The sequence below is a fragment of the Flavobacterium sp. genome, assembly GCF_035299005.1.
Classification (GTDB): Bacteria; Bacteroidota; Bacteroidia; order Flavobacteriales; family Flavobacteriaceae; genus Flavobacterium.
In genome coordinates this window covers 173,015-230,685 of the sequence record NZ_DATGXL010000015.1, presented here as the reverse complement: position 1 = coordinate 230,685, position 57,671 = coordinate 173,015, and the positions used below count along the sequence as shown (strand labels likewise).

46 protein-coding genes and 4 tRNA genes (2 of these 50 running past the window's edge) are annotated in these 57,671 nt (G+C 32.0%); 30 read left to right on the top strand and 20 right to left on the bottom strand.

Features of this window, described 5'->3' with window-relative positions; genetic code table 11:
• From VK164_RS12640 to VK164_RS12545, 20 genes are all read left to right on the top strand, one after another.
• Window positions 1-562, top strand: partial view of a tyrosine-type recombinase/integrase gene (locus tag VK164_RS12640; protein WP_324209692.1) — the 3' portion only. The gene continues 332 nt to the left of window position 1, outside the view; only the last 562 of its 894 coding nucleotides appear in the window; the start codon falls outside the window, past its left edge; it ends in the stop codon at window positions 560-562.
• Between the two features lie 34 nt (window positions 563-596).
• Complete coding sequence (gene hpf, locus VK164_RS12635) at window positions 597-896, top strand: ribosome hibernation-promoting factor, HPF/YfiA family (RefSeq protein WP_324209691.1); 300 nt, start codon at window positions 597-599, stop codon at window positions 894-896.
• Between the two features lie 95 nt (window positions 897-991).
• Window positions 992-1,065, top strand: a tRNA-Thr gene (locus VK164_RS12630).
• 32 nt (window positions 1,066-1,097) lie between these two features.
• Window positions 1,098-1,179 (top strand) — tRNA-Tyr (locus VK164_RS12625).
• Window positions 1,180-1,251: 72 nt separating this feature from the next.
• A tRNA-Thr gene (locus VK164_RS12620) sits at window positions 1,252-1,323 on the top strand.
• Window positions 1,324-1,380: 57 nt separating this feature from the next.
• Window positions 1,381-2,568, top strand: coding sequence for an elongation factor Tu (gene tuf, locus VK164_RS12615; RefSeq protein ID WP_324209690.1), 1,188 nt, complete (start codon window positions 1,381-1,383; stop codon window positions 2,566-2,568).
• A gap of 53 nt (window positions 2,569-2,621) precedes the next feature.
• Window positions 2,622-2,693: transfer RNA gene (locus VK164_RS12610), tRNA-Trp, on the top strand.
• 15 nt (window positions 2,694-2,708) lie between these two features.
• Window positions 2,709-2,903, top strand: coding sequence for a preprotein translocase subunit SecE (gene secE / locus VK164_RS12605; RefSeq protein WP_166236610.1), 195 nt, complete (start codon window positions 2,709-2,711; stop codon window positions 2,901-2,903).
• 10 nt (window positions 2,904-2,913) lie between these two features.
• Window positions 2,914-3,465 (top strand): transcription termination/antitermination protein NusG, encoded by a 552-nt coding sequence (gene nusG, locus VK164_RS12600; protein ID WP_324209689.1) that lies wholly within the window; start codon window positions 2,914-2,916, stop codon window positions 3,463-3,465.
• 66 nt (window positions 3,466-3,531) lie between these two features.
• On the top strand, window positions 3,532-3,969 hold the full coding sequence (rplK, locus tag VK164_RS12595) for a 50S ribosomal protein L11 (RefSeq protein ID WP_008256586.1): 438 nt from the start codon (window positions 3,532-3,534) through the stop codon (window positions 3,967-3,969).
• 20 nt (window positions 3,970-3,989) lie between these two features.
• On the top strand, window positions 3,990-4,679 hold the full coding sequence (gene rplA / locus VK164_RS12590) for a 50S ribosomal protein L1 (RefSeq protein ID WP_324209688.1): 690 nt from the start codon (window positions 3,990-3,992) through the stop codon (window positions 4,677-4,679).
• A gap of 22 nt (window positions 4,680-4,701) precedes the next feature.
• The gene (rplJ, locus tag VK164_RS12585) at window positions 4,702-5,199 is read left to right on the top strand and encodes a 50S ribosomal protein L10 (protein WP_324209687.1); all 498 of its coding nucleotides are present in this window, start codon (window positions 4,702-4,704) and stop codon (window positions 5,197-5,199) included.
• A gap of 54 nt (window positions 5,200-5,253) precedes the next feature.
• Window positions 5,254-5,625 carry a 50S ribosomal protein L7/L12 gene (gene rplL / locus VK164_RS12580; RefSeq protein WP_166236614.1) on the top strand — a complete coding sequence of 124 codons (372 nt, stop codon included), beginning with the start codon at window positions 5,254-5,256 and terminating at the stop codon, window positions 5,623-5,625.
• Window positions 5,626-5,884: 259 nt separating this feature from the next.
• Window positions 5,885-9,697: a DNA-directed RNA polymerase subunit beta gene (rpoB, locus tag VK164_RS12575; protein ID WP_324209686.1), complete on the top strand. Its 3,813-nt coding sequence runs from the start codon at window positions 5,885-5,887 to the stop codon at window positions 9,695-9,697.
• 68 nt (window positions 9,698-9,765) lie between these two features.
• The gene (gene rpoC, locus VK164_RS12570; RefSeq protein ID WP_324209685.1) at window positions 9,766-14,064 is read left to right on the top strand and encodes a DNA-directed RNA polymerase subunit beta'; all 4,299 of its coding nucleotides are present in this window, start codon (window positions 9,766-9,768) and stop codon (window positions 14,062-14,064) included.
• A gap of 162 nt (window positions 14,065-14,226) precedes the next feature.
• Window positions 14,227-14,535 carry a DUF3467 domain-containing protein gene (locus tag VK164_RS12565; protein WP_324209684.1) on the top strand — a complete coding sequence of 103 codons (309 nt, stop codon included), beginning with the start codon at window positions 14,227-14,229 and terminating at the stop codon, window positions 14,533-14,535.
• Between the two features lie 116 nt (window positions 14,536-14,651).
• Window positions 14,652-22,007: a T9SS type A sorting domain-containing protein gene (locus VK164_RS12560; protein WP_324209683.1), complete on the top strand. Its 7,356-nt coding sequence runs from the start codon at window positions 14,652-14,654 to the stop codon at window positions 22,005-22,007.
• A gap of 66 nt (window positions 22,008-22,073) precedes the next feature.
• Window positions 22,074-22,571: a GNAT family N-acetyltransferase gene (locus VK164_RS12555; protein ID WP_324209682.1), complete on the top strand. Its 498-nt coding sequence runs from the start codon at window positions 22,074-22,076 to the stop codon at window positions 22,569-22,571.
• 52 nt (window positions 22,572-22,623) lie between these two features.
• The gene (locus tag VK164_RS12550) at window positions 22,624-24,087 is read left to right on the top strand and encodes a TlpA family protein disulfide reductase (protein WP_324209681.1); all 1,464 of its coding nucleotides are present in this window, start codon (window positions 22,624-22,626) and stop codon (window positions 24,085-24,087) included.
• A 1-nt stretch (window position 24,088) separates the two neighbouring features.
• Window positions 24,089-24,997: a hypothetical protein gene (locus VK164_RS12545; protein ID WP_324209680.1), complete on the top strand. Its 909-nt coding sequence runs from the start codon at window positions 24,089-24,091 to the stop codon at window positions 24,995-24,997.
• A 16-nt stretch (window positions 24,998-25,013) separates the two neighbouring features.
• Here the strand turns inward: VK164_RS12545 and rluF are convergent, their stop codons facing one another.
• The 3 genes from rluF to VK164_RS12530 form a co-directional block, all read right to left on the bottom strand.
• A complete protein-coding gene (gene rluF / locus VK164_RS12540) occupies window positions 25,014-25,802 on the bottom strand; it encodes a 23S rRNA pseudouridine(2604) synthase RluF (RefSeq protein WP_324209679.1) in 789 nt (262 codons plus the stop codon).
• 136 nt (window positions 25,803-25,938) lie between these two features.
• A complete protein-coding gene (locus tag VK164_RS12535) occupies window positions 25,939-26,718 on the bottom strand; it encodes a zinc ribbon domain-containing protein (RefSeq protein ID WP_324209678.1) in 780 nt (259 codons plus the stop codon).
• Between the two features lie 2 nt (window positions 26,719-26,720).
• Window positions 26,721-27,815 (bottom strand): Nif3-like dinuclear metal center hexameric protein, encoded by a 1,095-nt coding sequence (locus tag VK164_RS12530; protein ID WP_324209677.1) that lies wholly within the window; start codon window positions 27,813-27,815, stop codon window positions 26,721-26,723.
• 104 nt (window positions 27,816-27,919) lie between these two features.
• Here VK164_RS12530 and lpxK point away from each other — a divergent pair, with 104 nt between their 5' ends.
• Window positions 27,920-28,936 (top strand): tetraacyldisaccharide 4'-kinase, encoded by a 1,017-nt coding sequence (lpxK, locus tag VK164_RS12525; RefSeq protein ID WP_324209676.1) that lies wholly within the window; start codon window positions 27,920-27,922, stop codon window positions 28,934-28,936.
• Complete coding sequence (locus tag VK164_RS12520) at window positions 28,908-29,720, top strand: purine-nucleoside phosphorylase (RefSeq protein WP_324209675.1); 813 nt, start codon at window positions 28,908-28,910, stop codon at window positions 29,718-29,720. The genes lpxK and VK164_RS12520 overlap by 29 nt, the downstream gene beginning before the upstream one ends.
• Here the strand turns inward: VK164_RS12520 and VK164_RS12515 are convergent.
• The 8 genes from VK164_RS12515 to recF all read right to left on the bottom strand — a co-directional run bounded on the left by VK164_RS12515 (window position 29,695) and on the right by recF (window position 38,819).
• Window positions 29,695-31,899, bottom strand: a complete 2,205-nt coding sequence (locus tag VK164_RS12515; RefSeq protein WP_324209674.1) for a tetratricopeptide repeat-containing hybrid sensor histidine kinase/response regulator — start codon at window positions 31,897-31,899, stop codon at window positions 29,695-29,697. The two genes, VK164_RS12520 and VK164_RS12515, sit on opposite strands and share 26 nt — an antisense overlap.
• 59 nt (window positions 31,900-31,958) lie before the next feature.
• Window positions 31,959-32,969: a type I glyceraldehyde-3-phosphate dehydrogenase gene (gene gap / locus VK164_RS12510; protein WP_324209673.1), complete on the bottom strand. Its 1,011-nt coding sequence runs from the start codon at window positions 32,967-32,969 to the stop codon at window positions 31,959-31,961.
• A gap of 62 nt (window positions 32,970-33,031) precedes the next feature.
• Window positions 33,032-33,904: a lipoyl synthase gene (gene lipA / locus VK164_RS12505; protein WP_324209672.1), complete on the bottom strand. Its 873-nt coding sequence runs from the start codon at window positions 33,902-33,904 to the stop codon at window positions 33,032-33,034.
• Between the two features lie 145 nt (window positions 33,905-34,049).
• Entirely contained in the window at window positions 34,050-34,853 is an 804-nt protein-coding gene (locus tag VK164_RS12500; protein WP_324209671.1) for an energy transducer TonB, read from the bottom strand.
• Window positions 34,854-34,966: 113 nt separating this feature from the next.
• Entirely contained in the window at window positions 34,967-35,533 is a 567-nt protein-coding gene (locus VK164_RS12495) for an RNA polymerase sigma factor (protein WP_166236642.1), read from the bottom strand.
• Window positions 35,524-36,630 (bottom strand): glycosyltransferase, encoded by a 1,107-nt coding sequence (locus tag VK164_RS12490; protein WP_324209670.1) that lies wholly within the window; start codon window positions 36,628-36,630, stop codon window positions 35,524-35,526. Before VK164_RS12490 ends, VK164_RS12495 begins: the two co-directional genes overlap by 10 nt.
• A gap of 66 nt (window positions 36,631-36,696) precedes the next feature.
• Window positions 36,697-37,704: a UDP-N-acetylmuramate dehydrogenase gene (murB, locus tag VK164_RS12485; protein WP_324209669.1), complete on the bottom strand. Its 1,008-nt coding sequence runs from the start codon at window positions 37,702-37,704 to the stop codon at window positions 36,697-36,699.
• A 35-nt stretch (window positions 37,705-37,739) separates the two neighbouring features.
• Complete coding sequence (gene recF / locus VK164_RS12480) at window positions 37,740-38,819, bottom strand: DNA replication/repair protein RecF (RefSeq protein ID WP_324209668.1); 1,080 nt, start codon at window positions 38,817-38,819, stop codon at window positions 37,740-37,742.
• Window positions 38,820-38,954: 135 nt separating this feature from the next.
• Between recF and VK164_RS12475 the strand changes: the two genes are divergently transcribed.
• Both VK164_RS12475 and ribH read left to right on the top strand, forming a co-directional pair.
• Window positions 38,955-39,734 carry a tetratricopeptide repeat protein gene (locus VK164_RS12475; protein ID WP_324209667.1) on the top strand — a complete coding sequence of 260 codons (780 nt, stop codon included), beginning with the start codon at window positions 38,955-38,957 and terminating at the stop codon, window positions 39,732-39,734.
• 2 nt (window positions 39,735-39,736) lie between these two features.
• Window positions 39,737-40,222, top strand: coding sequence for a 6,7-dimethyl-8-ribityllumazine synthase (gene ribH, locus VK164_RS12470; protein ID WP_324209666.1), 486 nt, complete (start codon window positions 39,737-39,739; stop codon window positions 40,220-40,222).
• A 51-nt stretch (window positions 40,223-40,273) separates the two neighbouring features.
• Here ribH and VK164_RS12465 read toward each other — a convergent pair whose 3' ends face one another.
• The 3 genes from VK164_RS12465 to VK164_RS12455 form a co-directional block, all read right to left on the bottom strand.
• On the bottom strand, window positions 40,274-42,739 hold the full coding sequence (locus VK164_RS12465) for a DUF5686 and carboxypeptidase regulatory-like domain-containing protein (protein ID WP_324209665.1): 2,466 nt from the start codon (window positions 42,737-42,739) through the stop codon (window positions 40,274-40,276).
• A gap of 44 nt (window positions 42,740-42,783) precedes the next feature.
• Window positions 42,784-43,197, bottom strand: coding sequence for a type II 3-dehydroquinate dehydratase (aroQ, locus tag VK164_RS12460; protein ID WP_166236649.1), 414 nt, complete (start codon window positions 43,195-43,197; stop codon window positions 42,784-42,786).
• 75 nt (window positions 43,198-43,272) lie between these two features.
• Window positions 43,273-43,827 carry a porin family protein gene (locus VK164_RS12455; protein WP_324209664.1) on the bottom strand — a complete coding sequence of 185 codons (555 nt, stop codon included), beginning with the start codon at window positions 43,825-43,827 and terminating at the stop codon, window positions 43,273-43,275.
• Between the two features lie 314 nt (window positions 43,828-44,141).
• Between VK164_RS12455 and VK164_RS12450 the strand changes: the two genes are divergently transcribed.
• The 3 genes from VK164_RS12450 to VK164_RS12440 all read left to right on the top strand — a co-directional run bounded on the left by VK164_RS12450 (window position 44,142) and on the right by VK164_RS12440 (window position 47,313).
• The gene (locus VK164_RS12450; RefSeq protein ID WP_324209663.1) at window positions 44,142-44,735 is read left to right on the top strand and encodes an outer membrane protein; all 594 of its coding nucleotides are present in this window, start codon (window positions 44,142-44,144) and stop codon (window positions 44,733-44,735) included.
• Window positions 44,736-44,811: 76 nt separating this feature from the next.
• Complete coding sequence (gene xerD / locus VK164_RS12445; protein ID WP_324209662.1) at window positions 44,812-45,711, top strand: site-specific tyrosine recombinase XerD; 900 nt, start codon at window positions 44,812-44,814, stop codon at window positions 45,709-45,711.
• A 105-nt stretch (window positions 45,712-45,816) separates the two neighbouring features.
• Window positions 45,817-47,313, top strand: coding sequence for a sensor histidine kinase (locus VK164_RS12440; protein WP_324209661.1), 1,497 nt, complete (start codon window positions 45,817-45,819; stop codon window positions 47,311-47,313).
• Between the two features lie 51 nt (window positions 47,314-47,364).
• Here VK164_RS12440 and rny read toward each other — a convergent pair whose 3' ends face one another.
• The 3 genes from rny to VK164_RS12425 form a co-directional block, all read right to left on the bottom strand.
• Window positions 47,365-48,927, bottom strand: coding sequence for a ribonuclease Y (gene rny / locus VK164_RS12435; protein ID WP_324209660.1), 1,563 nt, complete (start codon window positions 48,925-48,927; stop codon window positions 47,365-47,367).
• A 208-nt stretch (window positions 48,928-49,135) separates the two neighbouring features.
• The gene (locus VK164_RS12430; protein ID WP_324209659.1) at window positions 49,136-49,429 is read right to left on the bottom strand and encodes a cell division protein ZapA; all 294 of its coding nucleotides are present in this window, start codon (window positions 49,427-49,429) and stop codon (window positions 49,136-49,138) included.
• A gap of 7 nt (window positions 49,430-49,436) precedes the next feature.
• Window positions 49,437-49,727: a hypothetical protein gene (locus VK164_RS12425; protein ID WP_324209658.1), complete on the bottom strand. Its 291-nt coding sequence runs from the start codon at window positions 49,725-49,727 to the stop codon at window positions 49,437-49,439.
• A 192-nt stretch (window positions 49,728-49,919) separates the two neighbouring features.
• On the opposite strand from VK164_RS12425, the gene VK164_RS12420 reads away from it, so the two are divergent.
• Genes VK164_RS12420 through VK164_RS12410 form a run of 3 tightly spaced genes read left to right on the top strand, consistent with a single transcriptional unit; the run spans window position 49,920 to window position 54,840 of the window.
• Window positions 49,920-51,605: a M23 family metallopeptidase gene (locus tag VK164_RS12420; protein ID WP_324209657.1), complete on the top strand. Its 1,686-nt coding sequence runs from the start codon at window positions 49,920-49,922 to the stop codon at window positions 51,603-51,605.
• Between the two features lie 15 nt (window positions 51,606-51,620).
• Entirely contained in the window at window positions 51,621-54,083 is a 2,463-nt protein-coding gene (locus VK164_RS12415) for a TonB-dependent receptor (protein WP_324209656.1), read from the top strand.
• Between the two features lie 43 nt (window positions 54,084-54,126).
• On the top strand, window positions 54,127-54,840 hold the full coding sequence (locus tag VK164_RS12410) for a hypothetical protein (protein ID WP_324209655.1): 714 nt from the start codon (window positions 54,127-54,129) through the stop codon (window positions 54,838-54,840).
• Between the two features lie 46 nt (window positions 54,841-54,886).
• Here VK164_RS12410 and VK164_RS12405 read toward each other — a convergent pair whose 3' ends face one another.
• The 3 genes in view from VK164_RS12405 to VK164_RS12395 are tightly spaced (at most 13 nt apart) and all read right to left on the bottom strand, a layout consistent with a single transcriptional unit that may run on beyond the window.
• The gene (locus tag VK164_RS12405; RefSeq protein ID WP_324209654.1) at window positions 54,887-55,588 is read right to left on the bottom strand and encodes a hypothetical protein; all 702 of its coding nucleotides are present in this window, start codon (window positions 55,586-55,588) and stop codon (window positions 54,887-54,889) included.
• 13 nt (window positions 55,589-55,601) lie between these two features.
• The gene (locus VK164_RS12400; protein ID WP_324209653.1) at window positions 55,602-57,434 is read right to left on the bottom strand and encodes an ABC transporter ATP-binding protein; all 1,833 of its coding nucleotides are present in this window, start codon (window positions 57,432-57,434) and stop codon (window positions 55,602-55,604) included.
• Window positions 57,435-57,671 carry the end of a phospho-sugar mutase gene (locus VK164_RS12395; protein ID WP_324209652.1) on the bottom strand. 1,491 nt of this gene lie beyond the right edge of the window, so 237 of the gene's 1,728 nt are visible here — the last part of the coding sequence; its start codon lies beyond the right edge, outside the window; its stop codon occupies window positions 57,435-57,437. It lies immediately after the preceding gene.

Here is a 57,671-nt window from a genome sequence, read left to right as displayed (position 1 = left end):
GTTTTCTGAAAAAGAACTTCAAGATGTTTTTGAACTTAATTCGTATACAAATGATTTTGAAGGAATTCGTAATCAGTTAATTATTGAATTGTTTTATACTACAGGGATGCGAAGAGCAGAGATGATAAATTTAAATGTAACTAATGTTGATTTATTGCAAAAGACAATTAAAGTTATTGGAAAACGTAATAAAGAAAGAATTATTCCATTGCTTGATTGTACCATAAGATTAATAGAATTGTATAAAGAGCAACGAAATCATTTAGAGGTAATTAGCAATAATGAGATGTTAATTTTATCTAAAACTGGAAATAAAGTGAGTGAATCGTTTGTTTATCGTTTAATAAATGAGTACTTTAGTACTGTGTCACAAAAAACAAAAAGGAGTCCACACGTTCTTAGGCATTCATTTGCAACACATTTGTTAAACAATGGAGCCGATTTAAATTCAGTAAAAGAGTTATTAGGTCACGCTAGTTTGTCTTCCACTCAAATTTACACACACAGCAGTTTGGCTGAATTAAAAAAAGTATATCAAGAAGCGCATCCTAGAAATAAATAATAACTCATTGTATAACCTATTTAATCGAAAAAATATGAAAGTTAACTTGCAAGCAGTAAATTTTAATGTTGACAGAAAACTTATTGATTTTGTTCAAGAGAAGTTAGATAAATTAGAAAAGTATTATGATAAAATTGTTTCATCTGATGTTTTTTTAAAAGTTGAAAATACAAGTGATAAAGAAAATAAGACTGTCGAGATAAAAATCAATGTTCCAGGAGATGATTTTGTGGTAAAAAAAACAGCAAAATCTTTCGAAGAAGGAGTAGATTTGGCGGTTGATTCTTTAGAGAGAGTTATTGTGAAAAGAAAAGAAAAATTGCGAGCGAATTGATATTCTAAAAAAAAAGATAAAAAATGTTTTGATTCAAAAATAAATTCTATACATTTGCAGTCCGTTAGAAATAGCGGACTTTTTATATTTAAGTTGCCGGTGTAGCTCAGCTGGCTAGAGCAGCTGATTTGTAATCAGCAGGTCGTGGGTTCGAGTCCCTCCATCGGCTCAAAGTTGTAAGTAACTAAATGTAAAAGGTTTGGGGAGATACTCAAGCGGCCAACGAGGGCGGACTGTAAATCCGCTGACTACGTCTTCGCAGGTTCGAATCCTGCTCTCCCCACAAGATTATGAATTTAGAAATAGGAGTTTGGTTTTTTCTGAATTCTAACGTCTAACTTCTGAACTCACAAAAGCCGGTGTAGCTCAGGGGTAGAGTGCTTCCTTGGTAAGGAAGAGGTCACGGGTTCAATTCCCGTCATTGGCTCTTAAAAAAGTTTATTTTTTGAACACTAATATATAACTAAGATTAAATTATTAAATCATGGCAAAAGAAACCTTTGATCGTTCGAAGCCCCATTTGAATATTGGTACTATCGGACACGTTGACCACGGTAAAACTACATTAACTGCTGCAATTACTAAAGTATTAGCAGATGCTGGTTTATCAGAAGCAAAATCATTTGATCAAATTGATAATGCTCCAGAAGAAAAAGAAAGAGGTATTACAATTAATACATCACACGTAGAATATTCTACTCAAAACCGTCACTATGCTCACGTTGACTGTCCAGGTCACGCGGATTACGTTAAGAACATGGTTACAGGTGCTGCTCAAATGGATGGTGCTATCTTAGTAGTTGCTGCTACTGATGGTCCAATGCCACAAACTAGAGAGCACATCCTACTAGGTCGTCAAGTTGGTGTGCCTAGAATGGTTGTATTCATGAACAAAGTGGATATGGTTGATGATGCTGAATTATTAGAATTAGTAGAAATGGAAATTAGAGATTTATTATCTTTCTATCAATATGATGGTGATAATGGTCCAGTTATTCAAGGTTCTGCTTTAGGTGGATTAAATGGAGATCCAAAATGGGTTGCTACTATCATGGAATTAATGGAAGCTGTTGATAACTGGATTGAATTACCAGTTCGTGACGTTGAAAAACCTTTCTTAATGCCAGTTGAAGATGTATTTACAATTACTGGTCGTGGAACTGTAGCTACAGGTCGTATCGAAACAGGAGTTGCTAATACAGGTGATCCAGTTGAAATCATTGGTATGGGAGCTGATAAATTAACTTCTACTATTACAGGGGTTGAAATGTTCCGTAAAATCCTTGATAGAGGTGAGGCTGGTGATAACGTAGGTTTATTATTAAGAGGTATCGCTAAAGAAGATATTAAAAGAGGAATGGTAATTGTTAAGCCAGGATCTGTTAAACCACATGCTCATTTCAAAGCTGAGGTGTATATCTTGAAAAAAGAAGAAGGTGGACGTCATACTCCATTCCATAATAACTACCGTCCTCAGTTTTATGTACGTACAACTGACGTAACGGGTACTATTTCTTTACCAGCTGGTGTAGAGATGGTTATGCCTGGTGATAACTTAACAATTGATGTTCAATTATTAAGTCCTATCGCTTTATCAGTAGGTTTACGTTTTGCTATCCGTGAAGGAGGTAGAACAGTTGGTGCTGGTCAGGTTACTGAAATTTTAGACTAATTAAAAGTCAAATAATAAATTAAACCAGCAGTTCGCTGCTGGTTTTTTAACAAACGGGCGTAGTACAAGGGCTAGTATAGTGGTCTCCAAAACCATTGATGGGGGTTCGAATCCCTCCGCCCGTGCAAATAAAGATTAAAATGACAAAAGTAGTTAATTACATATCTGAAGCATTTCAAGAGTTGAAAACAAATGTAACTTGGCCATTATGGGCTGATGTGCAACGTTTGACAATTATTGTGGCAGTATTTTCAATCATTTTTGCTCTATTAACTTGGGGTGTTGATACACTATTTGGTAAAGCAATTGCTGGTTTTTTTAATATTATAAAATAATCTCTCTGCTATGGCTGATAATAATGTGAATAAATGGTATGTGGTAAGAGCTGTAAGTGGTCAGGAAAATAAAGTTAAAGCTTATATTGAAACTGAAACCGCTAGATTAGGAATGTCTGATTACATCTCTCAAGTTCTTGTTCCAACTGAAAAAGTTGTTACGGTTAGAGATGGTAAAAAAATAGCTAAGGATAAAGTTTATTTTCCAGGCTATATTATGATTGAAGCTAACTTAACTGGTGAAATTCCTCATATTATTAAGTCAATTCCTGGTGTGATTGGTTTTCTTGGTGAAACTAAAGGTGGAGATGCTGTGCCATTAAGACAATCTGAAGTAAATAGAATGTTAGGTAAGGTTGATGAATTGTCAGTAAAAGTTGATAATGTATCTATTCCATATACAACTGGTGAAACAGTTAAAGTTATAGATGGTCCTTTTAATGGTTTCAACGGAACTATTGAAAAAGTAAATGAAGAAAAGCGTAAACTTGAAGTAATGGTGAAAATTTTTGGTAGAAAAACACCTTTAGAATTAAGTTTTATGCAAGTTGAAAAAGTATAATTTTCGTTACATATATAAATCACATCAATCGCTTCCAATTGATAGATGTGCTAAATTTTTTTAAAAATGGCAAAAGAAGTTAGTAAAGTAGTTAAACTACAAGTTAAGGGAGGTGCTGCGAATCCATCGCCACCGGTTGGACCTGCTTTGGGGGCTGCTGGGGTTAACATCATGGAGTTCTGTAAGCAATTTAATGCTAGAACACAAGATAAACCTGGCAAAGTTTTACCAGTACAAATTACTGTGTATAAAGACAAGTCTTTTGACTTTGTTGTTAAAACGCCACCTGCTGCAATTCAATTATTAGAGGCAGCAAAGTTAAAGTCTGGTTCAGGTGAACCTAACCGTAAAAAAGTAGCTAGTGTTACTTGGGACCAAATTAAAGCTATCGCTGAGGACAAAATGGCTGATCTAAATGCATTTACATTAGAGAAAGCTATGAGTATGATTGCTGGAACAGCTAGATCTATGGGTATAACAGTAACAGGGAATGCTCCTTTTTAATCGCTAAAAAGAATTAGACAATGGCAAAATTGACAAAAAAGCAAAAAGAGGCTGCAGCAAAAATTGAGAAGAATAAACTATATACTTTAAGAGATGCTTCTGCATTAATTAAACAAGTTGCTTCTGCAAAATTTGATGAGTCTGTTGATATCGCAGTAAAATTAGGTGTTGATCCTAGAAAAGCGAATCAAATGGTAAGAGGGGTTGTAACATTACCTCATGGAACTGGTAAAGATGTAAGAGTTTTAGCTCTTGTAACTCCAGATAAAGAAGCTGAAGCTAAAGCTGCTGGTGCTGACCATGTAGGTTTAGATGATTATCTTCAAAAAATTAAAGATGGTTGGACTGATGTTGATGTAATTATCACTATGCCAGCTGTTATGGGTAAATTAGGTCCATTAGGACGTGTTTTAGGACCAAGAGGTTTAATGCCAAACCCTAAAACAGGAACTGTAACTATGGATGTTGCTAAAGCTGTGCAAGAAGTAAAAGCTGGTAAAATTGACTTCAAAGTTGATAAAACTGGTATCGTTCACGCTGGAATAGGTAGAGTGTCTTTTGATGCTGATAAAATCTATGACAATGCACACGAAATTGTTCAAACATTAATCAAATTGAAACCAACTGCAGCTAAAGGTACTTATATTAAGTCAATTCACTTATCAAGTACACAAAGTCCTGCAATTGCTTTAGATCCTAAAGCAGTTTAATTGGTAGTTAAAAATTTTTAGTATGACTAGAGAAGAAAAATCAATCGCTATTGAAGATTTAACTGCACAGTTAGCGGATGTGAATGTTGTTTATTTAGCAGACATTTCAGGACTAGATGCAGATACTACTTCAAACTTAAGAAGAGCTTGTTTTAAAGCTGGTATTAAATTAGAAGTTGTTAAGAACACATTGTTAGAAAAAGCAATGGAGGCTTCTGATAACGACTTCGGTGATTTAGCATCAGTTCTTAAAGGAAATACTTCTATGTTTATTGCTGATACAGCTAATGGACCAGCAAAAATCATAAAAGAATTCCGTAAGAAAGGTGAAAAACCAATCTTTAAAGGAGCTTATATCAACCAAGAAATTTTTATAGGTGACAACTTATTAGATAGCTTAGTAGCAATTAAATCTAAAGAAGAAGTTATCGCTGAAATTATTGGATTATTACAATCTCCTGCTAAGAGAGTTCTTGCAGCTCTTCAGAATCAACCTGGTAAGGAAGATTCAGCAGAATAATAAGTACGCACTTAATAAATTATATTTTTACAAAACATTTTAAAAGATAGAAAAATGGCAGATTTGAAACAATTCGCAGAACAATTAGTTAACTTAACAGTTAAAGAAGTTAACGAATTAGCAACAATATTAAAAGATGAGTATGGTATCGAGCCTGCTGCTGCAGCTGTTGTAGTTGCTGCTGGTGGTGGAGATGCTGGTGCTGCAGCTGAGCAATCAGAATTTACAGTAGTATTAAAAGATGCTGGTGCTTCTAAATTAGGAGTTGTTAAAGCAGTTAAAGAATTAACTGGTTTAGGTCTTAAAGAAGCTAAAGATTTAGTAGATGCTGCTCCTGCTAATGTAAAAGAAGGAGTATCTAAAGATGAGGCTGAAGGTCTTAAGAAAGCATTAGAAGAAGCTGGAGCTGTAGTTGAGCTTAAATAAGCTAAAACTTAGGTTTAAAAACTAGGTTTAGGCCTTGAGATAACATCTCAAAGGCCTAAACCATTTTGCGTATATTAAAATTTTATAATTTTAACTATTCATGCAAGCATAGAGTAATCAATAACGAAGAAAGAAAATAAACTAAGCTTTCCTGGTTTATTTTTAAAGATGTATTGATTATAAATATAAAAGGAAGTATAAATAAAGCAGTGTTTTTTACACAAAAATTACTTTTTTTAAATCAAAATTTTGTCCATTGATGATAACAAATCAGACTGAAAGATTAAATTTTGCTTCGACAAAAAACATTCCACAATATCCAGATTTTCTAGATATTCAAGTGAAATCGTTTAAAGATTTTTTCCAATTGGAAACTAAATCTGATGAAAGAGGCAACGAAGGGCTGTATAATACCTTCATGGAAAATTTTCCAATTACTGATACGAGAAATCAATTCGTATTAGAATTTCTAGATTATTTTATTGATCCACCTAGATATACCATCGAAGAGTGTATTGATAGAGGTTTAACATATAGTGTACCTCTTAAAGCTAGATTAAAATTATATTGTACTGACCCTGAACACGAAGATTTTGAAACTATTGTTCAAGATGTGTATTTAGGAACAATACCATATATGACACCTAGCGGAACATTCGTAATTAATGGTGCTGAGCGTGTAGTTGTATCGCAATTGCATAGATCTCCAGGTGTATTCTTTGGACAGTCTTTCCATGCAAATGGAACTAAATTATATTCTGCCAGAATCATTCCTTTTAAAGGTTCTTGGATTGAATTTGCTACCGATATTAACAACGTAATGTATGCATATATCGATAGAAAGAAAAAATTACCTGTAACTACTTTATTCAGAGCTATCGGATTTGAAAGAGATAAAGATATCTTGGAAATTTTCGACTTAGCTGAAGAAATTAAAGTTTCTAAAACTGGTATCAAGAAATATGCTGGAAGAAGACTTGCTGCACGTGTATTAAATACATGGCATGAAGACTTCGTTGATGAAGATACTGGTGAAGTGGTTTCTATTGAACGTAATGAAATTATCTTAGATCGTGATACGATTCTTGATAAAGATAATATCGAAGAAATAATTGAAGCAGACGTAAAAACTATCCTTTTACATAAAGAGGATAATAATGCGGCTGATTACACAATTATCCACAATACGTTACAAAAAGATCCAACAAACTCTGAAAAAGAGGCTGTTGAACATATTTATAGACAATTACGTAACGCGGAACCGCCTGATGAGGAAACGGCTCGTGGTATTATAGATAAATTATTCTTCTCAGATCAACGTTATAACTTAGGTGAAGTTGGTCGTTATAGAATGAACAAAAAACTTGGTTTAGATATCCCAATGGAAAAGCAAGTCTTGACCAAAGAAGATATTATAACTATTGTTAAATATTTGATTGAATTGATTAACTCAAAAGCTGAGATTGATGATATTGATCACTTATCAAACCGTCGTGTAAGAACTGTTGGTGAACAATTATCAGCACAATTTGGCGTTGGTTTAGCTCGTATGGCTAGAACTATCCGTGAGAGAATGAACGTTCGTGATAACGAGGTGTTTACACCTATTGATTTGATTAATGCTAAAACATTATCATCGGTAATCAATTCATTCTTTGGAACAAACCAGTTGTCTCAATTCATGGATCAAACCAATCCATTAGCGGAGATTACACACAAACGTCGTTTATCTGCGCTTGGACCTGGAGGTTTATCTAGAGAGCGTGCAGGTTTCGAGGTTCGTGACGTTCATTATACACACTACGGAAGACTTTGTCCTATTGAAACACCAGAGGGACCAAATATTGGTTTGATTTCATCTCTTGGAGTTTATGCAAAAGTTAACGGAATGGGATTCATCGAAACACCTTATCGTAAAGTTACGGATGGAGTAGTAGATTTAGAATCAACACCAGTTTATCTTAGCGCAGAAGAGGAAGAAGGAAAAATGATTGCACAAGCAAACATTGAAATGGATGCGAAAGGTAAGATTACAGCCGCAAATGTAATTGCTCGTGAAGAAGGAGATTTCCCAGTTGTGGCTCCATCTGCAGTGCATTATACAGACGTTGCTCCAAATCAAATTGCATCAATTTCTGCTTCATTAATTCCTTTCTTAGAGCATGATGATGCGAACCGTGCATTGATGGGATCTAACATGATGCGTCAGGCTGTTCCATTATTACGTCCTGAAGCTCCAATTGTTGGTACAGGTTTAGAAAGACAAGTTGCTTCTGATTCAAGAGTATTAATCAATGCTGAAGGAAACGGAACTGTTGAGTATGTTGATGCTAATATGATTACGATCAAATACGACAGAACAGAAGAAGAGCGTATGGTTAGCTTTGAAGCTGATGAAAAAACTTATCAATTAATCAAATATAGAAAAACCAACCAAAGTACTTGTATTAACTTAAAACCTATCGTAAGAAAAGGAGACAGAGTTGTTAAAGGTCAAGTATTATGTGAAGGTTATGCTACTCAAAACGGTGAATTAGCAATTGGTAGAAACTTAAAAGTAGCTTTCATGCCTTGGAAAGGGTATAACTTTGAGGATGCGATTGTAATTTCTGAAAAAGTAGTTCGTGATGACGTATTTACTTCATTACATATTGATGATTATACGTTAGAAGTTCGTGATACTAAATTAGGAAACGAAGAGTTAACAAATGATATTCCAAACGTTTCTGAAGAAGCTACTAAAGATTTAGATGAAAACGGAATGATTAGAATTGGTGCCGAGGTAAAACCTGGCGATATTCTAATTGGAAAAATTACACCAAAAGGAGAATCAGATCCTACTCCAGAAGAAAAGTTATTAAGAGCTATCTTCGGAGATAAAGCGGGTGATGTTAAAGATGCTTCATTAAAAGCTTCTCCTTCATTACATGGTGTTGTTTTAGACAAAAAATTATTTGCGAAAGCAGTAAAAGATAAGAGAAAACGCTCTAAAGATAAAGAAGACGTTGATAAATTAGAAACTGAATTCGAAGTTAAATTCAATGATTTAAGAGATAAATTAATTGAAAAATTATTTATCATCATTGATGGAAAAACTTCACAAGGAGTAATGAATGATTTAGGTGAAGAAGTATTGCCAAAAGGTAAGAAATTCACTAAAAAAATGTTACAAGCTGTAGAAGATTTTGCACATTTAACAAAAGGTCAGTGGTCTACAGATGAGCATACAAATGCTATGGTAAACGACTTAATTCACAACTACAAAATCAAGTTAAATGATTTACAAGGTTGGTTAAGAAGAGAGAAATTTACAATCACTGTTGGGGATGAATTACCTTCAGGTATTTTAAAACTTGCTAAAGTTTATATCGCTAAGAAACGTAAACTAAAAGTAGGGGATAAAATGGCAGGTCGTCACGGTAACAAAGGTATCGTGGCTAAAATTGTTCGTCATGAAGATATGCCATTCTTAGAAGATGGAACACCAGTAGATATCGTATTGAATCCACTTGGGGTACCTTCTCGTATGAACATTGGTCAGATTTATGAAACTGTTTTAGGATGGGCAGGTCAGAAATTAGGTAGAAAATTTGCTACTCCAATTTTTGACGGTGCAACTTTAGATCAAATCAACGCATTAACAGATGAAGCAGGAATTCCTCAATTCGGTCACACGTATCTTTATGATGGTGGTACTGGTGAGCGTTTCCACCAAGCGGCAACTGTAGGAGTAATTTACATGTTGAAATTAGGTCACATGGTTGATGATAAAATGCACGCACGTTCTATCGGTCCATACTCATTAATTACGCAGCAACCGTTAGGAGGTAAAGCTCAATTTGGAGGTCAGCGTTTTGGAGAGATGGAGGTTTGGGCTCTTGAAGCATATGGAGCATCAAGTACGCTAAGAGAAATATTAACTGTTAAATCAGATGACGTTATTGGTAGAGCTAAAACCTACGAAGCAATCGTTAAAGGAGAAACTATGCCAGAACCAGGATTACCAGAATCATTCAATGTATTAATGCATGAATTAAAAGGTCTTGGATTAGACATCAGATTAGAAGAATAAATTTATCCCGGGAGTAGCTTCGGTTGCTCCCTTTATAACGCTTTTCATAAATCGAAAGTATTCATATCATGACAAGATTAAAAGATAAAAATACCGTTAAAAGATTTAACAAAATTACGATAGGATTAGCTTCTCCAGAATCTATTTTGGGAGAATCTAGAGGTGAGGTTTTAAAACCAGAGACTATTAACTATCGTACACACAAACCAGAAAGAGATGGTCTTTTCTGCGAAAGAATTTTCGGTCCAGTAAAAGATTATGAATGTGCTTGTGGTAAGTATAAAAGAATTCGCTACAAAGGAATCGTTTGTGACCGATGTGGTGTTGAAGTAACAGAGAAAAAAGTACGTAGAGATAGAGTAGGACACATCAACCTTGTTGTGCCTATTGCTCATATCTGGTATTTTCGTTCGTTACCAAACAAAATTGGTTATATTTTAGGTTTACCATCTAAGAAATTAGATATGATTATTTACTACGAAAGATACGTAGTAATTCAAGCTGGTATTGCTAAAAATGCTGATGGCGAATCATTACAAAGATTAGATTTCCTTACGGAAGAAGAGTATTTGAATATTTTAGATACACTTCCTATGGAAAATCAATATTTAGATGATAATGATCCTAATAAATTCATCGCTAAAATGGGTGCTGAATGTATTATGGATTTATTAGCACGTACTGACTTGGACGAACTTTCGTACAGCTTACGTCACGCTGCTAATAATGAAACATCTAAACAGCGTAAAACAGAAGCATTAAAACGTTTGAATGTTGTAGAATCATTCCGTGAGTCTAACTATAACAGAGAAAACCGTCCTGAATGGATGATTTTGAAAGTAATTCCAGTTATTCCACCAGAGTTACGCCCGTTAGTGCCACTTGATGGAGGTCGTTTTGCAACTTCAGATTTAAATGATTTATACAGAAGAGTAATCATCCGTAACAACCGTTTAAAAAGATTAATGGAAATCAAAGCTCCAGAAGTTATCTTAAGAAACGAAAAACGTATGTTACAAGAATCTGTAGATTCATTATTTGATAACACACGTAAGGCTTCTGCTGTTAAAACAGAATCAAACAGACCATTAAAATCTTTATCAGATTCATTAAAAGGTAAACAAGGTCGTTTCCGTCAAAACTTATTAGGAAAACGTGTAGATTATTCTGCTCGTTCAGTAATCGTCGTTGGTCCAGAAATGAAACTGTTTGAATGTGGTTTGCCAAAAGATATGGCTGCTGAACTATACAAACCATTCGTTATTCGTAAGTTAATCGAAAGAGGAATTGTTAAAACAGTGAAGTCGGCTAAGAAAATTATTGACAAAAAAGAGCCAGTTGTATGGGATATCCTTGAAAATGTAATTAAAGGACATCCAGTATTACTAAACCGTGCTCCTACGTTACACAGACTTGGTATTCAAGCATTCCAACCTAAGTTAATTGAAGGTAAAGCGATCCAGTTACACCCATTAGTATGTACGGCATTCAACGCCGATTTCGATGGTGACCAGATGGCCGTTCATTTACCATTAGGACCAGAAGCTATTTTAGAGGCACAATTATTAATGTTAGCTTCTCACAATATCTTAAATCCTGCAAATGGTGCTCCTATTACTGTACCATCTCAGGACATGGTTTTGGGTCTTTATTATATGACCAAAGAACGTTTGTCTACTCCAGAGCATAAAATTTTAGGCGAAGGATTAACTTTTTATTCTGCTGAAGAGGTAAATATTGCCTTGAATGAAGGAAAATTAGAATTGAATGCGCGTGTAAAAGTGCGTGCTAAAGATTTTAATGAGAATGGAGAATTAGTATATCAAATTATCCAAACTACTGCCGGTAGAGTATTATTTAATGAAGTAGTACCGCAAGCAGCTGGATATATCAACGAGGTTTTAACTAAGAAATCATTGCGTGATATTATTGGTAAAATTTTGGCGGTTACTGATGTTCCAACAACTGCAGCTTTCTTAGATAACATGAAAGATATGGGATACAAATTTGCATTTCGCGGAGGTTTATCATTCTCATTAGGTGATATTAGAATTCCAGAACAAAAAACAAAATTAATTGCAGATGCTAGAGAACAAGTTGAAGGTATCTCAATGAACTATAACATGGGTCTTATTACCAATAACGAACGTTACAACCAAGTTATTGATATTTGGACTTCTGCAAATGCTCAATTGACAGAATTAGCAATGAAAAATATCCGTGAGGACCAACAAGGTTTCAACTCGGTATATATGATGCTAGACTCTGGAGCAAGGGGGTCTAAAGAACAGATTCGTCAGTTAACTGGTATGCGTGGTTTGATGGCTAAGCCAAAAAAATCAACTGCTGGTGGTGGTGAAATTATTGAAAACCCAATTCTTTCTAACTTTAAAGAAGGGCTTTCTATCCTTGAGTACTTTATTTCTACTCACGGTGCTCGTAAAGGTCTTGCAGATACGGCTCTTAAAACTGCCGATGCAGGTTACTTAACACGTAGATTACATGATGTATCTCAAGATGTTATTGTAAACTCTGTAGATTGTGGTACATTAAGAGGAATTGAAGTATCTGCATTAAAGAAAAATGAAGAAATAGTTGAAACATTAGGCGAAAGAATTCTTGGTCGTGTGGCACTACAAAATGTAATTAATCCTTTAGATAATGAAGTGTTAGTTGCAGCAGGAGAGCAAATCACCGAAGCTATCGTTAAGAAAATTGAAGCGTCTCCAGTTGAAAAAGTGGAAGTTCGTTCTCCATTAACTTGTGAAGCTACAAAAGGAATTTGTGCTAAATGTTACGGAAGAAACTTGGCAACAGGAAAAATGACTCAAAAAGGAGAAGCAGTTGGTGTTATTGCAGCACAATCAATTGGTGAACCTGGTACACAGTTAACACTTCGTACGTTCCACGTTGGAGGGGTAGCTGGAGGTATTTCAGAAGAGTCTAGTATTGTTGCTCGTTTTGGAGGTAAATTAGAAATCGAAGATTTAAAAACAGTAAAAGGAGAAGACGCTGATGGAAACGCTGTAGATATTGTTGTTTCTCGTTCAACTGAATTAAAATTAGTAGATGCTAAAACTGGTATTGTATTAAATACACACTATATTCCATATGGTTCTAGTATTTTTGTAAAAGACGGAGACGTTGTTGAAAAAGGTGCTACAATTTGTAAATGGGATCCATATAATGGAGTAATTATTTCTGAATTTACAGGTAAAGTTGCTTATGAAGATTTAGAACAAGGACAATCGTTCTTGGTTGAAATCGATGAGCAAACAGGTTTCCAAGAAAAAGTAATTTCAGAAGGTAGAAACAAAAAATTAGTTCCTACTTTATTGATTTATGGAAAAGATGGCGAATTAATTCGTTCATATAACTTACCGGTTGGTGCTCACCTTATGGTAGATGATGGCGAGAAAATTAAAGCAGGTAAAATTTTAGTAAAAATTCCACGTCGTTCTTCTAAAACAGGCGACATCACGGGAGGTTTACCAAGAATTACCGAGTTATTAGAAGCTCGTAATCCATCTAATCCAGCAGTAGTTTCTGAAATTGACGGTGTAGTTACATTTGGAAAAATCAAAAGAGGAAATAGAGAAATTGCTATTGAGTCTAAATTTGGGGAAGTGAAGAAATACTTAGTAAAACTTTCGAACCAAATCTTAGTACAAGAGAATGACTACGTGAAAGCTGGTACGCCACTTTCTGATGGTGCAATTACTCCAGAAGATATTTTAAGAATTCAAGGACCATCTGCTGTTCAACAGTATTTAGTAAATGAAATTCAAGAAGTTTACCGTTTACAAGGGGTAAAAATCAACGACAAACACTTTGAGGTAGTAATCCGTCAAATGATGCGTAAAGTAAGAATAGTTGATCCAGGAGATACATTATTCTTGGAAGATCAATTAGCTCATACTAGTGATTTCCTTGTAGAAAACGACAAATTATATGGAATGAAAGTAGTGGAAGAAGCTGGTGACTCTGAAAATTTAAAACCGGGTCAAATTATTTCTCCACGTCAGTTAAGAGATGAAAATTCGTTATTAAAACGTAATGATAAAAACTTAGTAGTGGCTCGTGATGTTATCACAGCAACTGCAACTCCTGTATTACAAGGTATTACTAGAGCGTCATTACAAACAAAATCATTCATTTCTGCTGCATCGTTCCAGGAAACAACTAAAGTATTAAATGAAGCTGCTGTTGCTGGTAAAATAGATACTTTAGAAGGATTAAAAGAAAATGTTATCGTAGGACACAGAATCCCTGCCGGTACTGGTATGAGAGATTATGACAATATGATAGTAGGTTCTAAAGAAGAATACAACGAGTTAGTTGCTGCTAAAGAAGAATTTAATTACTAAGAGTAGCACTGATTGAATATTTAAAAGCCTAGCAATTTATTTTGTTAGGCTTTTTTTAATCAAAAAATTATACTTAATCTTGTAAAAGATTATAATACCACTTAAATTAATAAAGTTACATATAAATTGAAGTGATAACTTATATGTTTAAATAAAATAATTATGGAAAATAACAATCAACAAGGGCAAATCAATATCGAGCTAGATGAAAAAACAGCCGAAGGAATTTATTCAAATTTAGCAATCATCAATCATTCAAATTCTGAGTTTGTTTTGGATTTTGTTGCAATAATGCCAGGTGTACCTAAAGCAAAAGTAAAATCAAGAATTGTTTTAACGCCACAACATGCAAAACGATTACTAAAAGCAATGGCAGAAAACATCAGAAGATTTGAAAATCAACATGGTGAAATCACTGAGGGAGAAACCCCAAATATTCCATTAAACTTTGGGCCAACTGGACAGGCATAGAGTACTTTTTTATATTATAACGACTTTTTTTTGTTTTTATCGTTGTTTTGCATGCTTTTATTGTTTTTTTTGTAAATTGACCGGCTTTTAAATAAAAATAATTAAATTAACTATTAATGAAAAATAATTACGATTCTGTTGTTTCTTGTAATTCCTCAGGAACAGCAAATTCTCAAAAACAAGAATGCAAATCGTGTTCTCCAGGAAAACAAAACTGGCGTTTATTCATAATGGCGTTTGTGGCATTGTTTTCGTTTGTTTTTGTTCAAGGACAGTCCTCTGCTAATTATGTTTTTACAACAGGAACAAGCACTTTGAATTCGATGACAGGGAGTACTCCAATTCCAGGAATAACTACATTTCCTGCGGATGATTCTGGTAGTACAGTATTGCCCATTGGTTTTAACTTCGTTTATATGGGAGTTAATTATTCATATTTTAGTGTGAATAGTAATGGTCAAATGAGATTACACACTACTGCTGGGGCTACTGCTATAGGAGGGACAAATGTTTCTACTTATTCGGCATCTACTGTTACATTTGCTCCTATGGCAGGAGATAATGAAACGGGTACTGGAATGTCTTACTTGGTTACAGGTACGGCTCCTAACAGAAAATTGATTATCGAATGGAATAATTTTTATGCTTATTATTCAGATCCGCAAACTTCAGGTAATATGCAAGTGGTGCTTTCTGAAAGTGTAGGAGAGTTTGAGTTTTTATATGGAGGTATAAAGAATTCGAATTCTACTAGTACAACTCGTTCAATTTTTCATAGTTCAAGTAATACAGCTAATTCTTCTGCATTTATTACAGTAGGTGTTACTCCAACTCAAAATACAGCAGCTACCACGCCTACAACAAATTCATTTGCTGCGAGTGTGCTAATTGCAAATTTGGCAAATACGTTTTATAAATTTACACCGGCTTCTACAGTTGGTGCACCAACAACATTAGCATTTACAGGTGTAACTTCTGCCGGAACAACGGTTAACTGGGTGGATAATTCTACTAATGAGTTTGGTTTTTTAATTACTAGAGCAACGGATGCTGCGTTTACTACAGGAGTAGTAACTTCAACTATAACTTCAACAACAGCAGCGGCAACAGGCCAGGCTTATTCATCTGTTCAGACAGGATTGCTGCCTTCTACTACATATTATTATAAAGTTCAAGCGCTTTCTGAAGGAGTAATTTCTGCGGATTTAACAGGTTCTCAAGTTACAAATGCTCCAGGAATATTTATTTCTGTTGCAACAGGAAATTTTGGAGTGGCAACTACTTGGGATGCAAATGCAGTGCCAACTCAATACGATAGTGTTACTGTTGATACAGGTCATACGGTAACCATTGATGCTACGGGTCAAGCAGCTAATAATGTTATTGTAAAAGGAACATTAGTTTATGGAACTACTCCTTCTTCTTTTGCTGTTAATGGAAATTTAACGGTTGATGCTGGTGCTTTAGTAAATGTATTTAATGGAACCACAGGTAAAACATTAACCGTTGCAGGAAATATTACTAATAATGGAACAATAGATGTTTCGGTTGGTGCAACTACAGCTGGTAATTTAACTTTAAATGGTTCAACTGTTCAAACAGTTGCAGGTACTGGTATTTTCAATACAAGTGTAATCAGAAATTTAACGTTTAGTAATACAAGTACAGCAATTCCAAATATTAATTGGGGTTTCAATAATATTAGTGTTGATAATAATTTAAATATAGCAAATGCTAAAATCAATTTAAATAGTAATAAACTTATTTTTGGTACTAGTGCCACTTCTGCAGGTGGAACATTTACTGTGACTAATGGAGGTTTTTTGAATGGAACTTTTTCAAGATGGTGGACAGCAGCTGGTGGTGGATATAATACTTCAGGTCCTACTTCTGTTCCAGCAGGAAGTCCAGCAGGAAGGTATCCTTTTTATACATCAACAGGTGAAGCTAGAGTCTTTTATTTAGGAAGAACAACTCCAACTGTAGGGGGAAAATTTGCTGTAACTTACAATAATGCCTCAACAATGACTAGTGGGCAAAATATTACAGATGGTTCTTATGTAGTAACAGATAGATGGGATGGTAATTTTGTTGTTTCTACAGATGGTACATCACCTGCTGCTGCTTCATATTGGGTAACAATATTTGCTCCAAATGCTTTTTATACATCTGCTTTAGGAGCAAGAATTGTTGCTCAAAGTGCATCTATTTCTGGAACTCATATTGCCACATCAAGTTTGCCAATTGGTCAAAGAAGTGGTGTTTCTTTAGCTGATTTAACTTCAGGTGCAGGTTTGTATCTTGGTATTAATTCAGCTGATATACCTTTTATTTCAGTAACAAATGGTGATTGGGAAACTGCATCAACATGGAATAAAAATGCTGTTCCTACAGCTTCAGATGTGGTTTATATTGCAAATGGAACTGCAGTAGCAGTAAATGCAACAGCAGCGGTTTCAAACGCAATGACAATCTATGCAGGAGGTACTTTAAATGTTGCTGGTAGTTCATTAGGTGTTACAACATCGGTTACTAATAATGGAACATTAAATGTAAGTGGTGGTGCAATGACTGCAACAACAACAGTAACTAACAATGCCTCTTCTACTATAAACATTTCCGGTACAGGAGCATTAACAGTAGGAACAACAATGACTAATAACGGCACTATCAATGCCAATGCAGGTAACTTAACTGTTACTGGCGGAAGTGCTACAGGTATTTCAAACTCTAGTACGGGAACATTTGTTGTTGCTGGTGGAACTGTTAGACAAGGTCCTGTGGGTGGTGGAAATACAACTTTCTCAAATTCAGGTATCTTAACAGTAAGTTCAGGAACTTTAAATATTAATGGAAGTTTATCGCATTCAGGTTCTCAATTCAATCAAAGTGGTGGTAATATTAATATAGATGGGAATGCCGCTGGAGTTACGGCTAATTCAGCATCATCGTATCATTTAAATATGACAGCAGTTGTTAACTGGACAGGTGGAACACTTACAATTGTTGACCCACATGCTAGTACTACATCAACGGATGTCTTATATTATAATTTAGGGACAAGTTCAAATGTTGGAACAGGTCATACTTTACGTTTTGGAGATGGAATTTCTACAGATGCAGGAGGAAATGCTATTGGTTTTAAAGCTAATACTTATGTAGGTTCTGGAAGAATTAATTATGGTAATTTAGTAATTAATGGAGGAACTGGAACAAACAGAATTGTTACTGGAGGAACATACTCTAATGTAGTTTTAGGAAACTTAACAATCAATTCAAGTTCAGAATACGCACCAGCTGTTACTGTATTTGTTGCCGGAGATTTTGTAAATAATGGAACTTTCACGCAGACTAGTACATTAACATTGTCTAGCTATGTAGGAACTACATCTGCTGTTTCAACTAACGCTCAAACTATTTCAGGTTCTGGTGTTTTTAGAAATTTAGCTACTTCACAAACGGCTAATTTAACTTCCTTAACAGTTAATAATTCAAACGCTACAGGAGTTACATTAAATGTTCCTTTATCAGTAAGTGGAACATTAACAATGACGTCAGGTATTATTAATACGACAAATACAAATTTATTATCTTTAGGAACGGCTACAGGAGCTGGAACTTTATCTGGTACTCCTAGTGCTACTAATATGGTTAAAGGTCCATTTGCTAGAACCATTGCTTCTGGAAATACAAATTCTACTTATGTTTTATTTCCAGTAGGTAAAACAGGATATGCACCTGTTTCATTAGCTCCTGCAACTTCAGCAGTAACGGTTATGAAAGCAGAAGCATTTGATTCTAATACAGGAACACAAAATGCGGCAATTACTAACATGACAACAGTGAGAAGATGGGAAGCACCAATTGTATCTGGAACGTTAACTGATTTAAATGTTCGTTTAGGTGATGCTGGGATTTTAGCAACAAGTATTCCTGTTCAAGCACCATCTGCTACTGGAGAATATACTAATAGTTTTGGTTCTGTAGCTACAGCGGTTGCTGGAGCAACAACGCAATCTAATACAGCAGTTACAAGTGCAAATTATACTGGTTTCTTGAGCTATGCAGATTCTAATGCTTGTAGTGGAACTCCATCACCTGGTAATACTTTGGCTTCAACAAATTCAATTTGTTTAGGCACAGCTGTTAACTTAAGTTTACAAAATGTAACTTCAGGAACTGGTGTTACATATCAGTGGAAGTCTTCAACGGATGGAATAACATATACAACTATTTCTGGTGCCACAAATGCAACATTGTCAGTAACTCCATCAGAGTCTACTTATTATGTTTGTGATGTTACTTGTTCGGCAGGTCCTTCTACGGGAACTTCAACTGCAGTTCAAATTATATTTTCAAATAGTATAGCAAGTACAACGCCAGGGACAAGATGCGGTACAGGTACTGTTGATCTTGGAGCAACAGCAAGTGCTGGAGCAACTGTTAAATGGTATAGTGCTATAACAGGAGGAACTGCTTTAGGTACAGGGACAGCATTCACAACTCCTTCTATTGCCGCTACTACAACTTATTATGCAGGAGCAGAATCTGCTACTACAGGTACTGCTCAATTCGGTACAGCTGTTACTGGAGCAGGAACAACAAATCTTTCTGCTTTTAATAATTATAGAGCAAGCGCTAAATATCAAATGATATATACTGCAAGTGAATTATCAAGTTTTGGATTAGTAGCTGGTAATATTACTTCTATAGGATATAATGTTTCTTCATTAGGTTCAGCTGCTACGAATGCAAATTATACCGTAAAAATGGCTCCTACAGGTTTGTCAACATTTGCAAATACAACATTTGAAACATCAGCATTTACGACATGTTATGGGCCATCAACTTATACGCATACAGCTAGTGGTTGGCAAATAATTACTTTTTCAACGCCATTTACATGGGATGGAACATCAAATATAATAATTGAAGTATCACATGATGGTATTGATGCTTCAGCTAGTGCGAATACTCAATTCTCAGCTACTGCAGGCAACACTGTTTTATATTCATACAATGGTGCAAATAATACTCTATCAACAAATAGATTTAATGTCTTATTTAGTGGACAGGTAGCTTGTGCTTCAGCAAGAGTGCCAGTTGTGGCTACAGTTAGTGCGCCACCAGTATTTACTTTAAGTTCAAATTCAGAAATTATTTGTAGTGGAAGTAATTCAAATGTAATTTCAATCACAGCTGGAGCTTCTGATTATGATACATATACATGGAATCCTTCAACAGGTGTTGCTGGTAATGCAACTATAGGTTGGACATTTAATCCAACAGTGACTACCACTTATACTTTGACAGCATCTCAATCTGGAGGAGCTTTATGTTCGACTACAGCTACAGTTAATATTACAGTTAATGCGAGTCCAACATTACTTGCTATTACACCTTCATCTGTTTCAACATGTGTTAACTCAATTCAGCCTTTAGTAGTTACAGGTGGAACAATTGGATCAAATGGTACTTCTCAGATAGGGACAGCGACTACTTTAACAAGTTCAACAGGTCAGCCTACAGCATTCTGTAATCGTTTTAAACACTATTGGTCACAAATGGTTTATACTGCAGCAGAATTGACAGCTGCCGGAGTTCAACCTGGAAATATCAATGCTATAAGTTTTAAAACAGGTGCGCAAGGATCTGCTAATAATGTTACAGATTTTAAAGTTCGATTGGGTAATACAACCAACAATACATTGACAGGTTTTACCACTACAGGTCTAACACAAGTTTATAGTGCTGCAACATATTCGACTGTTGTTGGAGTAAATACTATTACATTTGATACTCCTTATGTTTGGGATGGTACTTCAAATATTATTGTTGATATGAGACAAACTGGTGTAGACGATTTGTATAATTCTACAACAGAGTATACTGCAACAACTGGTAATACAGTAGTTTATGCAATCACATCAACAACAAATGCAGGTGGTTCAGATGGTTATGCAAATTCAGCACCTTCGGCGACAACAAGTCTTAATAGATTAAATACAACTTTTGTATGGGATAATAGTCAATCAACAGCGGTTACTTGGTCTCCTGCTACTGATTTATATACTGATGCTGCGGCTACTAACGCTTATGTGTTGGGTACACCAGCAACAACAGTATACTTTAAATCAAGTGTGGTTGGTGGTCCTACGAATTATACAGCTACTTCAACTTCTGTTAATGGTTGTACTTCTTCAGCAGTAGTTCCAGTTACTGTGAATGCTTTACCAGTAGTAGTGATTAATAATCCAGCTGCTGTATGTTCACCAGCGTCTGTTGATTTAACAGCGACTGCAGTTACAACAGGTTCTGATTTAGGTTTAACATTTACTTATTGGACTGATTTAGCAGCAACTTCTGCATTAGCTAATCCAAATACAGTTTCAACTTCTGGGACTTATTATATTAAAGGTCAAAATGCTAATGGATGTTCAGTTGTTCAAGCCGTTACTGTTACTATAAATGCTTTACCAACAGTTGTGATTAATAATCCAGCTGCTGTATGTTCACCAGCGTCTGTTGATTTAACAGCTACTGCAGTTACAACAGGTTCTGATTTAGGTTTAACATTTACTTATTGGACTGATTTAGCAGCAACTTCTGCATTAGCTAATCCAAATGCAGTTTCAACTTCTGGGACTTATTATATTAAAGGTGAAAATGCTAATGGATGTTCAGTTGTTCAAGCAGTTAATGTTTTAATAAATGTTCCAACTTCTAATAGTACTACTGCTTCAGCATGTGACAGTTATGTTTGGGCTGTTGATGGAGCTACTTATGCAGCATCGGGAACATATACGAATATTTCTACGAATGCTCAAGGTTGTACTCATACAGAAACATTGAACTTAACAATTACGCCAAGTACATCAAACAGTACAACAGCGTCAGCATGTGATAGTTATGTTTGGGCAGTTGATGGAGATACATATACAGCATCAGGAACGTATACAAACGTAGTTGGATGTCATACAGAAACATTGAACTTAACAATTAACCCATTACCAAATAATGCAACTACTCAATCAGGAGATACATTAACAGCTACTGAAACTGGAGCAACATATCAATGGGTACTTTGTGATGGATCATTTACACCAATTAGTGGTGCTGTAGGTCAGTCTTACTTAGTTACAGCAATTGGAAGTTATGCGGTTGAAGTTACGAGTGCAAATGGATGTATGTTAAGAAGTGCATGTATTAACGTTACAACTTTAAGTGGAAATACTTTCGACTTAACTAATTTAACTTACTATCCAAATCCAGTTATTGATTTCTTTACAATTAAATACAATAAAGAAATTCAATCTATCAATGTTTTTGATATAAGTGGAAGATTAGTTAGACAATTAAATCCTAAGCAACTAGAAGCGCAGATTGATATGTCTGAATTAGCAGCAGCAATCTATATTGTTAAAGTTAATGCTGATGGAAAACAAACTGAGATTAAAGTAATTAAAAAATAACTTTTAGTTTTAATAAAAAAGGGTCAATCTTTGCGGGTTGACCCTTTTTGTTTTTATTTTAGCAGAATGAAATTGACAGCATTAAAAATAGAACAACTTCCAATTGTTATTGAATTAACTAAGAAAATTTGGCCTGTAGCTTATGGTGAAATTTTGTCGAAAACACAGTTAGATTATATGATTGACATGTTTTATAATGAAATTGCTTTACTAGAATTAATAGATAAAGGACATGTTTTTTATCTAGCACAAGACGATAAAAATAATTATGTAGGTTTTGTTTCGTACGAGCTCAACTCTGAACCCAATAAAACTAAAATCCATAAAATTTATGTGTTACCCGAAACGCAAGGCACAGGTTTAGGGCGACAATTTTTTGAATTGGTAAAAGAAAAAGGCATAGAAAATAACCAAAAAGCCATTTTTTTAAACGTAAATAAATTCAATCATGCCATACATTTTTACACTAAACTAGGTTTTACAAAAGTGAAAGACGAAGTAATTGATATTGGAAACGGTTATATTATGGATGATTATGTGATGGAAGTAGATATTATACAATAAGATTTTATAATTATCGTTATACTAAAATTAAAATCGTATAATTATTTATAAAATGAAATACTTTCTCATAACGTTCTTTTGTCTTCAAATTTCGTATTCTCAAAATGTTTCAATTCAGTTAAAATTTCAAAATGTTACTGATTCTATTCCTATAGTTGTTAGTAAATCAATAAATGATAATGCTGCTTATTTTTTATACCATTCAGATACAATTTATACAAAGAATAATAGAGCTGAATTAAAATTCGATGCTAGTAATCCAGGTTTTCTTTACTTTGTGTTCTCCAAAGCCAATCCTGGAATTAATATTTTATATGAGCCAAATGAAACGATTGTTTTAAATGTCTCAAAGGATGAAAACAACAAATATTTTGTTCATTATGAAGGCAGAAATAGTTCAATCTTATTGGCGATAAATGTTGATACAATTTATAAATATCAAAAATTTGCACAAAAATTAAGACCGATTATTTTTAATGCAAATAAAGGAGCTGATATTTTAAACTTTATAAAGAAAGAACATAAATTAGAATCTGAAAGATTGAAAGCTTTTTTTGAAAATGGAGAAATCTCTAAAGATATTTATGAAATTTCAAAACTCTATCTAGAAACAACACTAGTTAATAATTCAAAAAGTATTATTGAAGATGTTTTTAGAATTGAAGAAGAATTTACAAAAACAAAATTGCCTAAAAGTGAATTTTTAGATTTATTAAACAATTTAATGACAGAATTTAATCCGTTTGATGATAAATTTAAAAATTTTACAACCTATGCTTTTTTTGATAACGTTCAATCGTTTACAAGGTTTATGGATGAAAGTGGCTTTGAAGAAAAACGTTATGATAGAGGATTATGGAAGAATAAAAATGTGAGAGACTACTATAATTTTATTCCATTGCATTTGCAAGAAAAATTGTTTGCTCATTTATTTAGTAACGATAGATTAGATGAAAGTGATTTTACACAATTTAAAAAAGTTTTTCCAAATAGTCGTTATACAACCTATTTAGAAAAATATTTAAAAAATAAAAAGTTTTCAGATTATAAACCTTATGCGTTTGGCTATTTCATAAACGGAAAATTTGAATATAATAAACAAGTTAATAGTGTTGATATAACTTCTATTATAAAAAATAATTTTAGCGGGAAAGCTGTTTTTGTTGATTTATGGGCTTCATATTGCGCACCTTGTTTTCAAGAGTTTTCTCATTCTCAAAAGCTATTTGCCTTTTTGAAAACAAATAACATCGAAATGTTATACTTAGCTATCGACAAAGACAAAGAAATTACTAAATGGCTTCCTAACATTAAAAATAATTATTTAGAAGGTAATCATATTTTTACATCAGATAAAATTCAAGAATCACTTCAGAAACTTTTAAATGAGCCTGACGGGGTATATATTCCACGATATTTATTATTTAATTCAAAAGGTGAATTAGTTTTGCCATCAACAAAAAAGCCCTCAGAAGGTCAAGCTTTGTATGATGAAATTTTAAATGCTTTGAAATAAGATGAAAATAAATCTATCATTTGCATTGTTATTGTTTAGTTTGTTAGTTATGTCTCAAACTAAAAGAGATATTTTTTTACAGGATTCAATAATAAAACCGATTAATTATAAGCAGGTAACAAATAAGAAAATTTATCATAAAACGTATGACTTATTGAAGAAAGTGGATTCGGAATTTGGTTATGAAAAAGATATTCATCTTAAAATTTTGGAATTTTCTTATTTTCATAATGACTTAGATAATTTTAAAAAAGATTTATTGGTTCTAGTAAAAGATTATGGTTTTAAGATTGATTATTTAACAACCAATGAAAATTATTATAGCGATTTGATAAATGGAAAATTATCAAATTGGTTTAAAAAGATGTATTTAAAAAATCATTTAATTTGGGTTGAAAATAATTTCGACAAATTAAATGACATTCGAGCTTTGAACGAAATTAACATTAAAGATCAAACACTAGCTAAATTGTCTAATGTAATGATTGATATGAATTTAAATCAATCAGATAGTGTTAAAATCTATACAGTAATTCAAAGATTAAATGATGAAAACTTGCAATTAATTTACAAGATATCTGAAAAGAATAATTGTTTTGTTTTGTCTAAAAATTTTCCAATTGTTCAAAATAACTTAAATAGTGCTATCATTCATAATTTTCAGATGAATTTAGATGATAGTTGGAATTTACTGTATCCTCATATTAAAACCGCATATAAGAAAAATGAAATTGATAATGTTATTTTTCAAAATTATGATTTCTATAGGTATTTAAAGGACGGTTATCAAGAGTTTAATTCTTATAAAATAGAACAAATTCCTCCAGATTTTAGAAAAAATCAAGATCCAATTCCTTTAAAAGATGTTGATTTTTTTAATGAATTTAAAAAAGAAATGAAATGGGAATAACTTTAAGTTTTAAAACTTATCGATTCCTTTCCCCATAATTCCTCTTTCCAGTAAACTTACCTTTATTACTTGGTAAACTTGCTTCTTCCGTTTTACTTGAAGGTTCAATTAGTTTGTTTAATTCGATTATTTCAGTATCAGTTAGGTTTCGGTATTTTCCTTCTGGGACATCTAAGGAAATATTGATAATACGTGTACGTTTTAAAGCTGTTACTTCGTAATCTAAATATTCGCACATTCTACGGATTTGGCGGTTTAAACCTTGCGTTAAAATAATTCGGAAAACGTATTTGCTGATTTGTTCTACTTTACATTTCTTGGTAATCGTTTCCAAAATCGGAATTCCGTTTGCCATTCTGTCAATAAAGCGGTCGGTTATAGGTTTGTTAACCGTTACAATATATTCTTTTTCATGGTTGTTACGTGCTCTAAGAATTTTGTTTACAATATCACCATCATTCGTCATAAAAATCAATCCTTCACTAGCTTTGTCTAATCTACCAATGGGAAAAATACGTTCTGGATATTTTATAAAGTCTATAATGTTATCTCTAACGTCCAAATTTGTTGTGCATTCAATACCAGCTGGTTTGTTGAAGGCTAAATAAATTGGTTTCTCTTTACGTTCCTGAATCAATTTTCCGTTTACGCGCACTTCGTCACTAGGTGTTACTTTTGTACCCATTTCCGGGACTTTTCCGTTAATTGTAACTCTTCCTTGCTCAATCAAACGATCGGCTTCTCTACGTGAACAAAAGCCAGTTTCTGATAAAAACTTATTGATTCGGGTTGCATTTTCTTCCATGCTACAAAGATAGGTTTTTTAGTGAAATGTGAAAAGTGATTAGTGAATAGTAATTTGGGAGTTATGATATATTGTTTAAAGCAAAAAAAAAGCCCTTTTAAAAAAAGGACTTTCATTTATTTGGAAAAGGATTCAATTAGATGCTAGCAAATAATTTCTCCATTTTTTCTTTTTCTTCGTCAGCTAAAACACCGTCTACTAAGATTCTTCCACTGTGCTCATCTGTAATGATTTTTTTGCGAGCTGCAATTTCCATTTGAGTTTGTGGTGGAATTGTAAAGAAAGAACCAGCAGAAGCACCACGCTCAATAGAAACAACAGCTAAACCATTTCTAACGCTGTTTCTAATTCTGTCATAAGCTGCAATTAAACGTTCTTCGATTTGACCTCTTAATTCTTCTGATTTTGAAGATAAAAAGTTTTCTTCTTTTTCAGTTTCAGCCATAATGTCGCTTAATTCCGCTTTCTTATGTTTCAAATGTGTTTGTTTTCCTTCTAATTTTTCTTTTGTTTGAGCAATAACTTCTTTTCTGTGCTCAATAGAAGCTTTCATCTCTTTGATGTGTTTTTCAGCCAATTGAATTTCTAATTCCTGAAATTCCACTTCTTTAGTTAAAGAGTTGAATTCTCTGTTATTACGAACATTTTTTTGTTGTTCTAAATATTTTTTAATGGCAGCTTTGTGCTCGTCAATTGCGTTTTTCTTTTCTTTGATTTGCTCATCAATAGTTTCTAAATCGCTTTTTAACTTGTCTAAACGAGTAGAAAGTCCTGCTACTTCATCTTCTAAATCTTCTACTTCAAGAGGCAATTCTCCTCTAACATTTCTTATTTCGTCAATTTTAGAATCAACTAGTTGTAAAGCATAAAGGGCTCTTAACTTATCTTCTACGCTTATCTCTTTGATTGTTGCCATATTTAAAAGTACTTAACTGGATTTGTATTTTCTTCTGATAAAATGATTGCAAAATTAGTGATTTTTTCTTTAAGAAAATCAACTATGTAATTTTTTGTAAATCTTTCGCTTTCAAAGTGACCAATATCGGCTAAAAGTAATTGATTTTCAGCTTCATAAAATTGATGATATTTTAAATCTGCTGTTAGGTAAGCATCTGCTTCTGAGTTAATTGCGTTTTTAATTGCAAAGCTTCCACTACCTCCTAAAACGGCTACTTTTTTTATTGATTTTCCTGTAAAAATCGAATGTCTAATGCCTTCACATTGAAGTTTTTCTTTTACTAATTGTAAAAAAGCGGTTTCAGAAAGCGGATTTTCTAATTCACCAATTCTTCCTAAACCAATATTTTGGTGTTTGTTTTCTAATTGATAAATTTCATACGCAACTTCTTCATAAGCATGATTTTTGAATAAAGCACTTAATATTTTACTTTGTAAATGTTTTTCAAAAGTAACTTCGATTTTTATCTCCTGAGTTTCTACAAATTCAAATCGCTCTCCAAACTCAGGATTAGAGTTCTCATTTCCCATGTAGGTGCCAACGCCTTGCGAATTAAAACTACAATCTTCATAATTGCCAATTTTTCCCGCTCCAGCATCAAATAAAGCGTTTCGCAATTTTTCAACATTCTCAGGGATCGTATATGTAACCAATTTTTGAATGTATTTTTCCTTTGGAATTAAAACTTTTGAACGTTTCAATCCTAAGGCATCACAAAAAATTTTATTGACACCATTTTGATGATTGTCTAATGCGGTATGAACGGCATAAATTGCAATATCGTTCTTAATAGCCTTTAAAATAGAGCGCTCGACATAATTTTTACCTGTAATTTTCTTAATTCCTGAAAACAAAATAGGATGGAAGCAAACCACCAAATTACAATTTTTTGCTATCGCTTCATCAATCACTGATTCTAAAGCATCATGACAAACTAAAATGCCATTAACTTCTTGATTAGGATTTCCAACTAAGAGCCCAACATTGTCAAAATCTTCTGCATAACCCAGCGGTGCCATTTCATCAAGAACGGAAAGTATATTGGAAAGTTTCATCTGTTTTTAATTTTGATTAGACAAAATAACGAAATACAGCTTACAAATGAAATGATAAATCACATAAACTTTATTATAAAGATAAAATATTATACTTTCGTAGTATGATTTTGTTACGAAAAATATTATTCCCTTTAGCCTTTTTGTATTGGCTCATTACTTTTATCCGAAATTGGTTATATGATTTTGATATTTTTAAGAGTCATTCGTTTGATATTCCTATTATTGCTGTAGGAAATCTAAGCGTTGGTGGAACAGGAAAAACACCACAAATTGAATATTTGATCCGATTACTTTCTGATAAATATAAAGTTGCGGTTTTGAGTCGCGGTTACAAGCGAACTTCAGAAGGATTTATTTTAGCAGATAAAAACGCAACTGCTAGTTTAATTGGTGATGAGCCTTATCAGTTTTATTCTAAATTTTCAAACATTCAAGTTGCGGTTGATGCTAATCGTAAAAATGGAATAGAGAATTTATTACAACTTTCAAACAAACCGGATGTTGTTCTATTAGACGACGCTTTTCAACATAGAAAAGTAAAAGCTGGGTTTTATATTTTGCTTACAGCTTATGATGATTTGTTTAGTGATGACTATATTTTGCCTTTTGGAAATTTACGTGAGCCATCTTCTGGAAAAAAACGAGCTGATATGATAATTGTCACCAAATGTCCAAAGGATTTATCCGAACTTGCACAGTTGGAAATTAAAAAGAAATTAAATTGCAAAAAAGCGGTTTATTTTTCTTCAATACAGTATGATGATTTTGTTTTTGGAATTGATAGTCAAATGTTAGTTTCGGAGGTTCAATCAGAAAGTAAAGTATTGGTTGCTGGGATTGCAAAACCTAAATTGTTTTTTGATTTTTTAAAAAATGATAGGGATGAAACATTTGTATTTCCAGATCATCATCATTTTTCAAAGTTAGATTGTGAGCAAATTTTAGCTAAAGCAAATGGTAGAAAAATAATTACAACTGAGAAAGATTTTGTTCGCTTAAACGGATTATTGCCCAAAGAACAATTGTTCTATTTGCCAATAAAATCAACATTTTTAAATAGTATGAACATTGATAAAACGATAAAAGATTATGTGGGACAAAGTACAAGAAACTGTTAATTACATTAAAACCAAAACCAATTTTTCGCCAGAGTATGGGGTAATTTTAGGTTCAGGATTAGGAGGGTTTACAGATGATATTATAATTGAGCATACATTGCCATATACAGAAATTCCTAATTTTCCTGTTTCTACAGTTCAAGGACATAAAGGGGCATTAGTTTTTGGAACAATTGATGGTAAGAAAGTTGTAGCGATGCAGGGTCGTTTTCATTTTTATGAAGGTTATGACATGAAACAAGTTACTTTTCCTGTTCGTGTAATGAAATATTTAGGCGTGGAAAAATTAATAGTGTCTAATGCTTCAGGAGGTGTAAATCCATCTTATAAAGTGGGTGATGTTGCGGTAATTATTGATCATATCAATATGATGCCTGAGCATCCTTTACGAGGACACAATGATGAACGCTTTGGACCAAGATTTGTTAATATGAGCGAACCATACTCAAAAGCAATGAGTCTAAAAGCGTTTGAATTAGCAAAAGAGCTAAATATTGATTTGAAAAAAGGGATTTATTTAGGATTGCAAGGGCCAACTTTTGAAACTTTGGCTGAATATAAAATGGTAAAAGCTTTAGGTGCAGATTGCGTAGGAATGTCAACTGTTCCTGAAGTTATTGTGGCGCGACACATGAATATGGAATGTTTTGGCGTTTCGGTAATTACAGATATGGGTGATGAGGAAAATATTGAAGAAGTAAATCATGAAGAAGTTTTGGAAGCCGCTAAAAAAGCTGAGCCAAATGTGAGAAACTTGATTAAGAATTTAATTGCTCAGTATTAGTTAAATAGTTTATCACCACATCATAAAAATGCTCTGGTTCAAATGGTTTTGTAATTACTTCATTCATACCATAGGACAAGAGCATTTCTTTATTTTCGTTTAAAGAGATTGCAGTTAGTGCTACAATTGGAGTTGAAGTATTAAATTTTCTTATTTCAGTTGTAGCTTCAGTTCCATTGATTCCTGGTAAGTGCACATCCATTAGAATAAGATCGTAATGATTTGTTTTAACGTTTTCAATTGCTTCTTCTCCGTTATCAATAATAATACATGAAATGCCTTTTTTCTCTAGCATTTTTTGTGTAATCATCTGATTGATTTTATTATCTTCCACTAAAAGAACAATTTTCTCAGTTAAATTTTTTATCGTAGGTTTTATTTCAGGTTTTATTTCACTTTTTACTCCTTTTTCAAATTCTAGTTCAAAAGAAAAAGTACTTCCTTTTCCGCTTTCGCTTTTTAAATGAATGGTACTTCCCATCAGTTCAAGAATTTTTTTAACAATTGAAAGTCCTAGCCCTGTGCCTCCATAGGTGCGATTGATTTCAACTGATCCTTGACTAAAACTGTCAAAAATAGCGTCTTGTTTGTCTAAAGGAATTCCTATACCATTGTCTTTAATTTCAAAATATAATTTAATTACATTTGAATCTTCATGTTGCTTTTTAATTGTAAACCACACGTCACCATTTTTACTAAATTTAATGGCGTTGTTTAATAAATTGATGACAATTTGTGAAAGTTTGGTTGGGTCTCCTTTTAAGTTTGTGGTAATGGATTCGTCAATTTTTAAATGACATTTAATATTGTTTTCATGTATGAATTCTTTAAATGAAATAGTAATATTTTCTATTAATTCTTTTAAGTTGAAATTGATTTTTTCAACAATAACTTTGTCAGATTCTAATCGATTTATTTCTAAAATATCATTGATGAAATTTAGTAAGTAATTGCCAGAAAATTCTAAAGATTTTAGATAATTTAATTGACTTGCTTTTGGTTTTTCTTGGAGCAATAAATAAGTAATACCATTAATGGCATTCAAAGGCGTTCTCAATTCATGACTTACAGTAGATAGGAAATCGGCTCTGGCTTTTGAAGCTAATTCAGCTCTTTCTTTTTCAATTGTTAGTTCTTTGTTTTTGTCTTTCAGAAGCTTGTTTGTACTTGTTCTGATTTTATTGTTTTTGTAAAGCGATAAACTCAATAACGATAGAATAGATATAAGTGCAATACTAAGAATACTGATTAATTTTGAAAATCGTAATGTTTTTTGTTGGCTTTTTTTGTCTTTATCCAGTTGTTCAATTGTTCTTAGCTGTTCATCAAATTGAATTTTGTTAATCATATTTTCTGATTCATAACTATAAAGATTACTGCTAATAGAATCAGTTAAATGAGAGTATTTTTTTAAGAACAATAACGATTGCTTGGTATTGTTTGTTTTCTCATATGCAATACTTAATTGTTTTAATATTCTCTTTGTTAGTTCAAAATCAGTTTTGTTTGAAGTATTTGTAGCGTTGGCTAAATTAAAATAATTTATAGCAGAGGTATATTTTTTTTGAGCAAGTTCAATTTCTCCTAATTGAATGTAAGCTTCTGTTTTTGTGGTTAAAAACGTGTCATCTGTTAGATTTTCAATTACAGATTTTAATGTTTCTGTAGCGGCAATATAATTTTTTTTCTCTTTTTTAATGATTCCTTTTTGAAGGTTGATTAATTCAATTGCTTCTAAAAAATTTAATTCTTCATACAGTGAAGCTGCTTTTTCAAAATATATTTCTGCTACCTGAATATTGTCTTTTTTTAAGTAACATTTTCCAAGGCCATAATAGGATAATGCCAAATTTGTTTTTGGTTCTTTTTTATTAAAAAGATTAACGGCTCTAATGAAATAATCAATTGCTAGATCATTTTTTTCTAAGTCATAATAAATATTACCAAGTTGAAGATAACAATCAGCAAGTTTATCGTCGAGGTTGTTTTTTTTAGCATATTCGATTGCTTTTTCGGTAAATAAAATTGCTTTGTTGTATGATTTTTTATCTTCTTTGTTAAATAGTCCAATTTCTAAGTAGTAATCTGTACTATCACTAATTTTTGCAGCATCTTTATACACTTGAGAATAACCTAGAGAGGTTACTAATAGTAAATATGTAATAAATTGCTTAATCAATTGGTTAGAGATTATTTTTTAACCCTGCAATTTAAGTTTTTTACAGATAAAAAAAAACTTTATTTTTTTGAAATATATGATATCAGGTTTATTAGTCTAGATGAATAACCAATTTCATTATCATACCATCCAACAATTTTTACCATTTTATCAATAACTGAAGTGAGTTGAGCATCAAATAGGCATGAGTTTTGATTGCCAATAATGTCAACAGAAACTATAGGGTCTTCGGTGTAATCTAGAATTCCTTTTAAATTAGTTTCAGCAGCTTTTTTGAATGCTTGATTTATTTCTTCAATTGAAACTTGTCGTTTTACATTAAAAGTAATATCTGTTAGAGATCCGTCTGGAACTGGAACACGAATACCACAACCTCCAATTTTACCTTCTAATTCAGGAAATATTTTTGTTAGTGCTTTTGCTGCTCCTGTTGTTGTAGGAACTATAGATTGTGAAGCGCCTCTAGCTCTTCGTAAATCTTTATGAGGTTGATCGTGTAAACTTTGGTCTGTAGTGTAGGAGTGAACAGTAGTAATGTATGCTTGCTCTATTTCGCATAGTTCTTGGATGATTTTAATCATTGGAGCTGCATTGTTGGTAGTACAACTCGCATTAGATATTATATTTTCAGTTCCATTTAAAATATGTTCATTTACGCCGAAAACCACTGTTTTGATTTCGTCAACTTCTGATGGAGCTGAAAGAATTACTTTTTTTGCTCCAGCTAAAATATGTTGATTAATTTCTTCAAACGTCTTAAATTTTCCTGTGGATTCAATCACAATATCGACATTTATCGATTTCCAATCTAAATTTTTAATTTCTTTTTCGTGGAAAAATAAATACTCTTTTTTATTTATTAAGATTGAATCTTCTGAAAAAGTAACTTCTTGATTTAAAACACCATGAATGCTATCATATTTCACTAAATGTGCCATTGTTTTATTGTCTGCAATATCATTTATGGCAACTACTTCGATTGTAGGATGGTTTAAAAGTAATCGAAACAAGTTACGTCCAATTCTTCCAAAACCATTAATAGCGATTTTTATTTTTGTTTCAGGTTTCAAGTTTAGTTTGTTTCAGGGTTTTATCTGGAATTTAATTAACTAGTCACTAATTGTTATATAAATTAATAAATATGTTTTTCAGCATGATATGATGAGCGTACTAAAGCCCCACTTTCCACATGTCTAAAGCCTAACTCTTTACCTATTTGTTCATATTTTGCAAATTGTTCTGGAGTAATAAATTCTTTAACAGGCAAATGTTTTTTACTTGGTTGTAAATACTGACCAATTGTAACTATATCAACTTTAACAGCTGCTAAATCGTGTAAAACTTGAATTACCTCTTCTTCAGTTTCGCCTAATCCAAGCATAATTCCCGATTTTGTTCTTTTGATACCTTGCTCTTTTAAATAGCGAAGTACTTCCAAACTTTTCTCGTATTTTGCTTGTATACGTACTTCTCTTGTTAATCTTTTTACAGTTTCCATATTGTGTGAAACTACCTCTGGATTTACTTCAATAATTCGGTCTAAGTTACGAGTATTTCCTTGAAAGTCAGGAATGAGTGTTTCCAAAGTTGTATTTGGATTCATTCTTCGAATTGCTTTTACTGTTTCTGCCCAAATAATTGATCCCATATCTTTCAAATCGTCTCTGTCAACACTTGTGATTACGGCATGTTTGATGTTCATTAGTTTTATTGAACGAGCTACTTTTTCAGGTTCATCCCAGTCCACAGTTTCAGGACGACCGGTTTTTACTCCGCAAAAACCACATGAGCGTGTACAAATATTTCCTAAAATCATGAATGTTGCAGTTCCTTCTCCCCAGCATTCACCCATGTTTGGACAGCTACCCGAAGTACAAATTGTATTCAATTTATATTTGTCTACTAATCCTCTAAGTTCTGTGTATTTTTTACCAGTAGGCAATTTTACTCTTAACCATTTTGGTTTTGGAGTAGGTGGTAAAACTGATTCTAAAACAGTATTCATAATCTAAATTTTGAAAAGCAAAGATACGACATCAAATTTAGAATTTAGAAGTATGAATTTAGAAAAAATAATAACATTAATAAAGTTTTGTGATTTGTTTTACATTTTAATGCAAATAAAAAAAGCTACCGAAGTAGCTTTTTAATTATTCAGGTTGAATTACAATTGGAAGTGTGTAAGCTGTTCTCACCGGATTTCCGTCTTTAATTCCTGGCATCCATTTTGTTTTTAATGATTTTAAAACACGAATTGCTTCTTTGTCTAGGTTATATCCAGGATTTTGTACAACTTTAATATCTGTTAATGTTCCATTTTTTTCAATTACAAATGAAACCATAATGCGTACCGGTTTTGAAAATTCTGTTTCTGGTTTTTCAAATTTTTTCCCAACATATTGGTAAAACTTTTCAATTCCACCAGGAAAAGTTGGTTGTTTGTCTAAAAGTGCTGAAATCATTGGTCCTGGGTCAACAGGTGGATTGATTACAACGCTAGTTGTTCCTCCATTGCTAGGTATAATACCTGTTCCGTTCCCTTCACCAGTTGTTGCTGGAGTATATGTAGCTTGACTATTTGTTGGCACATTTACAGATACTTCAGTAGGAGCAACAACCATACTGGTTAGATTAGTTGGTGTTACATCTTGTTGTGCGGCAACTTTTTGTTGAGGCTTTACTTCAGGCAATACTACATCTGGCTCAAGGTCAATTGATGTTATGACTATTGGGTCATCAAGAGTTGGTGTGTTTGGGATAATATCTGGCGTGCTGAATTTTCCTTGAATTACAAAAACAGCTACAATTGTGCTTATAAATGCAAATCCACTAAATAAAGCCATTAGTGTTGTTCTTGGATTTTCTTGACGCAATTGATATGCACCATATTCTTTGTTTTTGCCTTCAAAAACTAAATCAATCCATTTCTTCTCATAGATACTTACATTTTTCATAATTGTTATTTTTAAATTGTTAAGTATATATGTTTCATAAGCTAAATAATTACACTATTTTAACATATAACATAAATTATATATAAAATATTGTACCAAAAGTTAAAAAAAAATTAATTTTTTTCTTGAATGATTTCGGAAAGTAATTTTTTAGCTCGTAAAAGCTTGATTTTGATATTGTTAAGCGGCTCTTCGAGTTGGTCGGCCATTTCTTGATACGTCATTTCTTGAAAGTAACGCATTTGAATTACTTCTTGGTAAGCTGGTTTTAGTTTTTTTATATATTGAAGCAGTTGAGCTAAGTTTTGCTCAATAATTAGTTCGTCTTCTGCAGATGCTGATTCATCCGCTACACGATAGGCTTGTTGGTCTTCTTCGTCTGTAATGTCAACAAAAAGTGAAGATTTCTTTTTACGGAGCATGTCGATATGAACATTTTTTGCAATAGCAATTAGCCAAGTATTAAATCCATATTCGGGGTTATAAGTTGCAATTTTGTCAAAAGCCTTTGCAAAAGTTTCGATTACGATATCATCTGTATCAGTTTCGTTTTCTGTGCGTTTTAACATGAATCCGTAAACTTCATTCCAAAAAAAATCTAATAGAAATGTGAAAGCAACTTGGTCTCCCTTTTTTGCTTTTTCGATGTTTTTTTGAATAAGTACTGAATTTACTTCCAATGGACAGGTTTTGAAATTAAATTTCTAAAAAATACATTTAGTTGTGTAAAAATAAGAATTAATTCGATGATTGGATACCAATACATTACATCTTTTTCTTTTAGTTTAGCAGCTGCATATCCAAGCGATATCCACGTGAATAGATATCTGAACAATAGTATTCCTAATACAATCATCCATTGAAATTGAAAAGCAAGTAAAACAATTGCTGTAATAAAAAACCAAAATTGAGAAAAGAAGAATAATCCTAGTTGAAATTTATCAAATCCTTTATAATATTTAGCTGTAGTTGCATGCCTTCTTTTTTGATAAAACCAAGATTTAAAAGTAGTTTTAGGTTCAGAAAGTGTGAAGCTTTCAGGAGTAAATAAAATCTCTATGTTTTTTTTCGAGGCAGCTTGATTAATGAATAAATCATCGTCTCCTGAGCGAATTTTCATGTGATCCATAAAACCACGAACATTGAAAAATTCTTCTCTTTTGTATGCTAAATTTCGTCCAACACCCATGTATGGGTTTCCTATTTTTGCCCAAGAAAAATATTGTGTAGCTGTTAATAAAGTTTCAAAACGAATAATTTTGTTTAGGAAAGAGTTTTTAATTTTTTCATAAGCTCCATATCCTAAAATTATTGTTTTCTCTTTTGAAAATTGAGATGAAATATGTAGTAACCAGTCATTAGAAGCAGGATAACAATCAGCATCTGTAAATACTAAATATTCGTTTTTTGCAGCTTTTATTCCTAATGTTAATGCAAATTTTTTGTTACCCCAAAAAGCTTCGTTATTTTGAACTTTAACTAGTTTTACGTTTGTGTATTGTTTTTCGTAAGTTTCAAAAAGTTCTAATGTTTCATCGCTAGAAGCATCGTCAATTAAAACAATTTCATAATCAGGATAGTTTTGAGAAACTAACAAAGGAAAATGTTTCTTGATGTTTTCTTCTTCGTTTTTAGCGCAAACGATAATTGAAATGGGAAGTTTTTTAGGTTGTACAGTTTGTTTTTTTGCGAAAGAAAATTGTCCAAAAATAAACACATAGTACACTAATTGAATCAGTGTAATTCCTATAAAAACAAATAATAATACTAACAGCATAGAACTAAAAATTGTATCGATTTTAATATCGGGCAAATGTAATTAATAATAAATAATTTTTAATAATTAAATAATATTTACTTCAGCTTCAATAGCAATTCCAAATTTCTCTAATATTGTTTGTTGGATTTTTTTTGAAAGTGTCACTATTTCAGCTCCAGTTGCAGTTCCATAATTCACTAAAACTAAAGCTTGATTTTTGTGGACACCTGCATCACCAAAACGTTTTCCTTTAAAACCAGCTTGTTCAATTAGCCATCCTGCAGGAACTTTTACTTCTGTTTCAGATACTACATAATGCGGAATTTCAGGGTGAATTGTTTTGGCTTTTTCGTATGCTTCTTTGGAAATAATAGGATTCTTAAAAAAGCTACCACTATTTCCAAGCTCTTTAGGGTCTGGTAATTTGCTTTGACGAATTGCAATTACTGCATTACTCACATCTTTTAAAGTAGGATTTTGAATGTTTTGATGCTGTAATTCAGTTTCTATTGCTCCATAGGTGGTAGAAACCTTATGGTTTTTTTTTGTTAATTTAAAACTAACCGAGGTAATTATGTATTGATTTTTCAATTCATTTTTAAATACACTCTCACGGTATTCAAACTTACATTGCGCATTAGTAAATGTTTCTATTTCTAATGTTTTTAAGTTTAAGGCTTCGCATGAAAACATTGTATCCTTAATTTCTACACCATAAGCACCTATGTTTTGAATAGGAGTAGTGCCAACATTTCCTGGGATTAAGGATAAATTTTCAATTCCTCCTAAATTTTGATTGATACACCAAAGTACAAATTCATGCCAATTTTCACCTGCTTGAGCTTTTACAATAGCAAAATCATCGTTTTGTTCAACAACTTCTCTTCCTTTTAAATTAACATGAACTACTAATTTTTTAATGTCTTGAGTTAATAGCATGTTGCTACCTCCACCTAAAATGAAGATGTCATTATTTTTTAATAAAACTTCCTTTAATTCAGTAATTGAATTGATAGAAACAAATTCTTTTGCTTTTGCTTCAATACCAAATGTGTTATAATTTTTTAGAGAAAAATTGTTTTGAATATTCATGAGAATAATTTTTTTCAAATGTACTATTATGAATTTTAAATTGGAAATATTTTATAAGATTGATGTGTTTCTTTGATGATAAGTTCTGTTCGTTCGGCATGCGTGTCAGAGATGAAAATTTGACCAAAAACAGCATCATTTACCATAGTAACAATCTTTTGGACACGCGTTTCGTCCAATTTATCAAAAATATCATCAAAAAGAAGAATTGGAAGTTCGCCACTTTGTTTTTTCATGAACTCAAATTGTGCTAATTTCAAAGCAATTAAAAATGATTTTTGTTGGCCTTGTGACCCAAATTTTTTAATTGGAAAACCTTCAATCTCAAAAACTAAATCATCCTTGTGAATGCCAACACTAGTGTATTGAATTATTCGGTCTTTTTGTAGCGATTCTTCTAATAGGTTTTGTAAATCTTTTTCAAACAATTGGCTTTCATATTTCAAAGCTACTTTTTCATTTCCTCCAGAAATATTGGTATGGTGTTTTTCAAAAATGGGAATAAATGCTGCAAGAAATTGTTTTCTTTTTTCAAAGATTAATTGTCCTGCGTTACTCAATTGTTCGTTGTAAATAGATAAATTATCTGCATCAAAAATTTGATTCAATGCAAAATATTTCAATAGTGCATTTCGTTGAGCAAGTGTTTTTTGATATTGGATTAAAAATTGCAGGTACGAATTGTCTAAAGTTGCGATAACACTATCAATAAACTTTCTTCGGGTTTCGCTTCCTTCAACTATCAAATCAGCATCAGATGGAGAAATGATTACCAAAGGAATTAAACCTAGGTGTTCAGAAAGTTTTTCATATACTTTGCCGTTTCGTTTGATGGTCTTTTTTTGACCTTTTTTTAAACTACAAACAATTTTTTCTTCTTTGTTGTTTTTATCTAGTAAGGCATCAATTACAAAAAATTCCTCACCATGTTTAATGTTTTGAATGGCTAATGGATTAAAATAACTTTTTCCATAGGCCAAATGATAAATGGCATCTAAAATATTTGTTTTTCCAACACCATTTTTTCCAACAAAACAATTGATTTTAGCATCAAAATCAAATTCAATTTGAGCTAAATTTTTGTAGTTAAGAAGAGATAATTGCTTTAAAAACACTATAATGATACTTTAATTTATGGCTAAAAATAGGACTTTTTGCAAAAGTATATCGAATTTGTTAAAAATATCTACAAAAATGGTTTTTAATTTTAATAAAAATTATATTTTTGCACCTCATTAAATTTAATATAAATGGCAACATATAACAAAAGAGGATACAAAGCTCCAAAACCAGAAGAAGTTAAAGTTGAAAATGAGTTTGAAGAAGTAGTAGATGTAAGTGATAGTACTACAGCTGAGGTATTCGATACATTAGACAAAACAGCTTCTAGAACAGAAGACTGGGTAGCTAAAAACCAAAAATTAATTTTAGGTGTAGTTGGTGCTATTGCTATCGCAACTTTAGGATATGTTTTATACAATAAATATGTTGTTGAAGTTAAAGAAGAAAAAGCAACAAATCAAATTTTTCAATCGCAACAATATTTTCAACAAGCTGTTGACGCTACTGCAAAACCAGATTCATTATACAACTTGGCACTTAAAGGTGGTGAAGGAAAATTAGGTTTTATTGGAATTGCTGAAGAATACGCAGGTACTGAAGCTGGAAATTTAGCTAACTACTATGCAGGTATGTCTTACTTAAATTTAGGTGACTACAAAAATGCAATTACTTATTTAGAAAATTTCAAATCTGATGATGCTATTTTAAAACCTTTAGCACTTGGTGGAATTGGAGATGCTCTATCTGAAACAAATAAAGTTGATGATGCAATTTCATATTACAAAAAAGCTGCTGCAGCAAATGAAAATGATTTCACTACTCCAAGATTTTTATTTAAAGCGGCTCAATTATTAGTAGTTTCTGGTAAAAAAGCTGAAGCAAATAAATTATTTGTTGAGATTAAAGAAAAATATGAAACTTCTAAAGAAGGAATGAATATTGAAGCATTTATTGCGATGACTGAATAAGGATGGCAACAGAAAATAAAAATTTATCCAATTACGATAAAAACACAATCCCAAACGCGAAAGAATTTCGGTTTGGGATTGTTGTTTCAGAATGGAATGAACAAGTTACAGAAGGATTGTTCAATGGGGCTTTTGTAGCATTAACAGACTGTGGTGCTTTACCAGAAAATATTATAAGATGGAATGTACCAGGAAGTTTTGAATTGATTTTTGGTGCAAAACAAATGCATGAAAAATTAGATCTAGATTGCGTAATTGTTATTGGTTGTGTGGTCAAAGGCGAAACAATGCATTTTGAGTTTGTTTGCGAAGGTGTTACACAAGGAATAAAAGATATGAATGTAATTTATGATATTCCAACTATATTTTGTTTGCTTACAGATAATAACATGCAGCAATCAATTGATAGAAGTGGAGGTAAACATGGTAACAAAGGTGTTGAAGCAGCAATAGCAGCAATTAAAATGGTTGCACTTAATAGAAGTTGATGTTTTAAATAATAGATAAAAAAACACTTCCAATTGGAAGTGTTTTTTTTATTAAAATTTCACACCAAACATAATTCCATCGCCTTGAAAACCGTTTTGATAGCTTCGAACATAATCAATTCTTAAAAAGCGCAATTTGCCCCATCCAATATTATCAAAACCTACTGTAATTTCTTGATATGGTTTTCTCTCAGGAACATTTAATTGATGAAATCCACCTATTAAATTCCATTGCAGTTTGTTTAATAACGGAATTTTATTCATAATATATCCTTTGAAATTATGCTCAATATGTGTTTCAAAATAAGCATCATTTGTAGAATGGCTATAGTAAGGTAATAAATTGAATGAGTTTAATGAATTATTTAGCAAGTTTACGTGTGTTTGATTGCCATTAAAGTGTTTATAATCAATGAAAGAGATGTCGTCAGCATTAAAGAATTTTCCGGCTTTAAAACGTAATCCAAAATCTCCTTTGTTGCCAATAGTTTTATTGTAATCTACTGATGCACTAATCAAGTCGTAATGATAATCATTGTTTGTTGCACCAAATGCTTTTTCATAATTGAAACTTAAAATCGGATAATCATCATTTTGGATATTAATTTTTCCGTCAGGGCGAGAAATATATTTTTGTCCAAATCGAATACGAGTTCCAATGCTAGCTTTTATTATATGATGTTTTTCAAATGGAATTGAGTTGTAATTAAAAGGTTGCAACGGATCATTTGAAAAATAAGCATCATCATTTTTAATAAATGTATAATCTGTGTTGTTGAATAATGCATGACGATTTTCATATAACATTTTTCCTGAAACATATATACCATTAGTAACTTCACGACCGTAACTAATTTCTGTAAACTCTTTATTGTATAGTTTCATAAAGTTGTTTTTAAAGAAAAGTGTGCTAACAGAGTTGACAATATTACTGATGGGTTCGTTTGAATTGAATTGATTAATGCTGCTTCCACCCGCAATGGCTATGTATGCATTGTTTTTGTTGTTGAAACGATGATAATATCTTCCATTAATTCTTAATCTATCTTCTGCAAAACCATAATTGAATGTAGAACTGATATAGGTATATTTTCCAGTTTCTTCATCCCATTTTCTAAATGAAAATCCACTATCTAAATTCCAACCTTGAACAGTATTAAAACTTAAAGAGCTCAGGTTGGTCATTCCTTGATAATTAAAACTCCATTTATTGAAGGTTTTCTTGTAAGTATATCCTGTAATAAGTTTGTAAATTTTAAATTTATTCCCTTTAGCATCAATAGAATCTAAATAGGTTTCTGATTTTCTTATAGTTTGAATGCTGTCTTTTTTAACGTAGTTTGTTGCTTCTTCTGTAGTTAGTGGAACAGGTCTAAATTCATTCCAAAAGCTTTCCTCTTTTTTGTTAGCATTATCAGCAAAAGTGACAATTTCTTTTCCAAATGTTTTCTTTTCAAACGCTTCTTTAAAAATGTAATTACTAAAAACATGAGTAAATTTTCCAGTAAATTTCATTCCAAAGATACCTGCACTAAACTCTAAAGATTGAATATTTTTTGCCCATATTTTAGTAGATTCATTGTAACTAAAATTTTGAGTCAATTTCATGCTTTCTAAAATAGGTTGTTGCATGCGATACCCTTTTATGTCTAGATCGATTCCATAGATTGCCCACGAATCTTCAACGATATAAATATAACCTTCAAAAACAGGCTCTTTATCACGTTTTGGAGTAACTTTAATTCTATTGATTAATTGATTTTTGTCGTCAAGAAAGGAACTCTCTAATTTGAATTTGTAATAATTAAAAGCATTATTTGCAATTGGAGATACCATATTGATACCTAAATCAACATAGTTTTCATAAAAATCATAATTTGTGTTTAAAGCTGTGTTATAACTAAAACCATTATCGTTTCCAGCTATTTTTGAAGCGATAATTTCCTCTTTTAAATTATCTGGTTTTTCAAATTTGATTTTAGAAACTGTTTCGGATTGATAAATGATTCCACTTCTTGTTGAATCTAGGTTTCCTTCAAAATCGCCAATTTCCATTCCCATAAATTTTTTAGGAATATCTTTAGCTCTAAAGATTCCTCTAGAATAAAAATCGGCTTCAAATTTATCAGTTCTTGCTGCATTTTTCTTTCTAGATGCGATGGATTTTCTAATTATTTCGTCTGCTGGATTTATACTTTGGTCAATGACAACCTCGTTTAATTGAAATTTTTCTTCCTCTAATACATTGTCAAATTGATATGGATATTGTGTAATGTTTAAAACATGTTTTTCTGTTTTGTAGCCCAAATATTGAAAAATAAGGGGTACATTTTTTTTCTCAAAATAATTTAATTCATAATTGCCTAATTCGTTTGTAGTTGTATTTATATAGGTGTTTTCAATATAAATGTTTACATAAGGCAATGGATTTCCATTAACATCTTTTACTGTTCCTTTTATTTGTGAAAAGGATAGAACTGAAAAAAAAATAGAGAAGGCAAGTACAATTTTATTCATAAGGGTTTATTTTTAAAGACGAGAAAAAAAATAAAAAGGTTGTATTATATGAATGCTTGGATGGCTAATTCATAACTTTTTAAACCAAATCCAATAATTACACCTTTTGCATTTGGTGATATATATGACTGATGACGAAAAGATTCTCTCGAAAAGGTGTTGGAGATATGAACTTCAATAACAGGTGTAGTTATGGCTTTGATAGCATCTGCAATACCTATTGATGTATGAGTATAAGCTCCAGCATTTAAGATGATTCCATCGTAGCTAAATCCTACTTCCTGAATTTTAGAAATCATTTCTCCTTCAATATTACTCTGATAGTAACTTAATTCAATAGAAGGAAATTGTGTTATTAGTTTTTCAAAATATGCTTCAAAGGTTTCACTTCCATACACTTCTGGTTCGCGCTTTCCTAATAAGTTGAGGTTTGGACCATTAATAATAAGTATTTTCATGGTATTTGTTTTTGTAAAAATAAAAAAAACCATTCGTTTTAAGGAATGGTTTTAATAAAAGTTTAGCTTATTTTTCTAAAACATATATCCAACCGAAAATTGTATCACTGAATTTTTTACATCTGCATCTTTTTTAGGTTCGGTCAAACCAGCGGCATATCTTCCTGAAACAAATAAACCATTTGTTATTTTGTAGCTTAAACCACCAGCAACAGCAAAATCAAATGTATTGCTATCACCAGCATCAACTTCATTTCTTTCGCTTACTAATACAGATGCTTGTGGGCCTAATTCTAAGCTTAGTTTGTTTTCGGTTAAATAAAATTTCACCATTACTGGCAATGACAAGTAACCTAATTCGTTTTTGATTTGATCGCCTAGATAGTCCAATTCTGAGCCTTGAGTTGAGTATAAAAGTTCAGGTTGGATAGAGAAATTTTGAAAAATATTAATTTCGGCAACTACACCTGCATGATAGCTAGTGATGTTATTGAAATCCATACCATCCACATTTCCACCGGTGTAATTGGCAAAATTGACCCCACCTTTAACACCAAATTTTAAACTTTGCGCTTGTGAAGTACTTATTCCTAGAATAAAAAGTACTGCTAATAAAAATGTTTTTCTCATAATTTTACTTTCTTTTTTAGATACAACGTAAAATAAGCTAAAATATTGGGTGTAAAATGCTCTTTTGTCGAATTTTAACTACATTTAGACATTTTGATATGTTATGTTTGTTAACTACAGCGTTTTAGATTGTTAATAACTTCTTAGGCTTATTTTTGTTAAAATACTGAAAACACTAGTATTTTGTAACTATTTGATACTCAAATAAGAAAGTAAGAATGGTTAAAAAAAATGTTAATAACCCTATATTTTTTGTTCGTTTATATAAAAAAAACATATAAATTTGCCTCATTAACTTTAAATTTAAACTAAACATGAAAAAAGTTTTATTTTCTGCAGTAGCATTATTGGCTTTCGGTTTTGCTAACGCACAAGAAGAAAAATCAAACGGTGGTTTTTCAAAAGGTGATGTATTCGTAACAGGAGCATTCACTTTAGGTTCTGAAAAAACAGGTGATGTTAAATCTAATTCTTTCGAAATTGCTCCACAAGTTGGTTATTTCTTAACTGAAAACATCGCTATCGGTGGTAAATTAGGTTACGTTTCTAATAAAGCTGAAAATGCTTTAGGAGATACTCAAGACGATGCAGGTTTCAAAGTTGGAGCTTTCGGACGTTACTATTTTACTCCAGCTAACCAATTCTCTTTATTCGCTCAGTTAGGTTTAGATTATTCTTCAATGGAAGATAAATTAGCTACTGATTATAAAGAATCTGAATTCGGTTTAGGTTTAGGAGCTGGTTTAAACTACTTCGTGTCTTCAAACTTCTCTATCGAAGCTGGTGTAGCTGTATTAGGTTACTCTTCTAACGATAACGGTGGTGGAAGTGGTGTTGACAAAACAAACTCTTTCAACTTTGGTGGTGACTGGAGAGCAGTTACTTTCGGAGTTAACTACAAATTCTAATTTGTAGATCAAATAAGTCAAAAATCCCGCTAAAAGCGGGATTTTTTTATTGCACTAAATTGCTTATATTTGAAATATGAGTACATGGCAATCGTATATTAAAGAATATCAAAATTATTTAAAGTTAGAACGAGGTCTTTCAAAAAACACCATCGATAATTATACGTTTGATATTGAGAAGCTAGTACTTTTTTTGGATCAAAAAGAAATTAAAGTTTCTCCAATTCACATCTCCGAAGAAGTTGTTCAACAATTTATATATGAAATGGCATCTCAGGTTAATCCTAGGAGTCAATCGCGTTTAATTTCTGGACTAAAAAGTTTTTTTAACTATTTAATTTTTGAAGATTATCGAAACAATACTCCTTTAGAATTAATAGAAGTTCCAAAAACGGGTAGAAAACTTCCAGATACACTTTCAACGGATGAGATAGATATGTTAATCGAAGCAATAGATTTATCAACTCCCGAAGGCGAACGCAATAGAGCTATGCTAGAAACGCTATACAGCTGTGGTTTGCGTGTATCGGAATTGGTTTCGCTTAAAATTTCAGATTTATTTTTTGAAGAAGGATTTATAAAAATTACAGGAAAGGGAAATAAGCAACGTTTTGTCCCTGTTGGCAAATCCACAATTAAATATGTAACTTCATATGTGAATCAAATCAGAGTGCATTATCCAATTCAAAAAGGGTTTGAAGATACTTTATTTTTAAATCGAAGAGGTCGTCAACTAACTCGTGCCATGATTTTTACTATAATAAAGGATCTTTCTGTAAGAATAAACTTAAATAAAACAATAAGCCCACATACTTTTCGTCACTCTTTTGCTACCCATTTATTAGAGAACGGAGCTGATTTACGTTCGATTCAATTAATGCTAGGTCACGAATCTATTACTACTACAGAGGTTTATATGCATTTAGATAGAAAATATTTGGCACAAGTTTTGCATAACTTTCATCCTAGAAAATAAGTTAACATTTGTTTAATTTTTAACAAAATAAACAATTGGTTTTCAGTAATTTTGCATTCCCCTAATTTATTTTCTGGTAAATGTGTTTAAAAAAAATCCCTATACATGATTTTTACATCAAAGAAACCTGAAGATTTAAATAAATTATACGAAAGTTTAATAAAGCAACTTCCAAATATAATTTTTCAAATAAGAGTTACGGCTAATAGAGAAGTTCATTTGGACTTCATTAGTAAACCTGTTGAATTTTTATATCAATTTTCTATTGAAGAAATTCTTGAAGATTCATACAAATTTGCTAAGTATCGAATTTATGAAAGTGATTTAGTAATTTTCAAAAAAACTTTTAATGAAGCTATTGAAACTAAAACAAAATGGGAAATAGATTTTCGTTTTCTATTGCCAGATAGCAGTTATAAATGGTTGCGAATTGAAGCCACTCCAAAGGCATCTGAAAATAATGAAACCATTTTCTATGGTTTATTGTCAGATATTACAACAATTAAAGAGCAAGAAATTCAATTAAGGGTTGCAGATGAACGGTATCATTTTGCAGTACAAGCATCTGATAGAGGTGTTTGGGATTGGGACATGGTGACCAACAAAGTGTATTATTCTTCTGAATCTATGAAAATTCTTGGTTTGACAGAGTCTGACTTAGTTGCATCACCAGAAGAGTGGGATGAAAAAGTGCATCCTGATGATAGAGAAGAATATTATGGCAATATCAATTTGCATTTTGAAAATAAAATTCCTTTTTATGAAACGTGCCATCGAGTGATGTGTAATGGAAGTTATAAATGGATTTTAGACAGAGGAAAAGTAATTGAGCGCGATGAAAACGGTAAGCCATTAAGGATTGCGGGAACTCATACGGATATTTCGGCGCAGAAAGAAAAAGAGCAAGAATTGTTAAAAATGCTTGAAATTGTTAATTCTCAAAACAATAAGCTGCTAAATTTTGCACACATTGTTTCTCATAATTTGCGTACACATGCGGGGAATATTAAATCACTTTTAGAATTATATCATGATAATAGTTTTACATACGAAGAAACATTGTCAAATATTGATATAGTATCAAAGGAGTTGAATGAGACCATTGAAAATTTGAATGATTTGGTTAAGGTACATACGCAAACTAATAAAGAGTTTGAATCATTGCAATTGTCGGATTATGTTACAAGGATGTTGTATATTTTAAATGAAGATATTTCTCATAAAAATATAGTTATTGATAATCGTGTGGATGTTAATATTCGTGTCAATTGTATTCCCGCTTACTTAGAAAGTATTTTGTTGAATTTGGTTACTAATGCAATCAAGTATTCAGATGAGAAGAAGGAAATTAGAATTTCGTTTGATGTGTCAGATACAGATGATTATTTAGTTTTACATGTTTCAGATAATGGTGTTGGAATTGATATGGAGCGTTATGGTGGTTCTATTTTTGGTTTGTACAAAACATTCCATGGGCATGAAGATTCAAGAGGAGTGGGCTTGTATATTACTAAAAATCAAATTGAAACCATGGGAGGAAAGATAGAAGTGGAAAGTGAGCCAAATGTTGGTACAACGTTTAAAGTATATTTTAAGAAATAAAAAAAGCGGCTTGTAAATTTAAGCCGCTTTTTTGTTATTTTATTTCGTAGATTATTTTGCAATGTTTACTGCTCTTGTTTCTCGAATTACTGTAATCTTAACTTGACCAGGATAAGTCATTTCAGTTTGAATTTTTTGTGAAATTTCAAATGATAAGTTAGAAGCAGCTTCATCAGAAACTTTTTCACTTTCTACAATCACACGTAATTCTCTACCAGCCTGAATTGCATAAGCGTTTTTAACACCACCAAACCCAAAAGCAATATCTTCTAAGTCTTTTAAACGTTGGATATAAGAATCTAAGACTTGTCTTCTTGCTCCAGGACGTGCTCCAGAAATAGCATCACATACTTGGATAATTGGAGAAATTAAAGATTTCATTTCAATTTCGTCGTGGTGAGCTCCAATTGCATTACAAACTTCTTCTTTTTCGCCATATTTCTCAGCCCATTGCATACCTAAAATAGCGTGAGGTAATTCACTTTCAGTATCAGGTACTTTTCCTATATCGTGTAATAAACCAGCTCTTTTAGCTAATTTAACATTTAAGCCTAATTCAGCTGCCATAATACCACATAGCTTAGCTACTTCTCTTGAGTGTTGTAGTAAGTTTTGTCCGTATGATGAACGGTATTTCATTCTACCAACTACTTTGATTAATTCTGGATGTAAACCATGAATTCCTAAATCGATAACTGTACGTTTTCCTGTTTCGATAATTTCTTCATCAATTTGTTTAGCTGTTTTTGCAACAACTTCTTCAATACGAGCTGGGTGAATACGACCGTCAGTTACTAATTTGTGTAATGCTAAACGAGCAATTTCTCTTCTTACGGGATCAAAGCAAGATAAGATGATAGCTTCTGGTGTATCATCAACAATGATTTCAACTCCAGTTGCAGCTTCTAGTGCTCTAATGTTACGGCCTTCACGACCAATAATTCTACCTTTTACATCATCAGATTCAATGTTGAATACAGAAACGCAGTTTTCAACAGCTTCTTCTGTTCCTACACGTTGAATAGTACTGATGATTACCTTTTTAGCCTCTTGATGAGCTGTCATTTTAGCTTCTTCAACAGTGTCTTGAATAAAAGACATTGCGCTAGTTTTAGCTTCAGCTTTTAAGCTTTCTACTAATTGATTTTTGGCTTCTTCAGCAGACAGACCAGAAATTACCTCTAGCTGTTCAACTTGGCTTTTATGTAGTCTATCAATTTCTTGTTGTTTTTTATCTAAAAGCTCAATTTTAGTTGAATATTCAGCAATTTTAGCTTCTGCTTCTTCATTTACTTTTTTAGCTTTAGCTAACTCATTGGAGATTTGTGATTCTTTATCACGAGTTCTTTTTTCAGCTTCTGCTGTTTTTTTGTCTCTAGCTAGAATTACTTGTTCGTGCTCTGCTTTAAGCTCTAAAAACTTTTCTTTAGCTTGAAGAATTTTTTCTTTTTTAGTTGCTTCTGCTTCCGCTTTAGCGTCTTTTAAAATTGAACCAGCTTCTTTTTTTGCGTTTTTAATAAGGTTAGAAACATTGCTTCTTTCTAAAAATTTAGCGATTCCAAAACCTCCTGCAAGACCAACAACTATTCCTATTATTATACTTAGTATATCCATGATGTGTTTAAAAAAATTATATAAAAAAAGCCTACATTAGGTGTTTGTATAAACTCTGTTATACAAGATTTGAGCTAACCTGCAGTTCAAACTTCCCACTAAAGGGCCTGTTATAGTTGCAAAGATTCACTCGTTTAATTTGTTAGTGTTGAGTTTATCAAATATATACTAATGTAGGCAGTATCGTATTTATGTTGTAAGAACGTATTTATTTTGTGAGCAACTCACTCAGCTTTTTGTCCAGATTTTGTAATCTAATTAAAGCGGTTTCATTATCATGCGAGGTATTAATTTGTTTTTGCTCAACTTGTGCCGCAAATTGTAATGCACACATGGCTAAAACATCTTGTTTGTCTCTTACGGCATAGCTTTGTTCAAACTGTTTTATCATAGCATCAATCTTCTTTGAAGCACTTCTTAATCCTTCTTCTTGTGATGGATCCACAGTTAATGGATATACACGATCAGCGATTGATATTTTAATTTTTAGTTTTTCACTCATGATCTTTCTAATCAGAAAGTTGGGCTATGCAATAATCGATTTCTCGAATTAATGAATTTATTTTGAGTTTTGTTTCTCGTTTGTTTTCTTCACTGCCTAATAACGAATTGACCATTTTTAGAGTATCTAATTGACTTTTTAAAGAATCAATCTCACCTGATTGCTGTTGTTGCATTTTTTTAGAAAGCAACAATTCTTCTTGTAACTCAGAGTTTTTCTTTTCTAACTGAATCAACTTTTGATTAAGCTTAAAAAATTTAACTTCTAGAGAATCAATTAATTCAGATAATCCGTTCATTAATGATACAATTCATTTCAATAAGTCACAAAGTTAGCATTAGTATTCAAAAATAGCAACAGTTTTTATTAAATTTTATGATTAAATTTTTATTCCTTGTAAGTATTTGATTGTTAATGGTTTGTTTAAGGAATGTTTTTTGATTGTTTTAACTCGAATATTTTTATTATTTTAGCGGTAAACAGTTGTATTATGAGAATTTTATTAGCCCTAATCCTATTTCCTCTTTCTGCACTTAGTCAAGAAACTTATCCACAAGATGCATTTCAATCGCCTTTAGCTATTCCTTTAGATATTTCAGGTTCATTTGGTGAATTGAGAAGTAATCATTTTCATTCTGGATTAGATTTTAAGACTACAGGTGTTGAGGGTTTACCTGTTTATGCGACAGGTGATGGCTATGTTTCTCGTATTAAAATATCTACTTTTGGTTATGGTAAAGCAATTTATATTACCCACCCAAATGGATATACGTCTGTTTATGGACATCTTCAAAAAGCAAATGGAGCAATTCAAGATTATATCAAGAAAAAGCAATACCAAGAAAAAGCTTATGAAGTGGAAATGTATTTATATCCAACTGAATTACCTGTGAAAAAAGGAGATATTATTGCTTTTACAGGAAACACAGGTGGAAGTGGAGGTCCACATTTGCATTTTGAATTTAGAGATACTAAATCAGAGCAAATTGTTAATCCGATGCATTTTGGATTTAAAAAGTTTGTAAAAGATGAACGTAAACCAATAATTCAAGGAATTGTCGTATATCCATTAGATTCTACAGTGGTTAATAATTCGCAAAAACCAATAAATATTTCATTCAATAAACAAACTGACGGTACTTATTTGAGTACAAAAGTAAAAGCAAACGGGAAAATTGCTTTTGGGATTAATGCTTATGATTTTTGCACAAATGCCTATAACAAAAATGGATTATACAAAGTTAAAGCCTATTTAAATGGTGTTTTGCAATACCAATATGGTTTTGACTCATTTGCTTTTGATGAATCACGTTATATTAACAATTTTATCGACTATGAGCGTTTTCACGAAATGGGACAGCGCGTTCAAAAACTATTTGAATTATCAAGTTATCCTCTTTCAGTTGTAGCTGGAAATAAAAAGGATGGCACATTGAAAATTTTGCCCAATGCAAGTTATACTTACAGAGTTGAATTGTATGACTTTCATCAAAATAAAATAGAATTAATTATTCCCATAGAGTTTGCTGCCCAACAAGCAACTATTAAAAAAGAGATTACTAAAACACCTTTTTATGTAAAAGCAAAGACAGAATCTATTTTTGAAAAAAATAATGTTTCGGTTTATGTTCCAGAAAATGCTTTTTATAATAATTTTTACATGAATTTTGAGGTAAACAATGACATTGCAACCCTTCATGATGATAGTGTCCCTGTGCACAAAAATATTACACTTACGTTTAATGATGTCACTGGTCTAACTGAAGAACAAATGAGTAAAACATATATTGCAACTTTAGATGGTTACAAGTTAGATTACAATAAAACCTATCGTAAAGGAAATACTTTTTCTACAAAAATAAAAACATTAGGAAAATATAAATTAGCGCAAGATTCTATTCCACCAAGAATTTATAACATTAACTTTGTAGAAGGTAAAACTTTGAAAGAGCAAAAAATAATTAGTGTTTCAGTGTCAGATTTGCATTCAGATATTGATACTTATAATGCTTACTTAAACGGAAAATGGATATTGATGGAGTATGATTACAAGACAAAAAAGTTAGTACACAATTTAGATGATGCTATTTACGTTCAAGGTAGAAACGATTTAAAGATTGTAGTGACAGATAATTTACAAAATTCAACTACCTTTGAGTCTTATTTTTTTAAATAATTAAAACATATTCTTTTGAAAAATATTATTGTATTTCTTGTTTTTAGTTTGTTTTCAGTGGCAGCATTTAGCCAAAAAGCACGTGTTAAAGGTGTTATTTTAGACGAATTTAAAAATCCTGTTGAAAATGTAACTGTCAAAGCAGCTGAAAAAGTAACCGTTACTAATGAAAACGGATTTTATATAATTGAAATTCCTTCCAATCAAAAAGTTACTATAGTTTTTTCGCATCAATCTTATAAAAACAGTACGGTTTCTGTTGAATTGAAAACCAATGAAGATTTTGAATTAAATCCAGTGCTTAATTCAAAAATTGAGCAAATGGGGGAGTTAGTCATTACGAGTAATAGTAAAAAGCGAATTGAAGGAGTAACCACAATTGATCCTGTAATTATTCGAATGATTCCGGGGGCCAATGCTGGAATAGAGAATATTATAAAAACGCTACCAGGAGTTTATTCTAACAATGAATTAAGTACATCATATGCTGTTAGAGGTGGAAATTATGATGAAAATTTAGTTTACGTAAACGAAATTGAGGTTTATCGTCCCTTTTTAATTCGTTCAGGTCAGCAAGAAGGCTTGAGTTTTACCAATACCGATATGGTAGAAAATGTAGATTTTTCTGCTGGTGGATTTCAGTCAAAATATGGTGATAAGTTATCTTCTGTTTTGGATATTACATATCGCAACCCAAAACGCTTTAAAGCTGGATTAGAAGCTAGTCTTTTAGGAGGAAGTTTAACAGCAGAGGGAGTTTCAAAAAATCAAAAATGGTCAAATATCACGGGTATTCGTTATAGAGATAACAGTTTGTTAGTGAATAGTCAGGAAACGGAGACCAATTTTAAGCCTACTTTTTTTGACGTGCAAACATTGTTGAATTTTAATGCTTCAACCAAATGGAATTTTAGTTTTTTAGGTAATATTTCTCAGAATAAATACAATTATCAGCCCTTAAGTCGTCAAACTAATTTTGGTACAGTAAGTGAACCAATTGCACTTTTGGTTTTTTATGAAGGACAAGAAAAAGATAATTATTTAACGTTATTTGGAGCAGGAAAAGCCGTTTATCAATACAATGAAAAAAATAAATTAAAGTTTATTGCTTCTGCCTATCACACCCAAGAGCAAGAATATTATGATATTTTAGCTCAGTATCGTTTGGGTGAAGTAGATGCCAATATTGGTTCTGAAACATTTGGAGATGTGGTTTATACAAGAGGGATTGGTTCGCAATTAACACATGCTCGTAATGATTTAGATGCTTTAATAGCTAATGCTGAAGTGAAAGGATTTCATGAGTTAAATCAAAAATCACAAATTGAATGGGGTGCAAAATTTACTTTAGAGGATATAAGAGATAGAATTGTAGAGTGGGAAGTTATTGATTCGGCCGGTTTTTCATTGCCTAATCCTATTTTAGATTATCAAAATGATCAACCTTATAATCCTTATGTTGGACCATTGGCTCCTTATCAAAACGTAAGGGCAACAAATTATACTAGAATTAATCGTTTTTCGGGTTATGTACAATGGAATTATAGAGGAAAAATAGGATCTCACAGTTATTGGTTAAACACAGGAATTCGTGGACACCAATGGCAAGTTGATGCCGATGGAAGACCAAAAGGAGATAGTCAAATGACTTTTTCGCCACGTGTTCAATTTGCTTTTAAACCCGATTGGGATAAAGATATGATGTTTAGATTATCGGGTGGATTATACCATCAACCCCCATTTTATAGAGAACTTCGTGATTATGATGGAGTTGTTCAAACCAATGTCAAAGCGCAACAATCATTTCATTTAGTATTGAGTGGTGATTATAGTTTTAAGATGTGGACTCGACCATTTAAATTGGTTTCAGAAGCATATTATAAAAACATAACCGACGTAAACACTTATACCATTGATAATGTAAGAATACGTTACAGAGCCAATAATGAGGCTACAGCTTATGCTTATGGTTTTGATGCGAGATTAAACGGAGAGTTTGTACCTGGAACCGAATCTTGGTTTAGCTTTGGTTATATGCAAACAGAAGAAAATCAAAATAATAAAGGATTTATTGCACGTCCAACAGACCAACGATTGAAGTTTGGAGTATTATTTCAAGATTATATGCCTAATATCCCTAACTTGAAATTGTATCTAAATTTGGTTTATAATACAGGATTACCAGGTGGTTCACCTTCATATGCAGATCCATACAATTATCAATTACGTTTGAACGATTATCGAAGAGCGGATGTAGGATTTTCATTTGTTTTCAAAGATGAAAAGATAAAATCAAACAAAAAATGGTTGAAATCTTTTAATGAGTTTTCATTAGGATTGGAAATTTTTAATTTGTTTAATAATCAAAATGCGATTACAAATACCTGGGTTAGAGATGTGTACACTAAAACTCAATATGGAATTCCAAACTATATGACCACTCGTGTTTTTAATATAAAACTGATTGCTAGACTGTAATAGCATTGTTTATTTTAGTATATTTGACTATAAAAATTTAGATATGACGCGTATCATTTTATCATTTACTTTGTTTGTTGCATTAGTAAGTTGCAAAGAAGAGAAAGAAACTCCAAAAGTAATTTACGAAGATGCAAAGTCTAAGGTTGAAACTACAGCAAAAGATACTTCGGGTTTTAAAGTAGCTGATTTGCCGATTTTGATGGAAGGTACAAATTATCTTATCCATCCTGTTGGTGATGTACGCGTTTATGATACCGATAGTAGAGCTTATGGAAGTAGTAAAACCAATCAAGTGAGTTATGCTATTTCAAATTACAACCGATTTGAAATTACAGGATATTTTGATAATTTGAATTTCCAACACATAGATTCTACTAATGTGAAATCTTTGACAGATAAAGTAGTTCAAATTCAAACAGCTACTTTTTTGAATACGATTGCTACCAAAACGAAAAAACAAATTATAGTATATACTTTAGTTGATGCTGATACTAATAAAGATGGGAAAATAAATCAAAATGATATTAAATCGTTGTATTTGAGTACTACTAGTGGTGGAAATTTCACAAAACTTTCAGAAGAATTTCAAGAATTAATAGATTGGAATATTATCGAAGCACAGAATCGTTTATACTTTAGATGCATAGAAGACATAAATAAAAATGGTGCTTTTGATACAAATGATAAAGTACATTACCACTTTGTGAATCTGTTAGCAAATGAATGGAAAGTAGAAATCTATAAACCAATTTAATTTTCTAGTTATCAAATTTCATAAATCTTTGTTCTTGAAAAACAAATTAGATTAAGATATCACTTTCTAAATCTGATTTTTCAATTTCAATTTTAAAATCTAGTTTTGAAACCAATTCAATGACTAGTTTTTTATACCAGTTTTCACTTTTAGGGTGAATATAAATTTTTTCGATTAGTTGGTTGAGGTCCACATTAATTTTTAATCCATCATTTACAGGAATATTTTGTAAACTTACATCAGAAATAATTCGCACTTCACGTTCATATTGAAAGCTTTTTCGTTTGAATAAGAACGGGAAAAAAGTATCGTCAAACGGAATATATTCTTTCTTGTAATCGATGTAATTTACGTTACCAATATATTGCTCTATTCTACTTTCGGGTTTTAGAGCTTCTTTTAATCTTCCTATTGTTGATTGAATAGCCAAACCTTCATTATTTTTAGTAAAAATTTGCCACATTGCAAACGATTCATATTCGTTAATATGCCAACTACTAATCACTACTTTTTCACGATGTGATTTGTAATAATCTAAAAATTTAGGATTGTTTGCCGCAATTTTTTTGATTTCTTCAAATGTGGGTTCCGAAAAAGTACCTTCATATTGGTCTTCAAATTTATCAGAGCGCGACATAAATAACTGCTGGGATAGCAGCATGTCTAAAAATTTAGACAAGTCCAAATATTTCCAAACAATAGTATCATTGTTATCAGGTAAGGTGATATTTGAGTTGTTTATGTACATTTTTTTAATCGATTTATTCGAAACTTTGCATCATCACTAATTTTGAATAAGTTCCGTTTAATGCTAATAATTCATCATGTGTTCCTTGTTCAACAATTTCACCTTTTTGCATGACTACAATTTTATCTGCTTTTTGAATCGTAGATAAACGGTGCGCAATAACAATTGATGTTCGGTTTTGCATCATATTTTCTAATGCTACTTGAACGAATTTCTCACTTTCCGTATCTAATGCCGAAGTCGCTTCATCCAAAATCATAATCGGTGGATTTTTCAAAACCGCTCTTGCAATCGATAAACGTTGTTTTTGTCCACCAGAAAGTTTTCCTCCAGCGTCACCAATATTGGTTTCAATTCCATTTGGTAAATCTTTTACGAATTCATATGCATTGGCTACTTTTAGGGCAGCAATGATTTCTTCATCTGTTGTGTTTTCTTTTCCTAAACGGATATTGTTTTTAATCGAATCATTAAATAAAATAGAATCCTGAGTAACCAATCCCATTAAATCACGAAGCGATTTTAATGTCATATCTTTAATGTCTATTCCGTCGATTTTTACGGTTCCTTCTTGCACATCATAAAAACGAGTCAATAAATTCGCAATCGTACTTTTTCCAGAACCAGATTGTCCAACTAATGCCACCGTTTTTCCTTTTGGAATTTCTAATGAGAAGTTTTTCAATACATTTTCTTCTGCATAACTGAAGTTTACATTTTCAATACTTATTTTTTCTGTGAAAGTTTCTTTTACAATTGCATTTTCTTTATTGGTAATCGTATTTTCAACTTCTAAAACTTCAAACACACGTTCAGCAGCCGCTAAACCATTTTTAACAGCATAAGAAGCTTTTGATATTGCTTTAGCTGGAGTTAGAATGTTATAAGCTAAACCAATATAGGTAATAAAGTTTGAACCTTTTAAAGAACCTTCAACTAAAACTAGGTTTCCTCCGTAAACTAATAACACACCAATAACTAAAATTCCCATAAATTCACTCATGGGTGAGGCTAAATTATTTTTCTTACCAATTGATATTGTTAATTGGTATAAACGATTGATGGAATCGTTGAAAGTTTTAGCAAAATAGTTTTCAGCATTGTAACTTTTAACCACCTTTAAACCACCCAAACTTTCTTCAACAATAGAAATTAAATAGCCATTTTCTTGTTGGGCTTTACTTGATTTTGATTTTAAACTTTTACCAATTTTTGAAATAATGAATCCAGAAACAGGAATAAAAACAAATACGAAAATAGTTAATTTCCAACTGATTGAAATCATAGCAATTAATGAAAACAAAATAGTCAGAGGCTCTTTAACGATAAGTTCTAAAACCATAAAAAATGAATTTTGAACTTCGTTTACATCTCCTAGCATTCGTGCCATTACATCACCTTTTCTTTTTTCAGAATAATAGGAAATAGGTAATGAAACAATTTTGTTAAACATTTTTTCACGTAAATCACGAAGAACTCCTGTTTTAACTTTTGTGAGATGTTGTAATGCTAAATAATTGGATAAATTTTTAAGTAAAAAGGTTACTAATACTAAAGCTACTGTTAGCATTAATCCATATTGGATACCATAATCTTTAGAATATTGATTTACGTAATAGGCAATATATTCTTGCCAATTACTAATTGCATTGATAATTCCATCATATTTTGGAAGTTCAACTTTGTCTGTTTTTCTTTCGTCAAATAAAACGGAAAGAACTGGCATGATAAAGACCATTCCTAATGTGCCAAATAACGCATACAGAATGTTAAAGGATATATTACCAAAAACATTGTACTTGTACTTTTTAGCAAAAGGAATAAGCTTTTTAAAATTTTCGTCCATTTAGTTTAATTTCATTGCCGATATAATGCCAGCAATTTTGTTATCTAATTCTTTTTCTACTGATTCAGCGTTTTCAATTGTATCTAAAACTCCATTTACGCTAAAATAGAATTTGATTTTTGGTTCGGTTCCGCTTGGTCTTGCACAAATTTTACTTCCGTCTTCCAAATAGTAAATTAATACGTTTGATTTTGGAATATGAATTTCAAATTCTTCATTATTCATGAAGTCTTTTCC

Coding starts and splice junctions, on each gene's coding strand:
- rplJ (WP_324209687.1), top strand. CDS start 4,702: ATGACTAGAGAAGAAAAATCAATCGCTATTGAAGATTTAACTGCACAG.
- lpxK (WP_324209676.1), top strand. CDS start 27,920: ATGATTTTGTTACGAAAAATATTATTCCCTTTAGCCTTTTTGTATTGG.
- rluF (WP_324209679.1), bottom strand. CDS start 25,802: ATGGAAGAAAATGCAACCCGAATCAATAAGTTTTTATCAGAAACTGGC.
- VK164_RS12455 (WP_324209664.1), bottom strand. CDS start 43,827: ATGAGAAAAACATTTTTATTAGCAGTACTTTTTATTCTAGGAATAAGT.
- VK164_RS12430 (WP_324209659.1), bottom strand. CDS start 49,429: ATGAGTGAAAAACTAAAAATTAAAATATCAATCGCTGATCGTGTATAT.
- VK164_RS12420 (WP_324209657.1), top strand. CDS start 49,920: ATGAGAATTTTATTAGCCCTAATCCTATTTCCTCTTTCTGCACTTAGT.
- rplA (WP_324209688.1), top strand. CDS start 3,990: ATGGCAAAATTGACAAAAAAGCAAAAAGAGGCTGCAGCAAAAATTGAG.
- rplK (WP_008256586.1), top strand. CDS start 3,532: ATGGCAAAAGAAGTTAGTAAAGTAGTTAAACTACAAGTTAAGGGAGGT.
- VK164_RS12530 (WP_324209677.1), bottom strand. CDS start 27,815: ATGAAACTTTCCAATATACTTTCCGTTCTTGATGAAATGGCACCGCTG.
- murB (WP_324209669.1), bottom strand. CDS start 37,704: ATGAATATTCAAAACAATTTTTCTCTAAAAAATTATAACACATTTGGT.
- VK164_RS12560 (WP_324209683.1), top strand. CDS start 14,652: ATGAAAAATAATTACGATTCTGTTGTTTCTTGTAATTCCTCAGGAACA.
- nusG (WP_324209689.1), top strand. CDS start 2,914: ATGGCTGATAATAATGTGAATAAATGGTATGTGGTAAGAGCTGTAAGT.
- VK164_RS12410 (WP_324209655.1), top strand. CDS start 54,127: ATGACGCGTATCATTTTATCATTTACTTTGTTTGTTGCATTAGTAAGT.
- VK164_RS12545 (WP_324209680.1), top strand. CDS start 24,089: ATGAAAATAAATCTATCATTTGCATTGTTATTGTTTAGTTTGTTAGTT.
- VK164_RS12450 (WP_324209663.1), top strand. CDS start 44,142: ATGAAAAAAGTTTTATTTTCTGCAGTAGCATTATTGGCTTTCGGTTTT.
- VK164_RS12520 (WP_324209675.1), top strand. CDS start 28,908: ATGTGGGACAAAGTACAAGAAACTGTTAATTACATTAAAACCAAAACC.
- aroQ (WP_166236649.1), bottom strand. CDS start 43,197: ATGAAAATACTTATTATTAATGGTCCAAACCTCAACTTATTAGGAAAG.
- VK164_RS12465 (WP_324209665.1), bottom strand. CDS start 42,739: ATGAATAAAATTGTACTTGCCTTCTCTATTTTTTTTTCAGTTCTATCC.
- rplL (WP_166236614.1), top strand. CDS start 5,254: ATGGCAGATTTGAAACAATTCGCAGAACAATTAGTTAACTTAACAGTT.
- secE (WP_166236610.1), top strand. CDS start 2,709: ATGACAAAAGTAGTTAATTACATATCTGAAGCATTTCAAGAGTTGAAA.
- ribH (WP_324209666.1), top strand. CDS start 39,737: ATGGCAACAGAAAATAAAAATTTATCCAATTACGATAAAAACACAATC.
- VK164_RS12565 (WP_324209684.1), top strand. CDS start 14,227: ATGGAAAATAACAATCAACAAGGGCAAATCAATATCGAGCTAGATGAA.
- hpf (WP_324209691.1), top strand. CDS start 597: ATGAAAGTTAACTTGCAAGCAGTAAATTTTAATGTTGACAGAAAACTT.
- rpoC (WP_324209685.1), top strand. CDS start 9,766: ATGACAAGATTAAAAGATAAAAATACCGTTAAAAGATTTAACAAAATT.
- VK164_RS12475 (WP_324209667.1), top strand. CDS start 38,955: ATGGCAACATATAACAAAAGAGGATACAAAGCTCCAAAACCAGAAGAA.
- VK164_RS12555 (WP_324209682.1), top strand. CDS start 22,074: ATGAAATTGACAGCATTAAAAATAGAACAACTTCCAATTGTTATTGAA.
- VK164_RS12550 (WP_324209681.1), top strand. CDS start 22,624: ATGAAATACTTTCTCATAACGTTCTTTTGTCTTCAAATTTCGTATTCT.
- VK164_RS12425 (WP_324209658.1), bottom strand. CDS start 49,727: ATGAACGGATTATCTGAATTAATTGATTCTCTAGAAGTTAAATTTTTT.
- VK164_RS12405 (WP_324209654.1), bottom strand. CDS start 55,588: ATGTACATAAACAACTCAAATATCACCTTACCTGATAACAATGATACT.
- VK164_RS12535 (WP_324209678.1), bottom strand. CDS start 26,718: ATGGCAACAATCAAAGAGATAAGCGTAGAAGATAAGTTAAGAGCCCTT.
- VK164_RS12400 (WP_324209653.1), bottom strand. CDS start 57,434: ATGGACGAAAATTTTAAAAAGCTTATTCCTTTTGCTAAAAAGTACAAG.
- tuf (WP_324209690.1), top strand. CDS start 1,381: ATGGCAAAAGAAACCTTTGATCGTTCGAAGCCCCATTTGAATATTGGT.
- xerD (WP_324209662.1), top strand. CDS start 44,812: ATGAGTACATGGCAATCGTATATTAAAGAATATCAAAATTATTTAAAG.
- VK164_RS12440 (WP_324209661.1), top strand. CDS start 45,817: ATGATTTTTACATCAAAGAAACCTGAAGATTTAAATAAATTATACGAA.
- rny (WP_324209660.1), bottom strand. CDS start 48,927: ATGGATATACTAAGTATAATAATAGGAATAGTTGTTGGTCTTGCAGGA.
- VK164_RS12490 (WP_324209670.1), bottom strand. CDS start 36,630: ATGCTGTTAGTATTATTATTTGTTTTTATAGGAATTACACTGATTCAA.
- VK164_RS12500 (WP_324209671.1), bottom strand. CDS start 34,853: ATGAAAAATGTAAGTATCTATGAGAAGAAATGGATTGATTTAGTTTTT.
- rpoB (WP_324209686.1), top strand. CDS start 5,885: ATGATAACAAATCAGACTGAAAGATTAAATTTTGCTTCGACAAAAAAC.
- lipA (WP_324209672.1), bottom strand. CDS start 33,904: ATGAATACTGTTTTAGAATCAGTTTTACCACCTACTCCAAAACCAAAA.